At 67.4% G+C, this 52,046-nt stretch carries 64 protein-coding genes, 3 tRNA genes and 1 pseudogene (1 of these 68 cut by a window edge); 39 read left to right on the plus strand and 29 right to left on the minus strand.

Annotation, left to right across the window (positions count from 1 at the left end; translation table 11 throughout):
- Nucleotides 1-285 (plus strand): helix-turn-helix domain-containing protein (locus tag ABD231_RS01650; protein WP_344144381.1); only part of this gene is annotated, 285 nt, incomplete at its 5' end.
- A gap of 3 nt (nucleotides 286-288) precedes the next feature.
- Here ABD231_RS01650 and ABD231_RS01655 read toward each other — a convergent pair.
- Genes ABD231_RS01655 through ABD231_RS01665 form a run of 3 tightly spaced genes read right to left on the minus strand, consistent with a single transcriptional unit; the run spans nucleotide 289 to nucleotide 2,748 of the window.
- Entirely contained in the window at nucleotides 289-879 is a 591-nt protein-coding gene (locus ABD231_RS01655; RefSeq protein WP_344144383.1) for a TetR/AcrR family transcriptional regulator, read from the minus strand.
- Between the two features lie 19 nt (nucleotides 880-898).
- Complete coding sequence (locus tag ABD231_RS01660) at nucleotides 899-1,741, minus strand: alpha/beta fold hydrolase (protein WP_344144385.1); 843 nt, start codon at nucleotides 1,739-1,741, stop codon at nucleotides 899-901.
- Complete coding sequence (locus ABD231_RS01665) at nucleotides 1,738-2,748, minus strand: NADP-dependent oxidoreductase (protein WP_344144387.1); 1,011 nt, start codon at nucleotides 2,746-2,748, stop codon at nucleotides 1,738-1,740. Before ABD231_RS01665 ends, ABD231_RS01660 begins: the two co-directional genes overlap by 4 nt.
- Nucleotides 2,749-2,846: 98 nt before the next feature.
- Here ABD231_RS01665 and ABD231_RS01670 point away from each other — a divergent pair, with 98 nt between their 5' ends.
- Nucleotides 2,847-3,566: a hypothetical protein gene (locus ABD231_RS01670; protein ID WP_344144389.1), complete on the plus strand. Its 720-nt coding sequence runs from the start codon at nucleotides 2,847-2,849 to the stop codon at nucleotides 3,564-3,566.
- A gap of 108 nt (nucleotides 3,567-3,674) precedes the next feature.
- Here the strand turns inward: ABD231_RS01670 and ABD231_RS01675 are convergent, their stop codons facing one another.
- A complete protein-coding gene (locus ABD231_RS01675; RefSeq protein ID WP_344144391.1) occupies nucleotides 3,675-4,265 on the minus strand; it encodes a hypothetical protein in 591 nt (196 codons plus the stop codon).
- Nucleotides 4,266-4,304: 39 nt separating this feature from the next.
- Here ABD231_RS01675 and ABD231_RS01680 point away from each other — a divergent pair, with 39 nt between their 5' ends.
- Complete coding sequence (locus ABD231_RS01680; protein ID WP_344144393.1) at nucleotides 4,305-4,598, plus strand: hypothetical protein; 294 nt, start codon at nucleotides 4,305-4,307, stop codon at nucleotides 4,596-4,598.
- Here ABD231_RS01680 and ABD231_RS01685 read toward each other — a convergent pair.
- Nucleotides 4,589-5,584, minus strand: a complete 996-nt coding sequence (locus tag ABD231_RS01685; protein WP_344144395.1) for a phosphotransferase enzyme family protein — start codon at nucleotides 5,582-5,584, stop codon at nucleotides 4,589-4,591. The genes ABD231_RS01680 and ABD231_RS01685 overlap by 10 nt on opposite strands.
- A gap of 10 nt (nucleotides 5,585-5,594) precedes the next feature.
- Between ABD231_RS01685 and ABD231_RS01690 the strand changes: the two genes are divergently transcribed.
- A complete protein-coding gene (locus ABD231_RS01690; protein WP_344144397.1) occupies nucleotides 5,595-6,053 on the plus strand; it encodes a DUF6882 domain-containing protein in 459 nt (152 codons plus the stop codon).
- Here ABD231_RS01690 and ABD231_RS01695 read toward each other — a convergent pair.
- On the minus strand, nucleotides 6,040-6,531 hold the full coding sequence (locus tag ABD231_RS01695) for a YajQ family cyclic di-GMP-binding protein (protein WP_344144399.1): 492 nt from the start codon (nucleotides 6,529-6,531) through the stop codon (nucleotides 6,040-6,042). The two genes, ABD231_RS01690 and ABD231_RS01695, sit on opposite strands and share 14 nt — an antisense overlap.
- Before the next feature lie 82 nt (nucleotides 6,532-6,613).
- On the opposite strand from ABD231_RS01695, the gene ABD231_RS01700 reads away from it, so the two are divergent.
- Nucleotides 6,614-6,696: transfer RNA gene (locus ABD231_RS01700), tRNA-Tyr, on the plus strand.
- Between the two features lie 262 nt (nucleotides 6,697-6,958).
- Nucleotides 6,959-7,642: a hypothetical protein gene (locus tag ABD231_RS01705; RefSeq protein WP_344144401.1), complete on the plus strand. Its 684-nt coding sequence runs from the start codon at nucleotides 6,959-6,961 to the stop codon at nucleotides 7,640-7,642.
- A 3-nt stretch (nucleotides 7,643-7,645) separates the two neighbouring features.
- Here ABD231_RS01705 and ABD231_RS01710 read toward each other — a convergent pair whose 3' ends face one another.
- Nucleotides 7,646-8,530 carry a hypothetical protein gene (locus ABD231_RS01710; RefSeq protein WP_344144403.1) on the minus strand — a complete coding sequence of 295 codons (885 nt, stop codon included), beginning with the start codon at nucleotides 8,528-8,530 and terminating at the stop codon, nucleotides 7,646-7,648.
- A gap of 132 nt (nucleotides 8,531-8,662) precedes the next feature.
- On the opposite strand from ABD231_RS01710, the gene ABD231_RS01715 reads away from it, so the two are divergent.
- Complete coding sequence (locus ABD231_RS01715; protein ID WP_344144405.1) at nucleotides 8,663-9,400, plus strand: phytanoyl-CoA dioxygenase family protein; 738 nt, start codon at nucleotides 8,663-8,665, stop codon at nucleotides 9,398-9,400.
- Between the two features lie 3 nt (nucleotides 9,401-9,403).
- Here the strand turns inward: ABD231_RS01715 and ABD231_RS01720 are convergent, their stop codons facing one another.
- Entirely contained in the window at nucleotides 9,404-9,916 is a 513-nt protein-coding gene (locus ABD231_RS01720; RefSeq protein ID WP_344144407.1) for a DinB family protein, read from the minus strand.
- 72 nt (nucleotides 9,917-9,988) lie between these two features.
- Between ABD231_RS01720 and ABD231_RS01725 the strand changes: the two genes are divergently transcribed.
- Complete coding sequence (locus ABD231_RS01725) at nucleotides 9,989-10,783, plus strand: LLM class flavin-dependent oxidoreductase (RefSeq protein ID WP_344144409.1); 795 nt, start codon at nucleotides 9,989-9,991, stop codon at nucleotides 10,781-10,783.
- On the opposite strand, the gene ABD231_RS01730 is transcribed toward ABD231_RS01725, so the two are convergent.
- A complete protein-coding gene (locus tag ABD231_RS01730) occupies nucleotides 10,764-11,192 on the minus strand; it encodes a GNAT family N-acetyltransferase (protein ID WP_344144411.1) in 429 nt (142 codons plus the stop codon). The genes ABD231_RS01725 and ABD231_RS01730 overlap by 20 nt on opposite strands.
- 79 nt (nucleotides 11,193-11,271) lie before the next feature.
- On the opposite strand from ABD231_RS01730, the gene ABD231_RS01735 reads away from it, so the two are divergent.
- From ABD231_RS01735 to ABD231_RS01745, 3 genes are read left to right on the plus strand one after another with little or no spacing between them, the layout of a single operon-like run.
- On the plus strand, nucleotides 11,272-12,396 hold the full coding sequence (locus ABD231_RS01735; protein WP_344144413.1) for a hypothetical protein: 1,125 nt from the start codon (nucleotides 11,272-11,274) through the stop codon (nucleotides 12,394-12,396).
- Between the two features lie 22 nt (nucleotides 12,397-12,418).
- Nucleotides 12,419-12,940 (plus strand): YciI family protein, encoded by a 522-nt coding sequence (locus tag ABD231_RS01740; RefSeq protein ID WP_344144415.1) that lies wholly within the window; start codon nucleotides 12,419-12,421, stop codon nucleotides 12,938-12,940.
- Between the two features lie 53 nt (nucleotides 12,941-12,993).
- Nucleotides 12,994-13,299 (plus strand): putative quinol monooxygenase, encoded by a 306-nt coding sequence (locus tag ABD231_RS01745; protein ID WP_344144416.1) that lies wholly within the window; start codon nucleotides 12,994-12,996, stop codon nucleotides 13,297-13,299.
- Between the two features lie 120 nt (nucleotides 13,300-13,419).
- Here ABD231_RS01745 and ABD231_RS42120 read toward each other — a convergent pair.
- Nucleotides 13,420-13,740 (minus strand): annotated as a pseudogene (locus ABD231_RS42120) (alpha/beta fold hydrolase); the annotation flags it as partial.
- Nucleotides 13,741-13,743: 3 nt separating this feature from the next.
- The gene (locus ABD231_RS01750; RefSeq protein WP_344144418.1) at nucleotides 13,744-14,169 is read right to left on the minus strand and encodes a MarR family winged helix-turn-helix transcriptional regulator; all 426 of its coding nucleotides are present in this window, start codon (nucleotides 14,167-14,169) and stop codon (nucleotides 13,744-13,746) included.
- Nucleotides 14,170-14,246: 77 nt separating this feature from the next.
- Here ABD231_RS01750 and ABD231_RS01755 point away from each other — a divergent pair, with 77 nt between their 5' ends.
- The gene (locus ABD231_RS01755; protein WP_344144420.1) at nucleotides 14,247-15,128 is read left to right on the plus strand and encodes an LLM class flavin-dependent oxidoreductase; all 882 of its coding nucleotides are present in this window, start codon (nucleotides 14,247-14,249) and stop codon (nucleotides 15,126-15,128) included.
- On the opposite strand, the gene ABD231_RS01760 is transcribed toward ABD231_RS01755, so the two are convergent.
- Genes ABD231_RS01760 through ABD231_RS01770 form a run of 3 tightly spaced genes read right to left on the minus strand, consistent with a single transcriptional unit; the run spans nucleotide 15,129 to nucleotide 17,177 of the window.
- Nucleotides 15,129-15,905: an aldo/keto reductase gene (locus tag ABD231_RS01760; RefSeq protein ID WP_344144422.1), complete on the minus strand. Its 777-nt coding sequence runs from the start codon at nucleotides 15,903-15,905 to the stop codon at nucleotides 15,129-15,131.
- Entirely contained in the window at nucleotides 15,902-16,585 is a 684-nt protein-coding gene (locus ABD231_RS01765; RefSeq protein WP_344144424.1) for an RraA family protein, read from the minus strand. Before ABD231_RS01765 ends, ABD231_RS01760 begins: the two co-directional genes overlap by 4 nt.
- A gap of 46 nt (nucleotides 16,586-16,631) precedes the next feature.
- On the minus strand, nucleotides 16,632-17,177 hold the full coding sequence (locus tag ABD231_RS01770) for a P-loop nucleotide/nucleoside kinase family protein (RefSeq protein WP_344144426.1): 546 nt from the start codon (nucleotides 17,175-17,177) through the stop codon (nucleotides 16,632-16,634).
- 210 nt (nucleotides 17,178-17,387) lie between these two features.
- On the opposite strand from ABD231_RS01770, the gene ABD231_RS01775 reads away from it, so the two are divergent.
- Nucleotides 17,388-18,680, plus strand: coding sequence for an AlkA N-terminal domain-containing protein (locus ABD231_RS01775; protein ID WP_344144428.1), 1,293 nt, complete (start codon nucleotides 17,388-17,390; stop codon nucleotides 18,678-18,680).
- On the opposite strand, the gene ABD231_RS01780 is transcribed toward ABD231_RS01775, so the two are convergent.
- The 3 genes from ABD231_RS01780 to ABD231_RS01790 all read right to left on the minus strand — a co-directional run bounded on the left by ABD231_RS01780 (nucleotide 18,645) and on the right by ABD231_RS01790 (nucleotide 20,584).
- Entirely contained in the window at nucleotides 18,645-19,391 is a 747-nt protein-coding gene (locus ABD231_RS01780) for an isocitrate lyase/PEP mutase family protein (RefSeq protein ID WP_344144430.1), read from the minus strand. The two genes, ABD231_RS01775 and ABD231_RS01780, sit on opposite strands and share 36 nt — an antisense overlap.
- On the minus strand, nucleotides 19,388-19,684 hold the full coding sequence (locus tag ABD231_RS01785) for a putative quinol monooxygenase (protein WP_344144432.1): 297 nt from the start codon (nucleotides 19,682-19,684) through the stop codon (nucleotides 19,388-19,390). The genes ABD231_RS01780 and ABD231_RS01785 overlap by 4 nt, the downstream gene beginning before the upstream one ends.
- A gap of 78 nt (nucleotides 19,685-19,762) precedes the next feature.
- Complete coding sequence (locus ABD231_RS01790; RefSeq protein ID WP_344144434.1) at nucleotides 19,763-20,584, minus strand: alpha/beta hydrolase family protein; 822 nt, start codon at nucleotides 20,582-20,584, stop codon at nucleotides 19,763-19,765.
- A 124-nt stretch (nucleotides 20,585-20,708) separates the two neighbouring features.
- Here ABD231_RS01790 and ABD231_RS01795 point away from each other — a divergent pair, with 124 nt between their 5' ends.
- Nucleotides 20,709-21,503 (plus strand): class I SAM-dependent methyltransferase, encoded by a 795-nt coding sequence (locus ABD231_RS01795; protein ID WP_344144436.1) that lies wholly within the window; start codon nucleotides 20,709-20,711, stop codon nucleotides 21,501-21,503.
- 1 nt (nucleotide 21,504) lies between these two features.
- Here the strand turns inward: ABD231_RS01795 and ABD231_RS01800 are convergent, their stop codons facing one another.
- Together ABD231_RS01800 and ABD231_RS01805 are read right to left on the minus strand one after the other, a co-directional pair.
- Nucleotides 21,505-22,302, minus strand: coding sequence for a TrmH family RNA methyltransferase (locus ABD231_RS01800; protein ID WP_344144438.1), 798 nt, complete (start codon nucleotides 22,300-22,302; stop codon nucleotides 21,505-21,507).
- A gap of 121 nt (nucleotides 22,303-22,423) precedes the next feature.
- Nucleotides 22,424-23,626, minus strand: coding sequence for a TerC family protein (locus tag ABD231_RS01805; protein WP_344144440.1), 1,203 nt, complete (start codon nucleotides 23,624-23,626; stop codon nucleotides 22,424-22,426).
- Nucleotides 23,627-23,729: 103 nt separating this feature from the next.
- On the opposite strand from ABD231_RS01805, the gene ABD231_RS01810 reads away from it, so the two are divergent.
- Complete coding sequence (locus ABD231_RS01810) at nucleotides 23,730-24,338, plus strand: TetR/AcrR family transcriptional regulator (RefSeq protein ID WP_344144442.1); 609 nt, start codon at nucleotides 23,730-23,732, stop codon at nucleotides 24,336-24,338.
- 69 nt (nucleotides 24,339-24,407) lie between these two features.
- On the plus strand, nucleotides 24,408-25,907 hold the full coding sequence (locus ABD231_RS01815) for an FAD-dependent monooxygenase (RefSeq protein WP_344144444.1): 1,500 nt from the start codon (nucleotides 24,408-24,410) through the stop codon (nucleotides 25,905-25,907).
- Here the strand turns inward: ABD231_RS01815 and ABD231_RS01820 are convergent.
- Entirely contained in the window at nucleotides 25,874-26,431 is a 558-nt protein-coding gene (locus ABD231_RS01820; protein ID WP_344144446.1) for a helix-turn-helix domain-containing protein, read from the minus strand. The two genes, ABD231_RS01815 and ABD231_RS01820, sit on opposite strands and share 34 nt — an antisense overlap.
- Nucleotides 26,432-26,470: 39 nt before the next feature.
- On the opposite strand from ABD231_RS01820, the gene ABD231_RS01825 reads away from it, so the two are divergent.
- On the plus strand, nucleotides 26,471-26,986 hold the full coding sequence (locus ABD231_RS01825) for a GNAT family N-acetyltransferase (protein ID WP_344144448.1): 516 nt from the start codon (nucleotides 26,471-26,473) through the stop codon (nucleotides 26,984-26,986).
- On the opposite strand, the gene ABD231_RS01830 is transcribed toward ABD231_RS01825, so the two are convergent.
- Entirely contained in the window at nucleotides 26,983-27,585 is a 603-nt protein-coding gene (locus tag ABD231_RS01830) for a M15 family metallopeptidase (protein ID WP_344144450.1), read from the minus strand. The two genes, ABD231_RS01825 and ABD231_RS01830, sit on opposite strands and share 4 nt — an antisense overlap.
- Before the next feature lie 86 nt (nucleotides 27,586-27,671).
- On the opposite strand from ABD231_RS01830, the gene ABD231_RS01835 reads away from it, so the two are divergent.
- Nucleotides 27,672-28,331 carry a response regulator transcription factor gene (locus tag ABD231_RS01835; protein ID WP_344144452.1) on the plus strand — a complete coding sequence of 220 codons (660 nt, stop codon included), beginning with the start codon at nucleotides 27,672-27,674 and terminating at the stop codon, nucleotides 28,329-28,331.
- Nucleotides 28,328-29,419, plus strand: coding sequence for a sensor histidine kinase (locus ABD231_RS01840; protein WP_344144454.1), 1,092 nt, complete (start codon nucleotides 28,328-28,330; stop codon nucleotides 29,417-29,419). Before ABD231_RS01835 ends, ABD231_RS01840 begins: the two co-directional genes overlap by 4 nt.
- Here the strand turns inward: ABD231_RS01840 and ABD231_RS01845 are convergent.
- Entirely contained in the window at nucleotides 29,409-29,864 is a 456-nt protein-coding gene (locus tag ABD231_RS01845; protein ID WP_344144456.1) for a GNAT family N-acetyltransferase, read from the minus strand. The two genes, ABD231_RS01840 and ABD231_RS01845, sit on opposite strands and share 11 nt — an antisense overlap.
- 57 nt (nucleotides 29,865-29,921) lie before the next feature.
- On the opposite strand from ABD231_RS01845, the gene ABD231_RS01850 reads away from it, so the two are divergent.
- On the plus strand, nucleotides 29,922-30,407 hold the full coding sequence (locus ABD231_RS01850) for a GNAT family N-acetyltransferase (protein WP_344144458.1): 486 nt from the start codon (nucleotides 29,922-29,924) through the stop codon (nucleotides 30,405-30,407).
- A complete protein-coding gene (locus ABD231_RS01855) occupies nucleotides 30,407-31,198 on the plus strand; it encodes an alpha/beta fold hydrolase (RefSeq protein ID WP_344144460.1) in 792 nt (263 codons plus the stop codon). The genes ABD231_RS01850 and ABD231_RS01855 overlap by 1 nt, the downstream gene beginning before the upstream one ends.
- Here the strand turns inward: ABD231_RS01855 and ABD231_RS01860 are convergent.
- Nucleotides 31,188-32,015 (minus strand): M23 family metallopeptidase, encoded by an 828-nt coding sequence (locus tag ABD231_RS01860; protein ID WP_344144462.1) that lies wholly within the window; start codon nucleotides 32,013-32,015, stop codon nucleotides 31,188-31,190. The genes ABD231_RS01855 and ABD231_RS01860 overlap by 11 nt on opposite strands.
- Nucleotides 32,016-32,380: 365 nt before the next feature.
- Between ABD231_RS01860 and ABD231_RS42125 the strand changes: the two genes are divergently transcribed.
- The 12 genes from ABD231_RS42125 to ABD231_RS01915 all read left to right on the plus strand — a co-directional run bounded on the left by ABD231_RS42125 (nucleotide 32,381) and on the right by ABD231_RS01915 (nucleotide 44,654).
- Complete coding sequence (locus ABD231_RS42125) at nucleotides 32,381-32,455, plus strand: putative leader peptide (RefSeq protein ID WP_355460830.1); 75 nt, start codon at nucleotides 32,381-32,383, stop codon at nucleotides 32,453-32,455.
- 75 nt (nucleotides 32,456-32,530) lie between these two features.
- Nucleotides 32,531-33,493: an amino acid ABC transporter permease gene (locus tag ABD231_RS01865; protein WP_344144464.1), complete on the plus strand. Its 963-nt coding sequence runs from the start codon at nucleotides 32,531-32,533 to the stop codon at nucleotides 33,491-33,493.
- 5 nt (nucleotides 33,494-33,498) lie between these two features.
- Complete coding sequence (locus ABD231_RS01870; protein WP_425554148.1) at nucleotides 33,499-34,251, plus strand: amino acid ABC transporter ATP-binding protein; 753 nt, start codon at nucleotides 33,499-33,501, stop codon at nucleotides 34,249-34,251.
- Between the two features lie 10 nt (nucleotides 34,252-34,261).
- Complete coding sequence (locus ABD231_RS01875; RefSeq protein ID WP_344144467.1) at nucleotides 34,262-35,212, plus strand: ABC transporter substrate-binding protein; 951 nt, start codon at nucleotides 34,262-34,264, stop codon at nucleotides 35,210-35,212.
- A gap of 8 nt (nucleotides 35,213-35,220) precedes the next feature.
- The gene (locus ABD231_RS01880) at nucleotides 35,221-36,219 is read left to right on the plus strand and encodes an ABC transporter substrate-binding protein (protein ID WP_344144469.1); all 999 of its coding nucleotides are present in this window, start codon (nucleotides 35,221-35,223) and stop codon (nucleotides 36,217-36,219) included.
- An 18-nt stretch (nucleotides 36,220-36,237) separates the two neighbouring features.
- On the plus strand, nucleotides 36,238-37,293 hold the full coding sequence (ssuE, locus tag ABD231_RS01885; RefSeq protein WP_344144471.1) for an NADPH-dependent FMN reductase: 1,056 nt from the start codon (nucleotides 36,238-36,240) through the stop codon (nucleotides 37,291-37,293).
- On the plus strand, nucleotides 37,290-38,381 hold the full coding sequence (locus ABD231_RS01890) for an LLM class flavin-dependent oxidoreductase (protein ID WP_344144473.1): 1,092 nt from the start codon (nucleotides 37,290-37,292) through the stop codon (nucleotides 38,379-38,381). The genes ssuE and ABD231_RS01890 overlap by 4 nt, the downstream gene beginning before the upstream one ends.
- Nucleotides 38,378-39,694, plus strand: coding sequence for an NtaA/DmoA family FMN-dependent monooxygenase (locus tag ABD231_RS01895; RefSeq protein ID WP_344144475.1), 1,317 nt, complete (start codon nucleotides 38,378-38,380; stop codon nucleotides 39,692-39,694). Before ABD231_RS01890 ends, ABD231_RS01895 begins: the two co-directional genes overlap by 4 nt.
- Entirely contained in the window at nucleotides 39,691-41,676 is a 1,986-nt protein-coding gene (locus ABD231_RS01900) for an FAD/NAD(P)-binding protein (protein ID WP_344144477.1), read from the plus strand. Before ABD231_RS01895 ends, ABD231_RS01900 begins: the two co-directional genes overlap by 4 nt.
- 52 nt (nucleotides 41,677-41,728) lie before the next feature.
- A complete protein-coding gene (locus tag ABD231_RS01905; protein ID WP_344144479.1) occupies nucleotides 41,729-42,838 on the plus strand; it encodes an LLM class flavin-dependent oxidoreductase in 1,110 nt (369 codons plus the stop codon).
- On the plus strand, nucleotides 42,835-43,614 hold the full coding sequence (locus ABD231_RS01910) for a DUF1684 domain-containing protein (RefSeq protein WP_344144481.1): 780 nt from the start codon (nucleotides 42,835-42,837) through the stop codon (nucleotides 43,612-43,614). Before ABD231_RS01905 ends, ABD231_RS01910 begins: the two co-directional genes overlap by 4 nt.
- The gene (locus tag ABD231_RS01915) at nucleotides 43,611-44,654 is read left to right on the plus strand and encodes an LLM class flavin-dependent oxidoreductase (RefSeq protein WP_344144483.1); all 1,044 of its coding nucleotides are present in this window, start codon (nucleotides 43,611-43,613) and stop codon (nucleotides 44,652-44,654) included. The genes ABD231_RS01910 and ABD231_RS01915 overlap by 4 nt, the downstream gene beginning before the upstream one ends.
- Here the strand turns inward: ABD231_RS01915 and ABD231_RS01920 are convergent.
- Nucleotides 44,651-45,274 carry a DUF899 family protein gene (locus ABD231_RS01920; protein WP_344144485.1) on the minus strand — a complete coding sequence of 208 codons (624 nt, stop codon included), beginning with the start codon at nucleotides 45,272-45,274 and terminating at the stop codon, nucleotides 44,651-44,653. The two genes, ABD231_RS01915 and ABD231_RS01920, sit on opposite strands and share 4 nt — an antisense overlap.
- Nucleotides 45,275-45,467: 193 nt before the next feature.
- Here ABD231_RS01920 and ABD231_RS01925 point away from each other — a divergent pair.
- The 3 genes from ABD231_RS01925 to rpmG all read left to right on the plus strand — a co-directional run bounded on the left by ABD231_RS01925 (nucleotide 45,468) and on the right by rpmG (nucleotide 45,898).
- Nucleotides 45,468-45,540 (plus strand) — tRNA-Thr (locus tag ABD231_RS01925).
- A gap of 50 nt (nucleotides 45,541-45,590) precedes the next feature.
- Nucleotides 45,591-45,667 (plus strand) — tRNA-Met (locus tag ABD231_RS01930).
- Between the two features lie 63 nt (nucleotides 45,668-45,730).
- Entirely contained in the window at nucleotides 45,731-45,898 is a 168-nt protein-coding gene (gene rpmG, locus ABD231_RS01935) for a 50S ribosomal protein L33 (protein WP_012923742.1), read from the plus strand.
- A gap of 79 nt (nucleotides 45,899-45,977) precedes the next feature.
- On the opposite strand, the gene ABD231_RS01940 is transcribed toward rpmG, so the two are convergent.
- On the minus strand, nucleotides 45,978-46,724 hold the full coding sequence (locus ABD231_RS01940) for a (2Fe-2S)-binding protein (RefSeq protein ID WP_344144488.1): 747 nt from the start codon (nucleotides 46,722-46,724) through the stop codon (nucleotides 45,978-45,980).
- Between the two features lie 81 nt (nucleotides 46,725-46,805).
- Between ABD231_RS01940 and ABD231_RS01945 the strand changes: the two genes are divergently transcribed.
- The 3 genes from ABD231_RS01945 to ABD231_RS01955 are packed head-to-tail and all read left to right on the plus strand — an operon-like array spanning nucleotide 46,806 to nucleotide 48,654.
- A complete protein-coding gene (locus ABD231_RS01945; RefSeq protein WP_344144490.1) occupies nucleotides 46,806-47,228 on the plus strand; it encodes an FAS1-like dehydratase domain-containing protein in 423 nt (140 codons plus the stop codon).
- Nucleotides 47,225-47,632 (plus strand): MaoC/PaaZ C-terminal domain-containing protein, encoded by a 408-nt coding sequence (locus ABD231_RS01950; protein ID WP_344144492.1) that lies wholly within the window; start codon nucleotides 47,225-47,227, stop codon nucleotides 47,630-47,632. Before ABD231_RS01945 ends, ABD231_RS01950 begins: the two co-directional genes overlap by 4 nt.
- Nucleotides 47,629-48,654 carry a UDP-N-acetylmuramate dehydrogenase gene (locus ABD231_RS01955; RefSeq protein ID WP_344144494.1) on the plus strand — a complete coding sequence of 342 codons (1,026 nt, stop codon included), beginning with the start codon at nucleotides 47,629-47,631 and terminating at the stop codon, nucleotides 48,652-48,654. Before ABD231_RS01950 ends, ABD231_RS01955 begins: the two co-directional genes overlap by 4 nt.
- Nucleotides 48,655-48,792: 138 nt before the next feature.
- On the opposite strand, the gene ABD231_RS01960 is transcribed toward ABD231_RS01955, so the two are convergent.
- The 4 genes in view from ABD231_RS01960 to ABD231_RS01975 are tightly spaced (at most 28 nt apart) and all read right to left on the minus strand, a layout consistent with a single transcriptional unit that may run on beyond the window.
- Nucleotides 48,793-49,467 (minus strand): hypothetical protein, encoded by a 675-nt coding sequence (locus ABD231_RS01960; protein WP_344144496.1) that lies wholly within the window; start codon nucleotides 49,465-49,467, stop codon nucleotides 48,793-48,795.
- A 28-nt stretch (nucleotides 49,468-49,495) separates the two neighbouring features.
- Nucleotides 49,496-50,140: a type IV toxin-antitoxin system AbiEi family antitoxin gene (locus ABD231_RS01965; protein WP_344144498.1), complete on the minus strand. Its 645-nt coding sequence runs from the start codon at nucleotides 50,138-50,140 to the stop codon at nucleotides 49,496-49,498.
- Entirely contained in the window at nucleotides 50,133-50,759 is a 627-nt protein-coding gene (locus tag ABD231_RS01970; RefSeq protein WP_344144500.1) for a 2'-5' RNA ligase family protein, read from the minus strand. The genes ABD231_RS01965 and ABD231_RS01970 overlap by 8 nt, the downstream gene beginning before the upstream one ends.
- Before the next feature lie 2 nt (nucleotides 50,760-50,761).
- A protein-coding gene (locus tag ABD231_RS01975) for an NsdA family TPR-like regulatory protein (protein WP_344144502.1) crosses the window boundary here: on the minus strand, nucleotides 50,762-52,046 show its 3' portion. The gene runs 59 nt beyond the window's last position; 1,285 of the gene's 1,344 nt are visible here — the last part of the coding sequence; the start codon falls outside the window, past its right edge — the gene reads right to left on this strand; the stop codon is at nucleotides 50,762-50,764.

Genomic DNA, 52,046 nt, shown 5'->3' on the forward strand with positions numbered 1-52,046 from the left:
ATCGAAGCCAATCTCGCCCGCCCCGTCACAGTCGCCGCCGTAGCCCGCATCGCCGGCGTCTCCCACAACCACCTGACCCGCCTCTTCCAAGCCGAAACCGGCTCCACGGTCATCGGCTACCTTCGCCGCCGCCGCATGACCCGAGCCAGGCACCTGCTCGTCTCCTCCACCCTCTCCATCCCCGCCGTAGCAGCCTCCGTAGGCATCCCCGACCTCCAAGCCTTCAACAAGGCCTGCCACCGAGAACTCGGAGCGTCCCCGCGCTCCATCCGTACGACGGCCTAGCAGCTACCCGCGGAGCAGCGCACGGACCTGATCCCTGATCTCCTGGACGACGTCGTTGATCGGGTTGGTGCGGTTGATCGTCGCGGCCATGCTGAGGAACATGATCGCGGAGACGATGTGCGCGAGTGCCGCGGCATCGTCGGCGCTGAACCGCTCGTCCCGCCGCAGCACGTCGGCGATCGCTTCTTCGGTCTGCACGGTCAGGGCGAGCGCGTCGCGGTGGTGGGGTTCCGCAGGGTCGCCGAAGACGATCTCGCGCAGGTAGGTCCGTCCGTTGTCGACCTGCTTGCGGTTGCACTCCACGACCGGGCGGACGATCGCCAGCACCGCATCCAGTACGTCGGGGATGCGTTCGGCCGCCGACCTGCCTTCCACCAACGCTTCGGCGTACCCGGAGTTCTGGACGAGCAGCAGGAGTTCGCCCTTGGACTTGGCGTAGAGGAACAGCGTGCCCGCCCCGATGTCGGCCTTGTCGGCGATCTCCTGGGTGGTCACCTCGTCGACGCCGCGCTCGGCGAACAGCTCCTGGGCGGCGGCGGTGATGCGATCGAGCTTCTCCTGCTTGTTCCGCTCGCGCCGTCCGACCGGTGGCATGATTGCCGTCCTTCCGTGCTCACAGGCTGAGAAACTCCACGGCGACCGGGGCGAACTTGTCGTGGAACTGGAAGATGCCGCCGTGCCCGGAATCAGGGTAGATGACCAGCTGGGAGCCCTTGATCCGGCGGTGCAGATCCTCGGACAGTACCGAGGGCACCATCCGGTCGTTGTCGCCGTTCGCGATCAGGGTCGGCTGGGTGATCTTCGACAGGTCGGCCGGCGTCGAGCGCCCCCACTTCTTGATCGCCTTCAGCTGGGTCTGCATCGCCCGCAGCGAGGTGGGAGTGTCACGGTCCGCAGTGCGCTCCTCGAGCCGCTGCACGAACGCCCGGGCAGCCGGCTTGCCCGTCGCGTTGCGATTGAAGAACAGGAACTCCTTCGGATCCGAGCGGTTCAACGTTGCCCGCAGGATGTCGTAGTACGTCACGCCGGCGATCTTGTCCAGGTCCTTCCCGCCCGCGGGACCGGTGCCCGTGAGGACGAGTTTGCGGACGAGGTCCGGGTGCTTCGCGACGAGGGCCTGGGCGACCATGCCGCCGAGGGAGAACGAGAACACGTCGATCGTGTCGAAGCCGAGCGCCGTGACGAAGGCGTAGGCATCGTCGGCCATCGCCTCCACACTGTCCGGGGCCTTGCCGGTCGACGCCCCGACACCGCGCTGGTCGAAGGCGATCACGTGCCTGGTCTGCGCGATGGGGTCGACGATGCGCGGGTCCCAGTTGTCCAGGTTCGCGGCGAGATGAACGAAGAAGACGACAGGGATGCCGCCCTTCGGCCCCAGTTCGCGATAGGCGTAGGTGACGCCTTTGGCGTCGACTGTTTGGGTGGGCGCGTCCTTGTAGGCCGTGATGACGTTCATGCTGCTTCTCCGGTTTCTGTTGTTCTGGTGATGACGGTCTTGCCTTCCTTGCCCAGCGACTGCAGCGCCTCGACGGTCTGGTCGAAGCCGACGACTCGGCGGACGACCGGGCGCACCGCACCCTTGTCGACGAGTTTGGTGAGCTCGCGCAGCTGGTCGCCGCTGGCGCGCATGAAGAGGAATTCGTAGGTCACACCCCGGCGCCGCGCTTGGCGGCGAATGCTGCTGCTGAGGGCGGTCATCGCCAGCCGCAGCACGGGATTCGCGCCGAGTTCGCGACCGAACGCCGGGTCGGGCGGCCCGGCAATCCCGATCGCCTTGCCACCAGGACGCAGTACACGCAGGGACTTCTCGAGGTTCTCGCCACCGAGGCTGTCCAGTACGACGTCGTACCCGGTGAGGAGTTGTTCGAAGTCCTGGCTGCGGTAGTCGATGGTGTGGTCCGCGCCGAGCTCCCGGACGAAGTCGACGTCGTCTGCACCGACCGTCGTAGCCACCGTAGCGCCCAGATGCTTGGCGAGCTGGATCGCGATCGTCCCGACTCCGCCGGCGCCGGCGTGGATGAGAACCCGTTGCCCTGGTTGCAGATCGGCTCGCTCGACCAGTGCCTGCCAGGCGGTCAAACCGACCAGAGGCAGCGACGCCGCTTCCTCGAAACTGATCGAGGCCGGTTTGAGCGCGAGGTCCTCCTCGGCGATGGCAATGCGTTCGGCGAGCGTCCCGATCCGGTCCTTGCCGGGCCGCGCGTAAACCTCGTCGCCCGGCGCGAATGTTTGAACCTTCTTGCCGGTGCCGATCACCGTCCCGGCGACGTCGTTGCCGAGGATCAGCGGCAACTCGTACCGAAGGACCTGCCGGAACTCACCCGCCCGGATCTTCTCGTCCAGCGCGTTGAGCCCGGCCGCCCGCACCTCGACCAGGACGTCGCGCTCCCCGACGACAGGCTCCGGCACCTCCGCTTCCTGGATCGGCCCCTTGTACTTCTTGACCACGAACGCTCTCATCATGCCTTCTCTCTGAGTCTCCTCAATAATGAGTCTACTCAGAATTCTTGTCAAGAAAATGCGCTGGCCGCCGCTGAAGAGCGCCGGTTAGCGTGCGCGGTGTGTTGATCCCCGTCGCGGACGCTCCGCAGTACGAGTCAGAGGCCGCCGTACGATTCGCCGAGGGCTGGCCCGAATTCATCTTCCACGACGCTGCGTCGTCGCAATGGAACTCGCGTCGTACCGAGTACTTCCCCGACTGGGAGTTCTACTTCACCGCCGACGACCACCTGGCCGCCGGTTGCTGGGGCGTCCCGCTGGCCTGGGACGGAACGGTCGCCGACCTCCCCGGCGGCTACACGGACTCGCTCGCGCGGTCGGTGACGTCGTACGAAGCAGGCGTCGTACCGAACACCTTCGTCCTGATGGCCGCCGCCGTACTCCCCGAGTTCCGCGGCACCGCCGCCGCCCTCATCACCGCAGTCCGCGATCGAGCCGTTGCGGCAGGACTGGGGCAGGTCGTAGCTCCCCTACGCCCCACCTGGAAACCCCGCTACCCCCTGACCCCCATAGAGACCTACGCCACCTGGACCCGCCCCGACGGCCTCCCCCTGGACCCCTGGCTCCGCACCCACACCCGCCTAGGCGCCACCATCCTCACCCCTGCCCCCACCTCCCAGACCATCACCGGCTCGGTAGCCGACTGGGAAACCTGGACCAAGATGTCCTTCCCCACCACCGGCCCCTACGTAATCCCCGCCGGCCTCTCAGTCCTCCACATAGACCGCTCCACCAACACCGGCACCTACACCGAACCCAACATCTGGGTCCGCCACGCCTAACCCCGTCGCGAAGAACACGTAGTAGTACCGGATTCGCCCCCGCCAAGCTCGTTGGTGAGCGCAACAGACCGGCCATCAGCCGACTACTACGTGTCCTTGCCGACACCCTCAGCTGTCATCCTCCTCGGCCGGCCGCCGCCGAGTCCCCTCCGGCGTGAACCGCAGCGACTCGACGAACAGGCCACCGCACCGCCCCGCCAGCACCACCTCGTCGTCGCCGCAGTGGAACCACACGATCGGCTCACCCGGCCGGCCATACCCAAGCACGCCGTCGCCGCTGCTCGTGGTCCGCACCGAGGGTTCCCCGAACCGCTCGACCACGTCCCCCCGACTGCGATCAACCGCACACCACTGCGCGAACCGGTCCCGCACCACGCCGTACTCCTCGGCCGTCAGTGTCCGATCAAGTACGAGCCACCCATGCTCGTGCGCATAGTCGGCGTACACGGAGGCGGCCGCATTCTGCTCCGTTCCTGGCATCAACTGCCGCACCATGCCCGTAACCCCGATCGACGACCACGCGCCCCGGGCCTCCAACGCGTTGATCCAACCCCGCTCATCGCCGGTCTCCATGACGTATGTGACATTGCGCATCGCGTTGCCGAGCCCGTCCTCGTCCCGCCCGTACATCCCCGGCCGACGGATAGCGCCGTTCAACTGCTCGATGAAGTGCTGCTGAATCTGCTCAACGGTCAGCATGATGGGGGCCTCCGGTTCCGCAAGACTTTGGAGTAGGCGATGAAGTTAGGCGAAGTTGCCGCCCGCCTCGAGCAGTTCGACGAAGAGCTGACGATCTACGCCGCGAGGCCGTGGACGATCGACTCGGAGGCATCGCTCAAGGTGAACGAAGACCACACCACCCGGCCGGTGGACGGCCTGGACTACTTCCTCGAGGTGAACATAGCGGTGGAGGTAATCGAGACCTGGAGCGTGCATCGGCCGGGCGAGGTCCCGACCACCGCCGAACGCTGCGAGGCGATCGTGTTTTACGCGGACAACGACTGCTACCTGGTCCCGGGCGGCTACGGCTGAGCGGCCAGGCCCTTGGTGAGGATGCCTCGGGTGATGCGGAGGCAGTCTTCGCGGTCGGGGCCGGTGAGGGCCTGGTGCGACCACAGGACGACGTCCTCGCGCGCACGGACATGCCGGTAGTACTTCACCGCCTCGTCGTCGATCACGTGCGGTCCATAGCCCCTCAGGAACGCCTCGAGCTGCTCAGGTGAGGTGGGCCCGACATCGCCCATCCCGCCCAGCATGAACATCAGGTCCTGCTCACGCGGTGCCAGGATCACGTCGTCCCAGTCGATCAGGTGTACGCCGTCCTTCGCGACGAGCACGTTGCCGAGGTGCGGATCGCCATGGCAGACCACCCGCGGCCCTTCTGGCGCCGGCGGATCGCCGCCCAGCAGTACGCCGATCGTCGCCGCGTGCTCCTCCCATAGAGCGCCCAGCGCCGCCTCCACCTCGTCCTCCGGCGCCTGCGCGAGCCGCTCCCGCACTTCCGCGGCCGCCGCCGGGACCCGAGCATCGATGTGACTCCGCCTCGGCAACGCGTCCCGCAACCGCACCGGGGGCTCCGCGTCGTGCACCCGCCGCAGCAGAGCGCCGTACTCGGCCCACTCCGCACCCGTGAGCCCAACCTCAGCCGCCCGCGCCCCCTCGATCCACGGCGTCACCGTCAGCCGCTTCTTCTGCCCGTGGAAGGTCCACAACCCACCCTCCACCGTCCGCACGACCTCCGGTACGCCGGGCAGCCCGCAATCACCCAGGTACGCCGCCACCTGGTGGCCGGTGTTGGTCCCGGCCCCACTCCACTTCACGGCGTACGCATTGGTCGCCGTACTGACCCTCCAGACCTGCGCGGCCAGGTCCGCCCCGTAGCCGACGGGTGAGAGTTCCACCACATCCAGCCCGAAGTCGTCGTACAACCACCGCCGCAGCAACGTGTCACCCACGCCGCCCAGCATGCCCGCCGTACCGGCCCGCGGCGAGGTCTTTTCGGACCTGTCGGCTGGCATGATCCGGCGGATGGAACATGATCACCAGGAGTGGGACCGCATCGTGCAGGAGGCAACCACCCGGGCCGCGGCGCGACAGGAGCAGCTGGTCGAGCAGCTCGGTGACGACGTCCAGTACGACTGGGACCTGGAGCAGGCCACCATCACCTGGTCCCGCGCTGGCCAGGCGTTCCGCACCGCCCGGCTGACGCTGATCGGCACCGTCAGCCTGGCCGAGTCCACCTGGCTGTGGTCCTGGGCGAACGACTCACTCCCGCCGGCCTCGGTCGGAGACATGCCGAAGGTCCGCCAGTACGGCGAGGCGCACGGGTACCCCGTGCTCCCCTGGCCCTCGTTCAACAACCACCCGGGTCTGGTGAAGGAGGCCCGGGTGGTGTCTGCCGCCGTACTGGACGCCACCGCGCTCTGGACCGATCAGTCAGGCGACGTCGTCCTGCACTTCCTCCTGCACGACCTCACCGGTAGTTGACGAACTGCACCGCGAAGTCCAGGTCCTGCCCCTTGATCAGCGCCTGCACGGCCTGCAGATCGTCCCGGCTCTTGCTGGAGACCCGCAACTCCTCGCCCTGGATCTGCGCCTTCACACCCTTGGGCCCCTCGTCCCGAATCAGCTTCGACAGCTTCTTCGCGTTCTCCTGCGTGATCCCGGCGCTGATCGAGGCGTTGATCTTGTAGATCTTCCCGGACAGCTTGGGCTCGTCGGCCTCCAGCCCCTTCAGTGAGATCTGCCGCTTGACGAGCTTGTCCTTGAGGACGTCGAGAACGGCGTTGCAGCGCTCCTCGGTGTTCGCCTGCATGTCGATCGCCTCGCCGGACAGCTTGATGCCCGCATCCACGTTCTTGAAGTCGAACCGCTGGCTGATCTCCTTCGCCGCCTGGTTCACGGCGTTGTCCACCTCCTGCTGATCGACCTTGTTCACGATGTCGAAGGAGGACTCCGAAGCCATGGGCACTTCCTTTCCGATTTGCTGTGAGGGGCACCTACTGTTGTATCGTCTCCCACGCCGGTTCACGAACCGGCAGCACCCTGGCGGGTTGCCCGAGTGGCCAAAGGGAGCAGACTGTAAATCTGTCGGCTTATGCCTACGCAGGTTCGAACCCTGCACCCGCCACAGGCGCTAAAACAGCCCCTGACTTGCGAACCAGCAGGTCAGGGGCTGTCTTCTTGTGTCGACCGAGTCCGGCCACCTACGGTCGTCTGGCTCACAGGCGGGTCATGGAGTCCGCGCGGGCTGGAACGGAGATCCGTCGCGGCCACTTGCCGGTGGCTGGGGGCGGATGCATGCTCGGGCTAGGGGTTGCTTGGTGGCGCGGGCGGGCTTGGTGCGTGGAGCACTTTGGAGCTGCCCGTGCTCGTGGGGGGTGGGAGGCGGTATGGACGGGTCAGGGGCTCTTCGGCGTGCGGGATGGGCGGGCGCTGCTTCGGTTGTGTTGCTTGCTGGGGCGGTGGCGTTGTGCTCGCTGGTTGGGGTTGACGACGCGGGGATGTCGGATGCGGCCATTCTGGAGCGGCTTAACGATGGTGGGCGGCAGGCTGCTGCTGGTGTGGGGGTGCCGGTGCTTGCTGCGGGGGTTGGGCTGTTGTTGTGGTTTGCCAGTGGGCTGCGGCTGGTGCTGGATCGGTTGTCTGGTGGGGACCCGCTGGTGCATGTGGTGGTGCCGGCTGTGGCGATGTTTGGTGGGTTGATGATCACTGGGGTCTCGCTCGATGTGGGGAGTGCGTTTGCGGCGTGGTCGGACGAGTTCACCGCCGATGCGGACACCGTGCGGGCGGTTGGCATGGGAGGGCAGGTTCTGGCGCTCACTGGGCTGATCGGGTGCGGTGTGCTGGTGGCTGTGACCACCCGGATCGCGCGGCAGGCGGGTGTGTTGCCGACGTGGGCTGTGTGGGTGTCGTACGTCGTTGTCGCGTTGTGCCTGGCTGGGTTCTGGAGTGGGGGTATGGCGTCTGTGGCCTTCGGGTTGTGGCTCATCGGCGCCGTTGTCGGGGTGCTGCGCGCGGCACGGCCGGCACCGACCGTGCCGGCGCAGGGGTCACCGGCTCCTGAGGCGGCTTAAGGCTTAGGTGCCGCAGAGGATGGTGGCGTAGAGGGTTTGGAAGTCGGGCTCATCGTTGCGGAGGGTGGCGTACCAGCGGTTGCTGAGGACGTCGGCGTGGATGAGGGTGCCGATGGCGCCGCCGCTGAGGATGGTTTTGCCTTCCGGGCAGCCTGCGGAGATGTAGAGGCGACCGCCTGGGAAGACGGAGGTGGCGGGGGACCAGTCGTAGGTGAGGTAGCCGAGGCCGTCGGCGCAGATGGATTGGACGGTCAGGGTGCGGGCTACGGCGTCGTTGTTGCGGACCGACGCCCAGTAGCGGTTCTCGGCGACGATGGGCTGGAGGCGGACGAGGGTGGTGTTGTCGGTGTCGGCCCAGGCGCCGCCGCCGATGACCTGGCCGGACGTGCACTGGGCGCCCCCGGCCGCGATCGCGTTCGGGTGGGCCAGGATGGTCGCCGTACGGATGGTGTAGTTGTTCAGGCCGCTGTAGCAGATGACCTGCATCGTGACGGAGCGGACGGTGTTGGTGTAGTTGGCCACGGTGACTCGCCAGCCGGCGCCGGCGTCCAGGGCGCGGGTGGCTTTGAGCTCGGGGCCGCCGTCCCATTCGGCGTATGCGCCGCCGCCGGTCGCGACCATGCCGGCTGGGCAGTAGGCCCAGGCGTACCAGTAGCGATAGGGCTGTACGTCGAAGGTGAACTTGCGCACCTCTGTCCGGGCGAGGGCGCTGCGCGCGGCCGGGGTGTTCGGCCTGGGTGGCGGGGTGAACTCCTTGGGCGGGCCGCCGATCCGTCCGGCGTCGGTTGCGCCTCCGGTGGGTGGGGCGGCTGATGTCGGCAGCAGTGTGCCGCTGAAGAGGAGTAGTGCTGCTGCGAGCAGCAAGAAGACGCGACTGATCAATCTCAACACAGTGATCCCCCAGGTGTTTGAGCTGTGCTCAGACGCTAGGTGGCTGCTGTGTCACGGGTCTTTCACCCTGATCTCACCGACGGAGAAACTCGGTGGCGAGCCGGTACGGCGGGCGCTCAGCATGGGGAGATGGTGAGCGAAGACCAGTTGGAGGAGTTTGCGCGGGACGGGATATTGCAGCTACCGCAGGCCTTCGGGGCTGAGGATGCGGCTCGGGTGCGGGACGGCGTGTGGCGTGAGTTGGGTGCGCTGTACGGGATGCGGCCGGACGACCGCAGTACCTGGGAGCCGCACAGGCCCACCGGGCTGAAGGTCAGTCGGAAGGATCCGGCGGCCAACGCGATTCTCGGGCCGGTGCTGCGGGGCGTGCTGGATCAGTTGCTGGGGGAGTGGGTTGAGCCCACGCATCAGGGGCAGGTGTTGGTGACGATGCCTACCGGGGACGAGTGGGCAGTACCGCATCGGCAGTGGCACACAGATGTGGGGTACGACGATGTGCCGGCGGGACTGAAGGTTTGGGCGCTGCTAGGCGACATCGAGGCTGGCGGCGGTGGGACGCCGCAGGTTGTGGGGTCGCATCGGGTGATCGAGCGGTACTTGCAGGGGACCGACGAGCGGGACTTCACCACTGTGCGCGATGCGGTGCTGGGATCTCACGAGTGGTTTCGGCAGCTAACTCGTGCGGATCGCGACATCGACCCCACCAGGGAGGCGGAGGTGGACGGGATTCCGGTGCGCGTGGTTGAGCTGACCGGGAGCGCCGGGGATGTCTACATCACGCATCCGTGGGTGCTGCACTCGATTGCGCCGAATGCGCGGGAGACGCCGCGGATGATGCGAAGCCGGATGATGTGGCGGAAGGACTGAGCGCTACTCGCCTACGGAGCCGTCGATGGATTCGCGGAGGAAGTCGGCGTGGCCGTTGTGGCGGGCGTACTCCTCGATCATGTGCAGGACGATCCAGCGGACACTGGGCACCTCACCGCCGGGCAGGCTGCGGCGGGCGGGTTGGTCCAGACCGCCGTTCGTCAGGGTCTCGGTCAGCAACGTGCGGGATCGGGCGACTGCGGCCTCCCAGAGAGCGTGGAGGGCCTCGGGAGTCTCGTGGACGGTCCAGACCTCTTCGGGGTTGAGGCCGGCCCATTGCGGGTGGCGCTTGTTGCCTTGCATGCGCCGGGAGAACCAGTGGTCCTCGTAGTAGGCGAGGTGTTTGAGCAGACCGCCCAGGGTCATCGTCGAGGCGCCCACAGTCGCCTGTAGGCCGGCTGCGTCCAGGCCGGCGCACTTCCAGGCGAAGGTCGCGCGGTGGTACTCCAGGAAGCCGATGAGCGACTCGGTCTCGCCTGCTGCGAGCGGGGGTTCGGGGCGCTCGAAGGTGGTCATGACCGCGAGTTTAGGACGGCCGCCAGGAGGTCGCCGCAGGAAACTGTCGGTGGGCCAAGTTAAAACGGGTGGATGAGATACGGATTCATCTTGCCCGGTGGGACTGCTGGTGAGCAGTTGGAGCAGGCTGTGGCGGCTGAGCGGGCCGGGTGGGACGGCGTGTTTGTCTGGGAGGCGGCGTACGGCGTGGATCCGTGGGGGCTGCTGTGCGCGGTGGCGGCGCGGACGGAGCGGATCCGGTTGGGGACAATGCTGACGCCACTGCCTTGGCGGCGGCCGTGGAAGGTGGCCAGCCAGGTGGTGACGCTGGACCAGGTGTCCGGTGGGCGGGCGACGCTGGCTGTGGGTGTGGGGGCGATTGAGACGGATCTGCCGCGGACGGGTGAGGAGTTGGAGCTGCGGACACGCGCGGCGATGCTCGATGAGGGGATCGACCTGATCCGGGAGCTGTGGGCCGGCGGGATCAACTACCAGGGTCAGTACTACGAGTACAGCTGCGAGCGTGATGACCTGGCCCAGGTGGGGCGGCCGGTGCAGGAGCGGATTCCGATCTGGGTCGTCGGAGCGTGGCCGCGGCCGAAGTCGATGCGGCGGGTGCTGCGTTGTGACGGCGTACTGCCGCAGTTCGCGCCTGGGCAGGACACACCCGCGGAGCTGGCGCGGCTCAAGGCTTGGCTGGGCGAGCGCGAGATAGAGGTCATCGCCGAGGGCGAGTCGCAGGATGCGACCGCTGTGCAGCCCTGGGCCGAGGCAGGGGCGACCTGGTGGCTCGAGACGCGCTGGGAGATGCCGCATCACTCCGCCGAGCGGATGCAGCAGGTCCGCGAGCGCATCGCGGCCGGCGCGCCTAGACCTTCCGGGTCATGAAGACGTCGACCGGGTCCTCGGAGTCGACGATGAAGCCGTGGCGTTCGTAGAGGCGGCGAGCGGGGCTGCCTTGGAGGACGTTGAGGCGCACCAGACCGTCATGTGAGTCCAGGACGTGCTGCAGTACGGCGCTCCCCAGGCCGCGGCCCTGCATCGAGGGGTGCAGGTAGAAGTGCTCCAGCCACGGGCCGTCGTCGGCCGGGCGGAGGGCGATCGAGCCAGCGAACTCACCGTAGGACTCGATGATCCAGGTGTGGGAAGGATCGAAGCCGTCACGGAAGCGCTGACGGACGCGGCGCTCGTCGTACCGGCCGAGGCGCTCGAGATCTGCACGCAGTACGACGGCACGCAGCTCGGCGAGCGGTTCGACATCCGCCGGGGTGGCGGGGCGGAGGCGCCAAGGGATCATGGGACGAACTCTAGGGTTGGGAATACCGGCCGGGCGGGGCAGGGTTGGCGTTGGTGAGCACAAGTGTGAGAGGGATGGGATGAAGCCGACTGAGTTCGTGAAGGTGAACGCGCAGTTCTGGGGGGAGCACCTCCGGGAGATCAGCGGGCATCTGCCGGTGAGCCACCGGCGGGAGCTGGCCGGTCCGCTGCTGTATCCGCGGATGCTGGTCCTGACGGAGACGCCGGACTGGAACATCGTGGAGCTGGTCGGCATCAGCCGGGAGTACCGCAGTCTCGAGGTGCGGCGGCAGAAGGTCGCGAGCGTCGAGGAGTACTTCGGTGTCAGCGGCGAGGGCTCGGCCGTGGTGACGCTGCCGGGCGAGAACCTGTTCAAGGACGCGACCGTCGCGACGCACGACGGGCGGCGTGAGCTCGAGGCGCGGTTCCCGGGTGTGCGGGCGATGATCGGCCAGGAGTTCTCCGGGCCGGGTGAGGACCTGCTGAAGTTCGCGCCGGGCAACTACTCGACCTTCGACCGGACGCTGCTCGTGCACTCGGCCGGATCCGCGCTGCGGGCGCACTGGGTGTTCTTCGCGCTGGCGATCCACCGCTCGGAGCCCGCCGAGAAGTACCTCGATTTCCTGCGCAACTTCGCCGCCGCCGCGCCGCACACCGACCCGATCGGGACGCTCAGCGTGCCGCGGGCCGACGACGGCGCCGACCTGCAGGGCGCGGTCTTCGCGAGCACGTACCTCGCGCACGACGTACCGAAGTCGACGGTCGACCAGTTCCTGAGCGCCAACGAGGACTTCCTGCTGACGGCGTTCGACGCGACCAAACTGATCCGCCAGCCGCACCTGGAGTGGCAGAGCGGCGACGAGGCCGCCCTGACGCCCGACTTCATTCTGGAGCGGGCCGACGGGTCGCATGTCGTCGGTGACCTGCGGCTTCCGCTGGCCGATGGGGCCAAGAAGCACCGCCGTACGACGACGCTCGCGGCCGGCGTGGACCAACTCGCGCGCGTCACCGCGTACTTCGACGATGCGGACAACCGTGCGTTCGCGAACACGAAGTACGGCGTGGAGATCACGTCGCCGCGCAAGCTCGTGGTGATCGGCTCGCAGGACGTCGTCGACGCCGCGCAGCTGAAGGCGGCGGAGGGTGTCGAGGTGCTCGACTACGACACCATCCTGCGCCTGCATCTCGCCGCAACGACGGCCTGATCGGTTGCTAGGGTCCGATCCCGTGAAGTACTTCGTGTACGGACGGGATCGGGCCGGCGCCGGTGAGCTCAAAGAGCGGCTGACGCCGGAGCACTGGGCGTTCATGGATGGGTACGCCGACGAGCTGATCGCCCGCGGACCCACCCTCACGCCGGACGGCGAGGGCACCACCGGCAGCCTGCACATCATCGACCTGCCGACGTTCGAAGCGGTGAAGACCTTCGCGTACGACGAGCCCTACTACCGCGACGGCGTCTTCGAATCCGTCCTCATCACCCGCTTCGAGTCGCACACCAGCGGCACGATGTGGGACTTCGCGAACGCGGTCGACGGCTACCACCGCTACCTCGTCCACACCGACGACGCCCCGCGAGAGCTCACCTCGCCGCACATCATCATGTACGGCGACCTCCTGGCCCTCGACTCTGACGCGCACCTCGGCCGCGCCGTACTGCTCGAGGCCCCGGACGCCGAAGCAGCCGCCGCTCTCGCCCAAGCCGATCTCGCCCACGTCCACCCCTGGACTTTCGGCGGCCGCCGCTAGCTGTCTGTTTCGGCGTTCCCCGTCCGTCGGTGGGGTGACGGAAGGAGACAGCGATGACAGTCATCGTGGCCGGCAGCGTGTGGGTGGACCCGGCAGCAAGAGATCAGAACGTCGCCGCGCATCAAGTGATCGTCCGCGCGGCGCGTGCCTACCCGGGCTGCCTCGACTGCTCGATCTCACCCGACCCGATCGATCCGGGTCGCGTGAACATCTTCGAGTACTGGGACTCCGAGGAAACCCTCAACACCTGGCGAGCCATCGCCCCATCCCCCGACCCGACAACCGCCACAATCGAGTCCCAGAAGGTCTTCCTGCACGAAGTTTCCGCCTCCGGCCCACCCTTCAGAGCAACGAACTGACCGACTCGGTAGGCGCCAGAACTCGAGCGGCGGACGAGGCAACCGCGGTTCGCGCTCGAGGCGGCGCATCTCGCCGTCGGTTGGGAAACCGATCGGTGGTAGGCCGCCCATCACGAGTGCGTGGGCGCGGGAGGTGCTGCGCGCGACCATCGCGGCCATGGCTGCGGTCTGCGAAAAACCCCACACTGCAAAGCGATCCAGGCTCTCGTGGTCGAGGACGGTCAGCACCTGATCACCGATCGAGCCGAAGTCGTACGTCGTCGGTCGGTCGCTCGCGCCGAAACCGACGGGATGGATCTCGAGGATGCGGAATCGGTCAGCGAGCCAGTTCGCGGCGGGGAACTCACGCGGCCGGCGGTTGTTCTTGACCAGCACGAGCGTCGGTCCATCGCCGGTGACCTGGTACGCGACTCGGGCGCCTGCGTGCTCGACCGAGCGCATCGGCTAGGCGTTGGTGAGGAGGGATTTGAGCGTGGCGCAGAACTCTGCCCGGGTCGCCGCCGGGAGATGCGCGGTGCGCTCGGTGATGCGGGCGGTGATCGCCTCGTGGGCCTGGTGGGCCAGGGCTTCGCCGGCGTCGGTCAGGTGGATCTCGCAGGCCCGGCGGTCGGTGGGGTGGGCGGTGCGCGCGACGAGGGTACGGCGTTCCAGGCGGTCGACCATGTTGGTGAGGGTCGAGCGTTCGATGCTGAGGATGCGGCTGAGGTCGGTCATGCCTTGCGGACCCATCAGCAGGATGCAGAGCAGGTGCGCCTGCTGCGGGGTGAGACCGAGCGGGCGGCTGGTCTCGGCGTACAGGTCCTGGAGCAGGTGCATCATCTGGATGAGAGCACTGGTCAGCTCGGTGTCGCGCGCCGTCGTCGTCGCCATTGAACCAGTGTAGTCCGGACACCTGATACTTCGTAGGGCTACTATTTAGGCCTACGAACTAAATCAGGAGGCTCATCATGTGGTTCGGATATGGCTCACCGGCCGGGGTTCGCGACGTCAGCAGCGCGCTGCGACTGGCCGACCAAGCTGATCGGGACGGGCTCGATCACGTCAGCGTGTCGGATCACCCGTACGTCGCCGACCTGCTCGACGCATACGCGGCGATCGGCGTACTCCTCGGCCGTACGACGCGGCTGTCGGCGTTCGTCAATGTCACCAACCTGCCGTTGCGCCCGGCGCCGGTGCTGGCGCGGACGGCGACCTCGCTCGCGGCGTTGTCGGAGGGTCGATTCATCCTGGGGCTCGGGGCCGGCGGAGCGTGGAACGCGATCACCACGATGGCGGTGCCGGAGCTCCGCCCGGCGGCTGCGGTGCAGGCGTTCGAGGAGGCGATGCAGCTCGTCCGCGGCTTGTCCGACGGTGGGAATCCGCAGCCCACGAAGCACTACCCGATCGGCGATCTCCAGCCTGCCGCGGTCGCCGCGCCGCTGATCTGGACCGGTTCGAAGGGGCCGAGGTCGCTGGCCGCGACCGGCCGTCAGGCCGACGGCTGGATCCCGGGCCACGCGGCCGACTGGTTCAGCGAGGGGTATCGCTCGGCCCGCCCGATCATCGACGAGGCCGCGCTGGCGGTCGGCCGCAAGCCCGCCGACATCGCCACGATCTACAACTTCCCCGGCGAACTCACCAGCTCGCCAGTACGTCGTACTCGCGGCGAGGACGGTGTCTGGATCGGCGGTTCCAGCGACCAGTGGGTCGAGGAACTCACCGGTGCGATCCTCGAGCACGGCGCCGGCGGCTTCACGCTGTTCCCGCGCGGAGCCGAGCCGTTCGACGTCCAGCTCGCGCGCTGGAGCAACGAGGTCGCCCCAGCCGTCCGCGCCGCCGTCGGTTGCTGATCAGCCGAGTACGGCGAGCTCCTGTGCCGTCAGCTGGATGTCGCCGGCCGCGACGTTCTGCTCCAGGTGCGGGATCTTGCCGGTTCCCGGGATCGCGAGGATGTTTGGCGCGCGTTGCAGAGTCCAGGCGAGCCGGACCTGCTGCGGGCTGACCCCCTGGGCGTCGGCGACGGCCTGGACCGCGGCGGTCGGTGCCCCGACCATCGAGGAGAACGGCACATAGGCGATGCCTTCAGCGGCACACAGGTCGACGAGCGGGTCGTCGGTGCGGACGTCGACCGAGTAGCTGTTCTGCACGCAGACGACCGGCGCGATCGCGAGCGCCTCACGCAGGTGGTCGGCGCGCACATTGGAGATGCCGAGGTGCTGGATCAGGCCCTCGTCGCGCATCGCAGCCAGTACGGCGAAGCGGTCGGCGAGCGGACCGCTGTCGTCGGAGACGCGGAGGTTGACCAGGCCGAGCGAATCGACACCGAGAGCGCGCAGGTTGTCCTCGACCTGCGCGCGGAGCTCGGCGGCGGTGGTGGCCTGGTAGAAACCGCGGTCGGGGTCGTTCCCCGGGCCGACTTTCGTCGAAATCAACAGCTCCGGCGGGTACGGCGAAAGCGCCTCGCGGATCAGCTCATTCGCAGGCCCGTAGAACGCCGCGGTGTCGAAGTGGTCTACTCCGAGCTCGACGGCACGACGCAGTACGGCGACGCCGGAGACTGCATCGAGCCGCATTGCGCCGAACCCGATCCGCCGTACGGTGTAGTCACCGAGCTTCCAGGTGCTCACTCTTCGACCGCTCCCTTGACCGCACGCAGGTGCTGACGGAAGGTCAGCGACGGATCGGCCGCCCGGGCCGTCAGGTACTCCTTGAATCTGACCTGCTCGCGCAACGAACGGCCGGACCGGATCTCGGCGGCCTGTTTGCGCTCGGTGTCGCGGATGGACTCGGCCAGGTCGAACAGTTCGTCGATCCGGTCCGCCGGGACGAAGAGTACGCCGTCTTCGTCGCCGAGCACGAGATCGTCGCGGGTCACGGTCCACCCGCCGATAGTTGCCGCGAGCAACGCATCGGCCGGTAGTGGGTCGAGTCGAAGTGGACCGGTCGGCAATGCGCCGAGACTGAACACCGGTAGCCCGATCTCCTGTATATCAACGGTATCGCGGTGCAGACCCCAGATTACGATCCCACTCAGACAGGCGATCTGTGCCTCGCGGGCGACCATGTCACCGACACAGGCTTCGTCGCGGCGCCCGCTGTTGTCGACCACGAGCACGTCGCCTTCGGCAGCATCCTCGAACGCCTCCAGGAAGATGTCGACGCTGCCCACGTGCTGAGCCGGCAGCGCTCGCCCGGCAATGCGGCCGCCGACCACGGAGGTGAGTGACACCGTCCGAACCGGAACACCTGCGCGGAGACAGGCGTCTGCCACGTGTGCGGTGGTGAGTTCGTCGAACCGTTCCAGCATCCCCAGACCCCTCTTCAATCGCGTTACCGACGACAGTAATAGGTGCCTAGGACAGAAACTGCAGGATCTCGCGGAACGACGGCTTGTAGTCCTCGACCGACGTGTCGACGGTGAGGCACGGAACCGGCAGATCCACGGCCTGGAAGGCGTTGTGGGTCCGCAGTCGGGCATCCGCGGTGATCTGCGCGTCCTCGTGTGCGGCACGCCGCGGGTCGGTCGCGGTCCGCGCGGTGATGCGGTCGAGGGCGATCTCGGCGGGGACCGTGCACTGCAGAATGCGAAGGTCGGCTTGGCCGAGCAAAGGGCTCAGGCCGGGTGACCAGATGCGGTCCTGGAACGCGGCTTCGGCGACGATCGTCGTACCGCGGCCGACGAGCAGACCGATCACATCGAAGAACGTCGACAGTGTCCGCATCGTGAGCGGATCACCCGGTCCGGCGACGAATCCCGGGGTGGCGTGGGCCATCCCCTCCTTGATCTCGTCCCGGCAGATCGCCGGGCATCCGATCGCACCCGCCACCCGGTGCGCCAACGTCGTCTTGCCGGTCCCCGGTGGACCACTTACGACGACGACCAGCGGCTTCGAGTCCACCGCCGAACCCTAGCCATCTCGGCCGCGACCCGCCAACCGAAATCCGCGCAACGACAGGACGTATACGCCGATTTGATGGTCCGGGCTGGGGCGCTGAGCGGGGCGGTAGGTCTATACGTCCTGTCGGTCGGGTGATGGGACGGAAAGTGTCGGTGGGGGTGGTTAGCGTTTGGGGCATGACGGGGAGGGCTTGGGATTGGGGGTGACGGCGTGACCACGTATTCGGCGGTTCGGACTACGGGGATCTATTGCCGGCCGGGGTGTGGGGCGAAGCCGCTGGCGGAGAACGTGCAGACGTTCGAGCTGGCGGCTGCGGCGGAGGCTGCTGGGTTCCGGGCGTGTTTACGGTGCCGGCCGTATCGGGTGGCGGGCACGGTCGCGGACGAGGCGCCGGAGCTGGTCTGCCGGGCGGTGCAGCTGATCATCGCGGGAGTGCTCGATGCCGCGGGGGAGGCGGCGCTGGCGGCGCGGATCGGGGTGTCGGCGCGGCATCTGCGACGGATGTTCCATGAGCATCTGGGGGTGACGCCCGATCAGTTCGCGCGGTCGCGGCGGGCGCATTTCGCGCGGCGGTTGCTGGATGATAGTGATCTGGGGATCGCGGAGGTGGCGTTCGCATCCGGGTTCGGGAGTCTGCGGCAGTTCAACCGGGCGATGCGGGAGATCTTCCGGGCCGCACCGAAGGAACTGCGGGATCGCCGGCGGAAGGCGGATCGGTTGACGGCGGACGGCGGGCTGGTACTGCGGTTGCCGTTCACCCCGCCGTACGACTGGGAGGCGATGAGCGCGTTCCTCAAGGCCAACGCGATCCCGGGGGTGGAGTCGGTCGAGGACGGGATCTATCGGCGCACCATCACGCTGGACGGCGAACCGGGCCTGCTGGAGATCGGGCCGGGCGGGCCGGATCACCTCCTGCTGCAGGCCCATCTGCCGTTCTGGGAGGGCGTCATCCACGTGGTCGACCGCGCCGCGCGCCTGGTCGGTCTCGAGACGGACACAAGCACAGCCCGGCAGTTCCTCAGCACCGACCCCGAGATCGGTCCCCGCCTCATAGAACGACCAGGCCTGCGGGTGCCTGGAGCGTGGGGCCCGTTCGAAGTGGCGGTCCAGGCGGTGGTCCGCGATCAACTGCCAGCTGACGAAGCGGACGACGTACTGCGGAAGATTGTGGAGGTGTACGGGGTTGCGGTGCCGGGGTTGGGGTTTGGGTTGACGCATTTGTTTCCGGGGGCGGAGGCGTTGCGTGGGGTGGAGCCGGTGGCTGAGTTGGCGCGGGAGGTTGCTGAGGGCAACCTTGAGTTGGAGTGTGGAAGTCCGGAGGAGTTGGGGCGGCGGTTGGAGCAGGTGGCTGGGGTGAGCCGGCGGGCGGCGCAGTTGGTGGTGATGCGCCTTGGCGGGCGAGATGCCTGGCCGCTTGAGGGCGATGCCGGACATCTCAGCCCGTGGAGGTCCCTGGCTGCTTTCCATCTAGGCCAAGGTGTCGTAGGTGCCGGTCTTCAGTAGCTCGGTTGCGGCGGCGGTTGCCAACGCGTAGGCGCGAGCTGTGATGGCTGGGCCGACGCTGATGCGCGTGACGCCGAGTTCGACGAGCTCGGGGACTGATGGTGCGCCGGGGCCGGCCATCACATTGAGCGGTAGCGGGGAGTCGGCGGCGAGTGTGCGGATGGTCGGTGCGTCGACGACGGCCGGTACGAAGAGCACGTCGGCACCGGCTTCGGCGTACAAACCAGCACGGTCCATCGTGCCGGCGCCGTCGCCGAACATGTAGGTGTCGGTGCGCGCGTTGATCACGAGGTCGATGCCGAAGGCAACGGCAGCCGCGCGGGCCGCGCGAATGCGAGAAGCGTAGACGGATGGTTCGTCGAGGACACCGCCGGTGCTGTCTTCGAGGTTGACACCGACAGCGCCAGCCTCCAGTACGGCGGTCACAGCCGCCGACACGTCGCCGTACCCGGCCTCGATGTCGACCGTGACCGGCACCGAGACCGCAGCGACGATCGCACGGATCGCACCGACTGCGGCGGCCATCGACAGCCCACCACCGTCGGACACCCCGAGCGACCAGGCGACCCCGGCGCTCGTGGTCGCGATCGCTAAAGCCCCGGCCGCCTCGATCGCACGAGCCGAACCGGCGTCCCACGCGTTCGGCAGGACGAGCGGCGGCTGCGCGTGGAGCGCCCGCAGCCGCCGGGCCTGCTCAGCCTGCGTGGTCACAGGCTCACCAGCAGTTCGTGGTCGTGCTCGACGAACTCGACGATCAGATCCGCGAACCGGCCCGCGATCAGATCCTTGTACGCCGCCGATCCGGTGTGCGCGTCGTACGCCGCCTGGTTCGCGAAGTGTTCGACGAACAGCAGGTAGTCCGGGTTCGCCGGGTGCCGGTAGACGCGGAACGACAGCGTGCCCTCCTCAACCCCCGGGCCGAGCGGCGCGAACGAACGCACGATCTCCTCGGCGAAGGCCTGGTTACCGGGCTTGAGCTGGATGGGAAACACCTTGGCCAACATGAAAGTTCCTCCTGAAGGGTCTGTTCGAAGCCCTTCAAGATTCGCCCGCCACCCACCTCAGAGTCTGGCCATATTCGGTCAAGTACGTGAGCGCAGCCGATCCGGCAGCCCCGGCAGGTCCAGCCACTGGGCGAGGAACCGGGCCCGGTCGCTGTACGCCGCCACCTCGTTGATCACATGCCCGGTGTCGTACCACCGGAATTCCTTCGGCTCACTCCCCGCCGCGAAGAACGCCTCGCAATGCGCCCGGCTCACGTTCGGATCAAACCAGGCCGACTGGAACAGCAGAGCCGCCGGTGCCGCGTCGCCGACGAAGTTCCCGCAGTCGTACGGTTCTATCAACGCCAGCAGCGGTTCGTATTCCTCCGGCGTCATCGACTCCCGCACCCGCTTGGTCTCCGGGTGCGCGGTGTCGCGGTAGAAGATGCTCATCCCGGACAGCCCCGAGTCGAACACGAAGCACCGGAACCGCCGGTCGATCCCGCTCACCGTGCCGGCCATCATCGCGCCCATCGAGTGCCCGACACAGCCCAACCGATCGACGCCGTACGACGTGAGCAGGTCGGCGCCGCGCCGGATTGCGAGGATCGATTCGCGCAGGTTGCGGACCGAGTCGCCGGTGTCCGCGATCGCCAGTGACAGCGCGATCCCGCCGGCCTCGGCGACCTGGATCGCCTCCGGCAGGAACCCCTCCTTGCCGCCGGTGGAGTGCTGGTAGATCACTCCGGCCACCTCGTCGCCGGCCAGCAGTGCGCCGGACGGAAAGGCCAGAAAGCCCTCGACCGGTGAGCCCTCGGCGTTGTCGTAACGGCATCGGGCCACGACCACGCCGTCGCGCTCACCCAGGACCTCGACGTCCGCGTGCAGCGGCAGCGCGTCGTCGTACGAGAGATCAACCATGGCATCAGGGATAGAAGCATTTGCTCCAGGCAACTAGTAGGTATCGCTATGCGAGACGATATGTCTCATGAAGCAAGATCTTGGGCTACCGTGAGGCGTGTCGCCGAGGGCAAAGGAGCCTGGGATGAATAACGTGTACACGCACGGCCACCACGAGTCCGTACTGCGTTCGCACAGCTGGCGGACCGCGGAGAACTCGGCCGGCTACCTCCTCCCGCATCTGCGCCCTGGCATGTCGCTGCTCGACATCGGCGCCGGTCCCGGCACCATCACCGCCGACCTCGCCCGACTGGTCGAGCCCGGCCGGACGACCGCGCTCGAGGCGACCTCCAAAGCCTTGGACATCACCCGCGAGACCTTCGCCGAGCTGGACCTCGAGATCGAGTTCGTCGTCGGCGATGTCCACAAGCTTGATATCCCCGATGACACGTACGACGTCGTCCACGCGCACCAGGTGTTGCAGCACGTCGCGGATCCGGTCCAGGCGCTCCGCGAGATGCGGCGAGTCTGCAAACCAGGTGGGATCGTCGCTGCCCGCGACTCGGATTACCGCGCGTTCGCTTGGTACCCGACGCTCCCCGAGCTCGACGAGTGGATGGCGCTCTACCAGCGGATGGCCCGCGCCAACGGTGGTGAGCCGGACGCGGGTCGGCAGCTGCTGTCGTGGGCGCTCGAGGCCGGGTTCGAGAAGGTCGATTCCTCGGCGAGCAACTGGACCTTCGCCGATTCCGATGGTCGCGCGTTCTGGGGCGGGATGTGGGCCGACCGCATCCTGCAGTCGGCGATGGCCGATCAGGCCCGACTGGCCGGCGTACCGGAGGCCACGCTCGAAGGGATCTCGGCCGCGTGGCGAACGTGGGCGACCAGGCCCGACGGCTGGATCTCCATCCTGCACGGAGAGATCCTCTGCACCGCCTGACTCACAACGAGCGCTGGCGGGAAACCTCATACAGTACGGCGGTCGCCGCGTTGGCCGCGTTGAGCGAACTGGCTGCGCCGGTGATCGGGATCCGGACCAACACGTCAGCCGCTTCCTTCCACGCGGAGCTCAACCCGTTGGTTTCGTTGCCGATCAGCACCAACGCGGGCTGCGTGAAATCGAAGTTGAAGACATCGACGGTGCCCGACTCGTCGGTCCCCGCGATCACGATCGGGACGTCAGTACGTCGTACCCAGTCGATCACCTCGCGGTGCGATGGGACTCGGACCGCCGGTACGGCGAACAACGAGCCCGTGGTCGCGCGGACCGCCTTCGGGTCGTAGATGTCGGCCGCGTGGCCGGTGACGATCACGCCGGACGCGCCGAAGGCATCGGCGGACCGGATGATCGAGCCGATGTTGCCGGGGCCGGTGGGACGATCGAAGACGACCCCGAGGAAGTGGGGGCCGACCGGAATCCGATCGAGGTCGTCAGCCGGCATCTCCACGACCGCGATGAGCTCAGGTTCGTCCTTCTCCGCAAGCTCAGCCAGCAGCGCAGGCTCCATCGCAATGCGCTCCACACCCGGCAGTCGTCCCAGCAGCTCGCGGGCCCAGGTCGACAGCGGCCGCGCGGCATCGTGGATCACCGCCCGAATCGGCCACCCGTGATCCACCGCGAGCGAGATCGGCCGCACCCCATGGACGAGGAACTCCCCGGCCCGCTGCCGCTTGTTCCGATTCCCCAAGTACGACTGCCACACCTGGAACCGGGCGTTCCGCGTCGAGATCCGCTGCATCCGCCTACCCTAGGCGCGCACGTTGTCGGTAAGGACACGTGGTAGTCGCCGAATCGGTCCCCGGCCCGCAAAGCCCAGGCGTGCAGCTGGCTATACGTAGGTCCCTACTACGTGTCCTTCGCTACGGCTGGATGTAGCCCTTGGTGTGGCCGGCGTGGAGGGTGGCGTGGGTTTCGGAGACCTGATGGCAGAGGGCCAATAGCTCCGGCTCGTTCTTTACTTGCTGGCGGGCTTTGGGGCCTAGGGCGACGATGTGGTCGCGAGCGCGGAGGAGGCGGAGGAAGATGCGTTCGCGCTCGCCCGGGTCGTCGGTGTACTCCTCATCCAGGTACGCCGTTGCGTCGCGACGGATGTGGGCCATCGCCGTCTGGGTCCGGCCGCGCGTGCTGAGCAGCGACGCGAGGATGGTGAGCACGAGCACGACCAGGATCACCACGAGCGACAGGCCGGTGCTGATCTCGCCGACCTCGATGTGTTCGCCGTCGTTGATGAACGGCAGGTTGTTCTCGTGCAGGGCGTGCAGGATCAGCTTGGCGCCGATGAAGGCGAGGATGACCGCGAGCCCGAACGACAGGTAGATCAGCCGGTCCAGCAGACCGTCCAGCAGGAAGTAGAGCTGCCGCAGGCCGAGCAGACTGAAGGCAGTCGCGGTGAAGACGACGAAGACGTTCTGGGTGAGACCGAAGATCGCCGGGATCGAGTCCAGCGCGAACATCAGGTCGGTACCGCCGATGGCCACCATCACCAGCACCATCGGAGTCATCAGCCGTTTGCCGTCGACCACCGTGAACAGCTTGTCGCCGTCGAAGTCGGGGCTGGTCCGGAACATCCGGCGAGCCAGCCGGACGACCAGGTTCTGCGCCGAGTGCGACTCCTCGGTCTCCGGTTTGAGCATGCTGCCTGCGGTCAGCAGCAGCGCGATCCCGAACAGGTAGAACACCCAGGAGAACGTGTTCAGCAGCGCCGAGCCGAGGAAGATGAAGCCGGCCCGGGCGATCAGCGAGACCACGATGCCGACCAGCAGCACCTTCTGCTGGTTCTCCCGGGGCACCCGGAAGCTGGTCATGATGATCAGGAAGACGAACAGGTTGTCGACCGACAGCGCCTTCTCGGTGATGTAACCGGCGAAGTACTCCGAGCCCATCGCCGAGCCGCCGAAGATGAAGGTGCCGAGCCCGAACAGCACCGCGATCCCGACGTACAGACCGGACCAGATCGCGGCCTCGCGCACGGTCGGGACGTGCGCGGATCGGACGTGGAAGAAGTAGTCGAACAGCAGCAGCCCGATGATCCCGAGCAAGGTCAGTACCCAGACCAGCGTCATGGGCCCCAGCCAATCACGGCGGCAGCGCCGCAGAAGCCAAGTGTTAGAAATTTGCCGAAAAGGCATCTTTGCCTAAAGGGCAAGTTTGTGTAGAGTCGATGCCATGACCGAGGGACTGCGGGAGCGGAAGAAGCGCGAGACCCGGATCGCACTGAGTTGGGCGGCGGTCCGGCTGGTCGTCGAGCGCGGCTACGCCAATGTCCGGATCGAGGACATCGCCGCCGAGGCCGGGGTCTCGCTGCGGACCTTCCGCAACTACTTCACCAGCAAGGCCGAGGCGATCGCGGCCCGTCAGGTCGACCGGGGCCACGCGGTCAACGCTGCGCTCCGGGAGCGCCCCGCAGACGAGCCGTTGTGGGAGGCGATTCGCGCCGCGGTCGCCGCCGGCTTCACGCTCGGGGAAGAGGGGCATGGCGGTCTGCAACTGCCGGACGAGTCCTGGCTGGCCGGCGTTCGGTTGATGGTCGCCGAGCCTGCGCTCCAAGGCGCGATGGCAGGTGCGCAAGCCGCCGTCACCGAAGAGCTGATCGTGATCGTGTCCGAGCGGACCGGAGCGACCGGCGTCTATCCACGGCTGGTTGCCGAGGTCGTCGGCGCCGCCCAACTGACCGCGACGCACGAGTGGCTGCGCGCCGATCCGCCGCGGTCGATGTTCGAGCTGTTCAACGAGGTCCTGGACCGGATCACCGCCGGTCTGCCCGAACCCTCCTAAATCTCCAACCACCAAGACCCTGGCCAGCAGCCGGGGTGCTGAGTCCTGCCTTCGCAAAGGAGAACCGCCATGGATGTCGATGTCGTCATCGCCGGAGCCGGACCGAACGGCCTGCTCCTCGCCGCCGAGCTGAGGCTCGCCGGAGTCCGCCCGATCGTGCTCGAACGCCTCGCCGAACGCAGCAACGAACAGCGCGCCAATGGCCTGGTCGGCCAGGTCGCCCGCGCCCTCGACCGCCGCGGTCTCGCCGAACCTCTCGGCGCCGAACCAGGCGGTCCGACCCCGCGTCCGGAGTACATCTTCGCCGCGATGCGCCTGCCCCTGCAGCTGATCGAGGACAACCCGATCTACATCCTGCCGTCGCCGCAGCCGAAGATCGAAGCGGTCCTCGAGGAGCGCGCGCTGGAGCTCGGCGCCGAGCTGCGCCGCGGCCACGAGCTGGCCGACTTCACCCAGGACGCCGATGGCGTCACCGTCGAGGTCACCGGTCCGGACGGCCCGTACACGCTGCGCGCCAAGTTCCTCGTCGGCGCCGACGGCGGTCGCAGCCGCACCCGCAAACTCGCCGGGATCGATTTCGTCGGCGTGACCAACGACGCCATGGTCTCCCGGACCGGCCACGCCTCCGTTCCCTCCGAGTACTTCGATGAGCAGGCCGGCGTACTGCGGATTCCCGGGTACGGCGACGTGCCGCCGTACATGCATCATCGCTCGGACCACGGCCTGTTCGTCTACGCGCCGTTCCCGGGTCGCCCCGCGCTGGTGAGCACCGGCGAGTGGGATGACGCCGGGGAAGCGGAGATGACGTTCGAGGAACTCCAGGCGAGCGTCGATCGCGTTCTCGGCGTCCATCTTCCGCTGACGCAGGAGACTCCGTTTGTACGGCGAACTGTCGGCGGCAACACGCGAATCGCCGACCGGTTCCGGGCCGGCCGAGTGATCCTGGTCGGCGACGCGGCCCACGTGCATTCGGCGATGGGCGGTCCGGGACTGAATCTCGGACTGCAGGATGTCCTCAACCTGGGTTGGAAGTTGGCCGCCGAGGTCCAAGGCCGAGCGCCGGAAGGCCTGCTCGACACCTACGAATCCGAACGCCGGCCGGCCGGTGAACGAGTCGTCATGCAGACTCAGGCGCAGTCCGCATTGATTGCCCCCGGCCCCGATGTCACCGCACTTCGGCAGGTGTTCGCCGAGCTGCTCACTGAGCCCGCGGTCGTCCAGCATGTCGCGGATCTGATCTCCGGCGCGGACATCCGGTACTTCGATGGTCCGCATCCGCTGATCGGTCGGTCGGTCCCTGACCTGACCGTCGACGGTGTTCGTCTGGCCGAGATCCTGCGCTCGGGTCGACCGGTACTGCTTGATCTGCTCGAAGGTTCGCCGTACAAGTTGCAGGCGACTGACGAGGTCGACGTGGTAACCGGTAGTGGTGAGCGGCAGATCGCGATGCTGATCAGGCCGGACGGGTATGTCGCGTGGGCCGCGGATAACGGCACTGAGACCGCAGGTCTGCAAACCGCGCTGAGTAAGTGGTTTCAGGTGCGCGACTTGACCAGCGCAACGACGTAACGACAGGAGGTGTCGTTCGGATTGTGGAATGTGGTGGGCGACGGTGCGCCTAGCTGGAGGCAATCGCCGGCGTTCAGCTCATATACGTCCTGTCCTTCGTGGAACTCCAACCGGCCCTCGAGGATCCACAGCTGCTGGCTCTTGAAGATGTACGCGTCGGCCGGATAGGAAACCGAGGCTCCGGGTGGCAGCTCGACCTCGACCAGCTCCAGTGGTCCTTCGGTCACCGGTGACAGGGCCCGGCGGCGGTAGCCGGTGACCGGGTCGGTCCACACCGGCTGGTCCTCCGCGCGACGGAGGAGGTCGCCGGTGTGTTCGGCTCGGGCGACCAGCTCGGACAGGGTCATCCCGAGGGCGCCCGAGAGCCGGCCGAGCAGAACCGCGGTCGGCTGGGCCTCGCCGCGCTCGATCTTGCCGATCATGGCGCGGGAGACGCCGGAGCGCTCGGCGAGCGCGTTCACGGAGAGATCCTGGGCGATCCGGGCGGCGTGCACGGTCGCGGCGAGCGAGTCGGAGAGATTCACAGTTGCCACTATAGCGACAGTTATGGCTACTATCGTTACATGATCAGAGATGCCGGCCCGGAGGACGCCGCAGCCTGTGCGGCGATCTACGCGCCTTATGTCACCGACACCGCGATCACGTTCGAGACCGAGCCGCCGACGCCGGAGGAGATGGGCGCGCGGATCAAGCAGGCGCTCGAGACGCACGCCTGGGTGGTCTTCGAGGACGCCGGGCAGGTGACCGGCTACGCGTATGCCGGTCCGATGAAGCCACGAGCGGCGTACCGGTGGTCTTGTGAGGTCAGCGTCTATCTGGAGCTCGGGCGGCGTCGGACCGGGGCCGGGCGAGCGCTCTACGAGGCGCTGTTCGAGCGGCTGATCGCCCGCGGGTACCGGACCGCGATCGCCGGGATGACGCTGCCGAACGATGCCAGTGTCGGGTTGCACAAGGCGCTCGGGTTCGAACCGATCGGGACCTACCGCAACATCGGCTGGAAACTCGGCGGCTGGCATGACGTGGCCTGGGGACAACGGCCACTCGCCGTACTGCCGGACCCGCCGGAGGAACCGAGCTAGGACGGTGTGGTCATCGGCGGGCAGTCGCCGCCGGGCGTGGTGACCAGCTCGAAGTGCCAGATCTCGTTGGAGTAGGTCTGGCAGAGGCCATACCGGTTGCCCTTGCGGATCAGCCAGTCGTCGGCGTCGGTCGGACCGATGTCGACCGCGTGACCGGTGACGTGATGCGACTCGTCCGGATCGGCGACGTACTTTCGGGCCTTCTCGCGGCTGCCGTACTGCTTGATCGCCTTGTCCATCAGCTCGATCTGATACTTCTTGCTCCGCCAGCCGGTGGTGACCTGCATCGGTACGCCGTCCGCCTTCATCGCAAGCTCGGCCTTCTGGACGGCCGTTCGCAGCTTGGGATCGAGGTTGGCGATCCCGGGCAGGTCGGTGTCGAAGGCGCTGGTCCCAGACGGCAACTTGCCGTCCGCGGCGCCCGGGAGCTTGCTGCCGCCGCCCGACTTGCCGCGCGGAGTGCCGGACGGGGTCGAGGAGTCGGACTGATCCGAGGCGGCGGAGACCGCGGAGCAGGCGGTCAGACCAAAACTGGTGACCGCGGCAACGATCACCAGCCCGGTCAGGGCGGTGGAGCGACGAGGTGTGGTTTCGATCATGCCGACAGTTCATCTGAGCCGATGTTGCCGGAGCGTCAACGTTTCGGCATACGTTTTCGATATCCCCGGCCTGCTTCAATATCGGTATGCGGGTGCTGGTCGTGGAGGACGAGGTCTATCTCGCCGAGGCGATCCGGGCCGGCCTGCGGCTGGAGGCGATCGCGGCCGACCTGGCCTTCGACGGGGACGCGGCGCTGGAGGCGGTCGCGGTGAACGACTACGACGTCGTCGTGCTGGACCGCGACATCCCCGGCCCGAACGGCGACGAGGTCTGCCGGCAGATCGTTGCGCAGGGCATCGGATGTCGCGTGCTGATGCTGACCGCGGCCGGTGATCTGGACGACAAGGTGACCGGGTTCGAGCTCGGCGCGGATGACTACCTGACCAAACCGTTCGAGCTGCGCGAGCTGATCGTCCGGCTCCGCGCGCTGCTGCGCCGCCCGGCCGCGGCCACCCCGACAGTGATCGAGTACGCCGGAGTGCGGCTCGACCCGTATCGTCGCGAGGTCTACCGGGACGGCCATTTCGTGAAACTGACCCGCAAACAGTTTGCCGTCCTGGAGGTGTTGATGACCGCACGCGGTGGGGTGATCAGCGCGGAAACCCTGCTGGAGAAGGCCTGGGACGAGAACGCGGACCCGTTCAGCAACGCGGTCCGGATCACCATCTCCGCCGTACGGAAGCGGCTCGGTGACCCGTGGGTGATCCACACCGTGCCTGGTGTCGGTTATCGGATGGGCGCATGAGTTCGCCGTTGATCACGTGGCGGCCGCGGCTGACCGTCCGGTTGCGACTGACTCTGAGCTACGCCGGACTGCTGGTCGTCGCGGGTGGTGTGATGGCGTGCATCCTGTGGTTGGTGTTCCGGATCGTGCCGAACTATCCGTTCATCGCCGCCAATCCGCGCGACGAGCGGCCGGCCCCGACCCGGGGCGAAATCCTCGATCTGACGGTGAAACTGTCGGCGTACGCGATCGGTTTCCTGGCGATTGTTGGCCTGGTCGGTGGGTGGTTCCTGGCCGGGCGGATGCTCAAGCCGTTGCAGGAGATCACCGCGGCCGCTCAGCGGGCGTCCACCGGTGCGCTTGATCACCGGATCGGGCTGACCGGGATCCGGGACGAGTTCACGGACCTGTCCGACACGTTCGACGCGATGCTGGATCGGTTGCAGGCGTCGTTCGACCAGTACCGGCGGTTCGCGGCCAATGCATCCCACGAACTACGCACTCCACATGCCGTGATGAAGACAATGCTCGACGTCGCGCAGGCCGATCCCGAGCATCAGGACGTGCCTGAGCTGGTCAAACGCCTGGCCGAGACGAACCAGCGCGGGATCGACATCGTCGAGGCGTTGCTCAGTCTCGCCGCGCTCAACAATCGCGAGGTCGAGCTCGACCCGGTCGATCTGTCCGCCATCGTCCGTACGGCGCTCCCGGTGCTGACGTCGGAGGCTCGCGCGGCCGCGATCACGGTGGAGACCGCGCTCGCGGAATCGGTTGTCGAGGGCAATGAAATCCTGCTGCACCAGTTGGTCACCAACCTGGTTCAGAACGCGATCCGGCACAACGTCGGCCCTGGCGGCTCAGTCACCCTGGCGCTATCACCGGGTCGCCTGATCGTGCGCAACACCGGCCCGGTCCTCGACCCCGCCCAGGTCCACACCTTCGTCGAGCCTTTCGCCAAGGACCGGTACGGCGCCGGCCACGGGCTAGGCCTGGCCCTCGTCGCCCGCATCGTCGAAACCCACCACGGCACCCTCGACCTCACCGCCAACCCCAACGGCGGCCTCACCGTCACAGTCACTCTTCCCAGTGCTGAACTAGTCAGCGACTGAGTGGGCGGGACCAGGCTACTTCGCGGTGGAGTTGGCCGGTTTGGGTGAAGAGGCGGACCTGGTGGGTGTGGGGGAGGGCGGCGGCCAGGGCATCGCGATCGGCTGGGTGGAAGCCGAGGCGCTGCCAGAACGGGCCGGAGCGGCGGCTGAAGAGCCAGGCTGAGTGGGCGCCCTGGCGAGCTGCTTCGTCCAAGGCGAACTGGGCCAGGACGGTGCCGTAGCCGCCGCGGCGGGCGTCGGGGTGTACGGCAACGCTGCGGATCAGCGCGTGGTCGCGGTCGGTGCTGAGCTCGAACCCGGTACTGCCGATCACCGCGCCGGACTCGTCACGGTCGATCCAGACCAGTACGCCGGGATCGTCGAGACCGCTCAGCGTCAGGTCGGCTTCCTGCAGGAACTGCGTCAGCGCTGCTCGATCCTCCGCGGTCACCACCTGGGTCCTCACAGCCTCCAGTCTTTCACCGGCGGGGGAGTGACCTCCCGGCTGGGGGACGATGGTGAGATGAGTGAGGCGAAGATTCGCTGGGCAGAGGCAACCGACGACGCGGCGCTGCTGGAGATCGAGCTGACGTCATGGGACGGGTTGTCGGGCTTCCCGTCGTACCTGGAGAAGATGGGTGACACCTTCTTCGGGCGAAGTGGGCCGGAGGCTCACCTGGTCGCGGAGGACGACGGCGTCGTCGTGGGATACCTGCGGCTCGAGGACAAGTACCCGTTCCCCGAAGGTGCCGGCGTACTGGCGATCAACGGACTCGCGGTCGCCCCGGCGGCTCGGGGCCGCGGGGTTGCGGGGGCGCTGCTGACCGCCGCCAGCGAAGAAGCGCGCAGCCGCGGCGCTCGCAAACTCAGCCTGCACGTGTTCGGATCGAACACCGCAGCCCGTCGGCTCTACGAACGCCATGGCTATGTCGTGGAGGCCACGCACACCGATGAGTTCGTCGTCGAGGGCAAGCCCGTCGACGACCTCGTCCTGGCGAGGATCCTCTGATGCTGACCTATCGGGTCGAGGGCGACGGTACGCCGGTGGTGTGCATCCCGGGCGGGATGTTGCCGGCCGCCTATCTGGGTGATCTCGGTGGCTTGTCCGGTCGGCTGATCCTGGTCGACCCGCGCGGATCGGACGGGCAGGGGGATCCGGCGAGCTGGCGGTGTGACCGGCAGGTCGCGGAGTTGGAAGCCGTCCGCGACCACCTCGGGCTGGAGCGGATGACACTGCTGGCGCACTCGGCCGGCGCGAGTTTGGTGACGCAGTACGTCGTCCAGCATCCGGGGCGGATCGCCAAGCTCGTGCTGGTCACACCGAGCCCGTCCTCGGTCGGCATCCAGTTGACCGCCGAACGTCGCCGCCGGGTGCTCGAACTACGGAAGGACGAGCCCTGGTACGGCGAGGTCGCGGCGGCGTTCGAGGCGCTGCAGACGGGCGGTGACGTGGAGCGGTCCGCGCTCAACCCGATCGGATATGCCCGCTGGGACGGGGAAGCGCAGGCCCAGCAGGCGTTCGAGGACGAACTGTCGGTCCCGGGTGCGCTAGGCGCGTACTACGCCGACGGGGCGTTCGACCCGGCCGAGACCAGGGTTGCGCTGGGACAACTCGACGTACCGGTGCTTGTCATCTCCGGGGCGCTTGACCTTGCGCTGGATACAGCCGCTGGTGCGGAGTTCGCCGGGTTGTTCCCGCAGGGCGAGGCGGTCGTGCTCGAAGGCGCCGCGCATCATCCTTGGCTGGACGAGCGCGACGCCTTCGTGGGGACCGTCGAGAGGTTCCTGACTACGGGGTGACGCCGTGCTTGCGGAGCCACGGGTCGGGGTTGACCGGGTTCTCGCCGTCGGGCAGGACCTCGAAGTGCACGTGCGGGCCCGTGGTGTTACCGGTCATGCCGATCGCGCCGACCTGCGTACCTGCGGTGACGCTGTCGCCGACGGAGACGTCGAACTCGGACATGTGGCTGTACGACGTCACGGTGCCGTCGGCGTGGCGAACCTTCACCTGGCGGCCATAGGCGCCTTCGAAGGCGGCCTGGATGACCTCGCCGGCCATCACCGCACGAACGGGAGTCCCGTACGCCGCAGCGAAGTCGAGACCGGTGTGGTTGTGGGCCCACCGGCCGCCGGCCTGGTTGAAGCGGGCGGTCAGGTGGTAGCCGGTGGTCGGGAGGACGACCTTCGGGGCGGCGGCCCGTGCCTTGGCGAGGGCGGCTTCCTTGGCGATCGCGGCTGCCTTCGCTGCGGCCACTGCCTTGGCCTTCGCGGCGGCGAGCTGGGCGGCCTTCGCCTTGGCAGCGGACAGGGCCACTGCGCGGCGCTTGGTCAGCGCTCCGTTCGCGGCACGCTTCTGGTACGCCTTCATCTGCTCGAGCGAGAGGTCGATCCGGTTCGCGTCCCGGGAGCCGAGGTCACGACGCTCGACACGGGCTGCGGTGAGAGCGTCGGCCTGTGAGGGGCTCAGTCCGGTGCTCGCGGTGGAGGCCTCGCCCATGGAGGCGGTGAAGCCGATGGTGCCCGCGGTCGCGGCGAGGGCGGCGGTGAGACCGACCAGCTGCGTCCGGCGGCTGGTACTTCGTTGCTTGTTACGGGCCTTCGAACGGTGCTTGGCCACAGGGTGAGAGGACACGATGGCCTTCCAGGTGGGGGTAGCCACCGGGCGGGGTCCTCGGCAGCTCATCGACCATAACGAGCAGATCACGACGGCCTCAAATGCGGATTGCAACCGGATCACGGAATTCGGTGACACTGAGCGACTGCCGTCCTTCGCCTTGTGCGCGCTCAGGCGTGGCGGCAGGTGCTTGAAACGGCGATCACCGCGTGACCGGGATCACCCGTGAAGTTGGCGTACCACGGCCCCGGGGCCCGATATAAGCCGTCCATATAATGAGAGGTTTGTCCACTAACTTACTGATCTTTCAAGTTCGTCCCATACTGGGTGAAGTCCGCAGATTTCAGTGGCAAACGAAGGAGACGGAGATGACGCGCGCACTGCCGTACTACCGCCTCCACATCGACCTGCTGCGGGTCTCCAGCGCACTCTGTCGGCGCTGACAGCTCTCTAGTACTGCCCTTTCGACGTCCGGGTCCGGACGTCCGCGTCAGCCTGCCCACCGCCAGGGAGAACACGTGTCGACCACCTCACTCACGTCCGCACCGGACACCGCCGATCCACCGGCAAACGGCGTACCGGCCGATGCCGATCTGCCTGTCATCGCTCGCCGTCACCCGTGGCGCTGGGTCGGTGTCGTCGTCGTTCTGACCTTGCTCGCGATGTTCGTCCACGGGCTGGTCACCAACCCTGGCTGGGATTGGCCGACGTTCTTCCAGTTCTTCACCACCCGGACGATCTTCTCCGCGCTCTGGGTGACCATCCAGCTGACCGTCTACGGAACCGTGCTCGGCTTCGCGCTCGGTGCCGTGGTGGCGACGATGCGCCTGTCCAGCAGTCCGTTTCTCCAGGTCGTTGCCTGGGGCTACATCTGGGCATTCCGCTCGATCCCGTTGATCGTGCAGCTTCTGTTCTGGTTCAACATCGCTTACCTGTATCAGGAACTGAGCCTGGGCATCCCGTTCGGACCGGAGTTCGTGCACTTCAGTACGAACAACCTGTTCGGTCCGCTGGGTGCCGCCGTACTGGGGCTGGCGTTGCACCAGGCGGCGTACGCGGCGGAGATCATTCGTGGCGGGATCATCTCGGTCGATGCCGGTCAGGTGGAGGCCGCTGCGGCGCTGGGGATCCCGAAGCTGCGGCAGTTCTTCCGGATCGTGCTTCCGCAGGCGATGCGGTCGATCCTGCCGAACGGCGCCAACGAGGTGATCAGCCTGTTCAAGGGAACGTCGATCGTCTCGGTGATGGCGATCCCCGAACTCTTCTACCAGGTGCAGGTGATCTACGGCCGGAACAGCCGGGTCGTCCCGCTGCTGATGGTGGCAACAGTTTGGTACATCGTCCTGACCACGCTGCTGTCGATCGCCCAGTTCTACGTCGAGCGGCACTTCGCCCGCGGTACGGCGAGATCGTTGCCGCCGACACCTATCCAGCGAGTACGGCGGACTTGGGGCGACCTGAAGGCGAGGGCGTCCCGATGAGCGCGATGGTGGATATCAAGGGCGTGCACAAGAGTTTCGGGGAACTCGAGGTTCTCAAGGGTGTGGATCTCGAGGTTCGCGCAGGCACTGTCACGGTGATCCTGGGACCGTCCGGTTCGGGGAAGTCGACGCTGCTGCGGTCGATCAACCATCTGGAGAAGGTTGATCGCGGGTTGATCCGGATCGACGGCCAGCTGATGGGCTACAAGCGCCGCGGCGACAAGCTGTACGAACTGCGTGAGCGCGAGATCCTGCACCAGCGTTCGCAGGTGGGGTTCGTGTTCCAGAACTTCAATCTGTTCGGTCACCTGACCGCGTTGCAGAACGTCGTCGAGGCGCCGGTCTCATCCCAGCGCCGCAAGCGCAGTGAGGTCGAACCGTTCGCCCGCGAACTGCTGGAGCGGGTCGGCGTTGGCGACAAGGCCGATGTGTATCCGCGGCAGCTGTCCGGTGGTCAGCAGCAGCGGGTCGCGATCGCCCGGGCCCTTGCGCTGCGACCGAAGGTGCTGCTGTTCGACGAACCGACGTCGGCGCTCGATCCCGAGTTGGTCGGTGAGGTCCTCGATGTGATCAAGGAGCTCGCCCGCGACGGTTCCACGATGGTCGTCGTCACCCACGAGATCGGCTTCGCCCGGGAGATCGCCGACACGGTGGTCTTCATCGACGGCGGCGTGATCGTCGAGTCGGGACCGCCGCACCAGGTGCTCGACAACCCCGTCCACGAGCGCACTCGCGCCTTCATCTCCAAAGTCCTCTGAGGAAGCTGAAATGAAACGTCCCCTGTACTTCGCCGTTGCAGCCACCGTGTTGCTGGCAGCAACTGCTTGCACCGCCGACCCGACGACCCAGGTCGCGGCCGACACCGGTGGGGTCAACACCTCGGCGGATCAGAAGCGGGTCGAGGTGAAGAAGAACGACGCGGCGGCCGCGTTGCTGCCGGCGAAGATCCGGGAGCGCGGCACCCTGATCGTCGGTGGCGGTTACGGCAGCGGCAGTGTGCCGCTCGGCTTCTACGCCGACGACAACAAGACCCCGATCGGTCTCGAGGTCGACATCGCGTATCTGGTCGCCGGTGAGCTCGGACTCAAGCCGGAGATCGAGGTGACGAGCTGGGAGAACCTGTTCGTCGGACTCGACTCGGCCAAGTATGACGTCGGGTTCAGCAACATCACGGTCACCGAGAAACGCAAGCAGAAGTACGACTTCGCGACGTACCGCAAGGACGACATCGCGTTCGAGGCGAAGAAGGGTGGGACCTGGAAGGTCACGTCCGGTAAGGACATCGCCGGTAAGACGATCGCGGTCGGGTCCGGGACGAACCAGGAGAAGATCCTGGTCGACTGGAACGAGGAGAACATCAAGGGCGGGTTGCCGGCCGCCACGATCAAGTACTTCCAGAAGAACACCGACACCTACCTGGCGCTGAGCTCCGGGCGGATCGACGGCTACTTCGGACCGAACCCGTCGATCGCGTACCACATCGCGACCTCCGGGGAGACGGAGTCGATCGGCAAGTTCTCCGGTGCGGGACCGACGCTGCAGGGGCTGATCGCGGCGACGACGAAGAAGGACAGCGGACTCGTCGAGGCCTACCAGGCGGCGCTGAACGCGGCCATCGCCGACGGCAGCTACGCAAAGGTGCTGGCGCGCTGGAACGTCGCGTCGGAAGCGGTCGAGAAGTCCGAGATCAACCCACCCGGCCTACCGATCACGAACTGAGGACGACCATGCGATCAACACAAGAAGCGCGCCGGGGAGCCCGCGGTGCGGGGTGGAGGTCGGCGGCGCTCGGTGGGGTGCTGCTTCTGGCGGCGGCCGCATGCGCCGATCCGCCTACCGCGGCGCCGCAGGGTGATGCGTCGGCGGTTTCGTTCGACACGTCGGCGAAGCAGGTGCACATCACGACGGCGAAGGTCGACTCGATCGCCGCCGAACTGCCGGAGGCCGTCCGAACCAGCGGGAAGCTTGTGGTGGGCAACGGTTCGGCGGGTGGTGGTCAGCCGCCGCTCGGGTTCACGGCCGACGACAACAAGACACCGATCGGTGTCGAGATCGACATCGCGCATCTCGTCGCCAGTGTTCTCGGGCTGCAGGCCGAGGTGCAGACGACCAGCTGGGAGAACCTGTTCCTCGGACTGGACTCCGGCAAGTACCAGGTCGGCATCTCCAACATCGGCGTTTCCGAGCTGCGCAAGGAGAAGTACGACTTCGCGACGTACCGGCTCGGTTTGCATGCGTTCGAGGCGAAGAAGGGTTCCGGCCTGAAGATCGCCGGCCCGGCCGACATCAGCGGCAAGAACGTCGCGGTCAGCTCCGGCACCTTGCAGGAGGCGATCCTGCTCGAGTGGAACAAGCAGAACACCGCCGCGGGCCGGCCGGCCGCGAACCTCAAGTACTACCAGCAGTCCGCTGACACCTTCCTGGCCCTGCAGTCCGGCCGGATCGACCTGTACCTGGGGCCGAACCCGAACGCGACCTATCACGTCGCCACCCAGCACCAGACCGAGATCGTCGGCACGGTGTCGTCCGGCTACCCGATCCAGGGGCTGGTCGGAGTCACCACCAAGAAGGACAACGGCCTGGTCAAGCCCTTGGCCGACGCCCTGAACGCGGCGATCGCCGACGGCAGTTACGCCAAGGTGCTGGCCAAGTGGAGGCTCAACGACGAGGCCGTCCCGAAGTCGTTGGTCAACCCGCCCGGCCTTCCCAAGCCTCCAGCCAAGTAGTGCACGAGTAGGAGAAACATGGCGACCATCGCAACGATCTCCAGCAGCCCGTCGGTACCGTCCCGGACCGACGCCGTCCTCGACTACGTCACCAAGCGTCTGATCAGTCACGGCCACGAGGTCACCCCCATCGTGCTCCGCGACCTCCCGGCCGAGCCGTTGCTGCACGGCGACGCCGACGACCCCGGTATCGCGGCCGCGGTCAAGACCCTCGAGTCGGCCGACGCCGTCGTCGTCACGACTCCGGTGTACAAGGCGGCGTACGCCGGTCTGCTCAAGGTGTTCCTCGACCTGCTGCCGCAGTACGCGCTGAAGGGCAAGACCGTGTTGCCGTTGGCAACGGGTGGGACGCCGGCGCACGTGCTGGTGATCGACTACGCGTTGCGGCCGGTGCTCTCCAGTCTCGGTCCGGGCGCGATCACGCAGGGCTGGTTCGTCCTCTCGTCACACATCAACCTGTACGACGGGGGCGGCGTACTGCTCGATCAGGCCGCGTCGGTGCCGCTCTACCAGGTTGTCGAGGGCTTCCTGACGGCCGTCGAAGGTGGAGAGGTGATCGACAGTCCACCGGTGCAGGCCGCGGCGATCGAGGTGCTCCGGGCTCGCCCCGAGGACCCCGAGGCCGCGCCGCTGCTCGCGGACCTGGTCGTCGAGTACAGCACCCGCTACGGCCGCACGAACGAGAACACCCAGCTCACCGAGGTCCCACCGACCGACTTCCACGCGGACAGCGGCGGCGCGTTCGTCCTGCTCCGGTACGGCGGTCAGACCGTGGCCGGCGGTGCCATTCGCCGGTACGACGACCAGACCGCCGAGGTGAAGCGGATGTGGACCTCACACCTGCATCGTCGCCAAGGGCTCGGTCGCCGGGTACTCGCGGAACTGGAGCAGGCCGCCGCCGATCTCGGCTACCGCAAGCTCTATCTCACCACCGGCCCTCGCCAACCCGAGGCCGCCGCGCTCTACCGAGCCGTCGGCTTCGAACCGCAGTTCGATGTCGACGCCGACCCCGAGTCGATCGGCCCACTGCCGTTCACGAAGGACCTCACCCTCGCTTTCAAGGTGGCCTCATGAGTCGTCGACTGATCACCGCCCTCGAGATCGACGGCGCCGGCGGACACCCAGGTGCGTGGCGCGGAGCGGACGTAGACCCGGGGGCGATCCTCACCGGTTCGCTAGCTCTGCGCGCCGTCCAACGTGCCGAGGCCGCCGGCATCGACATCGCCACCTTCGCCGACACCCTGGAGGCGCCGGCTGACTCAGCCGGCGCGGTGAGTGTGCGACTGGACGCCCTCGGCCTCGCGGCCCGGATCGCCCCCGCCACCTCACGCATCGGCCTGCTGCCGACCATCACAGTCACCCACACCGAGCCCTTCCACGTGCAGGCCTCGGTTGCCACCCTCGACTACGTCTCCTCCGGCCGCGGTGGCTGGGTGGCCGACGTCTCTACCTCCGCCGAAGCAGCCGCAGTCATCGGCCGCCGCGAACCCGCCCCGGCCGCCGACCTCTGGCGCGAAGCCCGGTACGTCGTCGATGTCAGCCGCCGCCTCTGGGACTCCTGGGACGACGACGCCATCATCCGCGACGCCCCCACCGGCCGCTTCGTAGACCGAGACCGCCTCCACTACGTCGACTACCAAAGCCCGAACTTCAACATCAAAGGCCCCTCGATCGTCCCAAGACCCCCACAGGGCCACCCGCTAACAGCAGTCCGAGTGAACACACCCGAAGCACTGGAAGCCGCAGCCGACGCCGAGTTGGTCCTGCTGCCCGGGGCCGACAACCTCGCGGCGCGGGTGGAAGCGATCCGAGGCGACGGGGTGGAGCCGGCGGTGGGGAGTGGGGGGCCTCGGGTGCTGGTGTCGGTCGGCGTACTGCTGGATGACGACTCTGCTGCGGCTGAGCGGCGGGCGGAAGGTGGTTCCTTCGACTACGTCGGTGGGGTTGAGGGGCTGGCCGAGCTGGTGAGGGAGTGGCAGGTGGCTGGGGTGGATGGGGTGCATTTCAGGCCGGCCTCGTTGGAGCTCGACGTACCGGTGATTGCGGAGAAGTTGTTGCCGTTGCTGGGGGTGACGGCTGCTGACCGGCCTGGGACGACGTTGCGGAACAGGTTGGGGCTTGCGCGGCCGGTCAATCGGTATGCGAACGGGGTGGCCCGATGACGAAGCAGATTCATCTGGCGGCGCACTTCCCGGGCGTGAACAACACCACGGTGTGGGCCGACCCGGAGTCCCGTTCGCAGATCGACTTCGCGTCGTTCAAACACCTTGCGGCGACAGCAGAGCGCGGTACGTTCGACTTCTTCTTCCTGGCCGAGGGATTGCGGCTGCGCGAAGTGAAGGGCCGCATCCACGACCTCGATGTCGTCGGGCGACCGGAGTCGCTGACCGTGCTCAGCGCGCTGGCTGCGGTCACCACACACCTCGGCCTGGCAGCGACCGTCAACTCGACGTTCAACGAACCGTACGAACTCGCCAAGCGGATCGCGACCCTCGACCACCTGTCCGGCGGTCGCGCGGCGTGGAACGTCGTCACCTCCTGGGATGCGTTCACCGGCGAGAACTTCCGCCGCGGCGGCTACCTCGACAAGGCCGACCGCTACGTCCGGGCGCAGGAGTCACTCCGGATCGTCCGGAAGCTGTGGGACTCCTGGGCCGACGACGACCTCGTACTGGATCAAGAGGCGGGTGTGTTCGCCCGTGAAGGCACTGGGGCCTTTGCGGACGAGGGCGCGCACTTCGGGATCCGCGGCCGGTTCGGGTTGCCGCCGTCGCCGCAAGGGCGGCCGGTGGTGATCCAGGCCGGTGACAGCGATCAGGGGCGCGATTTCGCGGCCTCCGGCGCGGACGTGATCTTCAGCCGGCACGGTTCGTTCGCGGCCGGGCAGACCTTCTACAAAGACGTGAAGGACCGCCTGGCCAAGCACGGCCGCACCGAGGAGTCGCTGAAGATCATGCCCGCGGTGACGGTCGTCGTCGCCGACACCGACGCCGAAGCGGTCGAGAAGGCGCGACACATCCGCGAGCAGCAGGTGTCCGGGCCGACCGCGATCGTGCTGGCCGAGCTCATCTGGGGACGCGACCTCTCGGCGTACGACCCGGACGGTCCACTGCCTGCTGAAGGTCCTGTCATCGGCTCGACCGTCACCCAGGGCCGCGCCGGCTTCAACGATCCGGCGTCGATCATCAAGGAATGGCGCGAGGCCGCCGACGCGAACGGCTGGTCCCTGCGGCAGACCGTGATCAACCAGCAGAACCGTCAGACCTTCATCGGTTCGCCGGAAACCGTCGCCACCGAGATGAACCGCCACGTCCAGGAGAACGCAGCCGACGGCTTCGTCCTGGTCCCGCACCTGACCCCCGGCGGCCTCGACGACTTCGTCGACCGCGTCGTCCCCCTGCTGCGCGAACGCGGCGTCTTCCGCTCCGAATACACCGGTACGACGCTCCGCTCGCATCTCGGGCTCACCCAATGAGTGTCAGCACGATTCACCGCCGCCCGACCGTGGTCTTCGTCGGCGGTGGACCACGCACGGTCGGCCTGCTCGAGCGGTTCGCCGCCAACGCGGGTGAGCTACTCGACGACGGACCGGTCGAGATCCATGTCGTCGACCCGTTCCCCGCGGGTGGCGGCCGGATCTGGCGGCGGGAGCAGTCCCGCCTGCTCTGGATGAACTCGATGACCTCGGACGTCACGATCTTCACCGACGAGTCGGTCGAATGCGAAGGTCCGATCCGCCCAGGTCCCGACCTCGCGACCTGGGTCGCTGGTGCAGGCGCAACCATCCTGGAACGGGCCGGGATCGAGCAGCCCGGTCCGATGGACTTTCCGCCGCGACTGGTCCAGGCGGAGTACCTGTCCTGGGTCTGGGAACGCGTCGTCGGCGACCTACCGGCCACGGTGACCACCCATCTCGAGCGGGCGGTCGAGCTGACACCCGACCAGCGCGTGATCCTCGCGTCGGGACACGAGATCCAGGCAGACCTCGTCGTACTGGCTCTCGGGTATCTCGATCGGTTGCCGACGGCATCAGAAATCGCCTGGGCCAACAAGGCCGCGGCGGCTGGTCTCACTTACATCCCACCCGGCTACACGGCCGACGTCGACCTGGGCGGCCTGCAACCCGGTGAACGCGTCATCGTCCGCGGCTTCGGTCAGGCCTTCATCGACCTGATGGTCCTGCTCACTGAGGCCCGCGGCGGCTGGTACGACGAACATGACGGCCTACTCACGTATCACCCGTCCGGCGCCGAGCCGATCCTGTACGTCGGCTCCCGGCGCGGCGTGCCGTATCACGCGAAACTCGGCTACACCGTCGCCGGAACCAAGCCCGTTCCGACGCGCTACCTGACCAAGGCCGCACTCGACGCTCTTGGCGATGGCGTGCTCGACTTCGACAGTCAGCTGCAGCCGCTGATCGACAAGGAACTGGCCTTCGCGCACTACCAGCAGCTGTTCAGTGCGCACCCCGAACGCACTCGCTGGGAATGGACTCTCTTCCGGGATGTCCTGGACCGATCGTTGCCCGATGCACCGGATTTTGTCGCGGCCGTGGAGACCGCCGTACCGGATCCGTTGGATCGATTCGTGCGGTCGGACGTGGATCGGCCGTTGCACGGACGGTTCTTCGATGACTGGTACACGTTCGAACAGTTCCTGACCGAGCTGATCGAGAATGACCTGCTTCGCCGCGCCAACCCGGAGTACTCGGCCGATCTCGCGGTCTTCAACGCGTTGCTGAGCATCTACAGCGTGTTGTCGGTCGCGATCACCGAGGGCCGGTTGTCCGACGAGGATCGAGTACGACGGGTCGAGACCGAGTGGCACGGGTTCTTCTCGTTCGTGGCCAGCGGTCCGCCGCCGCGCCGGCTCGAGGAGCTGCTCGCCTTGCATCGCGCCGGAATCGTCCGGTTCGCCGGGCCCGACCTGGAAGTTGCCATCGACAACGATCACTTCGTCGCGCGGTCTCCGGCAGTGGCCGGCACGGTCCAGGCCCGTGCTTTCGTCGAGGCACGGTTGCCGCGGCCCGACGTACTGGCTGCCACGGATCCCTTGCTGCGTGGACTTCTGGCGGACGGGACGTTGGCGGCTGACGAGTTGTTCGCCACTGACGGGACGAGCCTCGGCGGCGGTCAGCTCAAGGCCGACGCGCAGAGCCGGGCGATCCGCGCTGACGGTTCTGTGCATCCGGGGCTGTTCCTGCTCGGGCCGTCGGTTTCTGGTTCGGCCGGCTCGTCCGGTTTCTCCCGCCCGCACTTCAACGGTCCCGGCTTCCGGCAGAACGACGCCGTCGCCCGGAATCTGCTCACTTTGCTAGTGCCCCGCGTCGGAGATTCCGTTGCGCTACCGGCGCCCAGGCACGCACCTCACGGCACCAGAGGAACAGCCACGATGGAAAAGCATCGAGGCCGCTCCTCCGGCACCGCGATGCACGCACCTGAACACCGCTATCGCTAACGCAACCTCCAACGCGGGGCACTTGCACCCGCCGTACGGAAGGAAGAACGTCATGCCAGTTGAGTTCCTGGGGATCGCCGGGACCAACCCGGCCAGTGAGGTCGAGCCGCGCACCGGTGGTGCCCTCGATCTGGAGTACACCGCGAAACTGGCGCGCGCCCACGAGGACAACGGCTGGGACCGGGTCCTGTTCGCGTACCACTCCGGTTCTCCCGATCCGGCACAGGTCGCGGCGTACGTCGCCGGTCGCACCGAGCGGATCAACCTCGTCGTCGCACACCGGCCGAACGTCGCCTACCCGACGCTGACCGCCAAGACCTTCGCCACGCTGGACCACATCAGCGGCGGTCGGTTCGAGGTGCATGTCATCACCGGCGGGTCGACCGCGGACCAGGCCGCCGAGGGCGACTTCCTGAGCAAGGACGACCGGTACGGGCGGACGCAGGAGTTCATCCAGATCCTCAAGCAGGCCTGGACCTCCGACGAGCGGTTCGACTTCGCGGGGAAGCACTACCAGTTCGAGCAGTTCGTCGCGGACATCAAGCCGCTGCAGCAGCCGCGGCCGCGGATCTCCTTCGGTGGCTCGTCCGCCGCCGCGTACGCCGTCGGTGCGGCCGAGGCGGACATCTTCGCGCTCTGGGGTGAGCCGCTGGCCGGGACACGCGAGCAGCTGGCCACGATCGACGCTGAGGCTGCGCGAGCCGGGCGGGCGGACCGGCCGACGATCCAGATCGCCTTCCGGCCGATCATCGGCGCGACCGAGGAGCTCGCGTGGGAGAAGGCCGAGCGCATCCTCGGCCGGATCAAGGACGTCCAGGCCGGTACGCCGTCTCCCAAGGCGCGGCTGCGCTCGCGGACCAACCCGGAGAACGCCGGTTCGCAGCGGCTGCTCAAGGCAGTGTCTGAAGGGGATCGGCACGACCGCGCTCTCTGGACCGCACCGACCGGTCTGACCGGAGGCGGTGGCAACTCGACCGCACTGGTCGGTACGCCGGACACCATCGCCGCAGCGCTCCTGGACTACTACGACCTGGGCATCCGGATCTTTTCGGCGCGTGGTTACGACATCTACGACGACGCGGTCGACTTCGGCCGTTACGTCATCCCGCTGGTCCGCTCCGAAATCGCCCACCGTGAATCCCGGAAGGACCTGGCCTCATGACAGTTGTCTCGGACCTGGAGCAGGACTGGCACACGTGGCATGCGGCGCGTGAGCAGGACCTGAACACGGACTACGGCTGGCTGACGATCGTCGGGTTCGACTGGCTTCCTACTGAGCCCGCTGCGCTGGCTGGACTGCCAGGAGAGTGGTGGGCTGCTGACGGGCGGGCGCATGTCACGGCTGAAGGCTCGTTGACGCTGAACGGCTCACCTGTGGACGGGACAGTGTCGGCGTCGGTCGCTGAGGCTGGTTCGCTCAGCTGGCTGCTGTTCGGCGACCGCTTGATCGAGCTGGTGCTGCGAGGCGGTCGGTACGCCGTCCGGCAGCGGGACCCCGGTGCCGCGACTCGACAGGGGTTCACCGGCGTACCGACGTACCCGCTGGATCCGGAATGGGCGGTGCGCGGCTGGTACACGCCGTACGGTGCTCCCGAGCGGGTCGAGGTGTCCACTGCGCGCGATGACTTGCGTCAGCACGTCACTGCGGTCGGTACGGTCCACCTCGCGCTGGGGGAGTCGGCGTACGAGCTGGTGGCGACGGCTGCATCGGACGGTCGGCTCTCGCTGTCGTTCCACGACGACACCAACGGCTCTGAGACTGCGCCTTGGCGCACTGTGACCACTGGAGTCGTGGAACGCGACGGGTCGGTGCTGATCGACTTCAACCGCGCAATCAACCTGCCGTTCGCGTTCACTGCCTTCGGGACCTGCCCGGCGCCGGTGACAGGCAACCGGCTCGGACTGCCGGTGGCGGCCGGCGAGAAGAAGGTCCGGTGAAGTTCTGTACCTACACCCTGATCGACAACTCCCCGGACCCGATCAGTGGTGCGCAGCTGACGACGTACGAGCGTTTTCAGCACGTGGTCCGGCAGGCGCAGTGGGCCGAGGAGCTCGGGTTCGACGGGTACGGCGTGGGGGAGCGGCACGCACAGCGGTTCATCTCGTCGTCCCCGCCGGTGGTGCTGTCCTACCTCGCCGCATCGACTTCGCGGATCCGGTTGCTGACCACTGTGACCGTGCTGTCGTTGCTGGACCCGGTGCGGGTGGCTGAGGACTACGCGACGCTGGACCAGCTGTCTGGTGGGCGCCTGGACATCATCATCGGGAAGGGGAACGACCCGGACCAGAACGCACTGTTCGGGTACGACCTGGACGGGCAGTGGGACCGGAACCGGGAGAAGTACGAACTGCTCCGGCGGCTGCTGCGGGAGACTGGGGTGAGCTGGTCTGGTCAGTACCGGCCTGATCTGGTCGATGCCACCACGCAGCCCCGGCCCTTCCGTCCTGATGGCATCCCGCTCTGGCATGGGTCTGCGTCTTCTGAGGAGTCCACCGAGCTGGCCGCTCGTTTTGGCGACCCGCTGTTCTCGGCGAACGGATTCCACCCGCTGGCGAAGTACGCCGGTCTGATCCGGCACTACCGGGAGCGCTGGGAGGCGTACGGGCGCGACCCGGCCGATGCGGTGGTCGGGGCCGGATTCAACGGGCTCTACGTGCGCAAGAGCTCACAGGACGCGCTGGACGGCTACCGGCCGATCTTCGACGCGTTCATGGACTCACCGGGTGCTCGTCATAACCAGCTCCCGTTCAAGACGCTGGAGGAGTTCCTCGAGCAGGGGTCGGTGCTGGTGGGGTCGCCGGAACAGGTGATCGACAAGTTCGGCCGCTACCAGGAGGCGTTCGGCCACGAGCTGTCCGGCGTCTCGCTGGAGGTGGCGGGCCTCCCCGAGGCCGAGAACCGCGCCTCGGTGGAGACCTTCGTCACAGACGTGCTTCCGGTACTGCGTTCGTCGTACCCCTCACGCGTCTGGAACTAGCCGTACGTCGGGTGCTGTGGCCAGCCGGCGGGGGAGTCCTCCCACTCCTCCTGCCGGCCGTACGGCGCCAGGTCGAGGACGCTGTTCTCGAACAGCAGCCGGTCCACTCCGCGCGAGTAGGTGGAGTAGGTCCGGTAGACGGCGTCGCCGTCACGGAGGAAGACGCTGAGCAGGAAGCCGCCCCCGGCGCCGGAGTCGGCGGAGAACGTCGTACCGGCCGAGGAGGCGTACGGGACCTGCCAGCCCATCTGCTCCCAGTAGCCGGTCATCTGGGCCAGTGGCATGTCCGAGACGGTCGCCCAGGCCACCCCGCGCTTGGCCAGACCGCTCAGGTCAGGCACGTTCCTGGTGAAGGCTGTGCAGCCCGGGCAGAAGTGGTCCGGGCCGTTGTTCATGAACTGGTAGAGCGCGAGCTGCTGGTGCTCGCCGAACAGCTCCAGCAGCGTCACCGGACCGGTCGGGGACTGGAACGTGTAGTCGCCGAACTGGACCATCGGCAGCCGCCTTCGCTGCGCCGCCAGCTGGTCCTGGACCCGGGTCGCCGCCTTCTCGGCGGTGAGCAACTCGGCCCGGGCCTTCTCCCACTCCTCGGCGGAGACCACTGGGGGTAGCGCGCTCATCTGATCGTCCTCTCGTCGCTGGGTGCCTATATACCTAAGACGAAGCCGGGTCACCGATCTCGACATCGGGGGATGGTCAAAAGCACTACTCGGGACCCGGTATGATTTCCGAGTCGGACAGAGGGGGGCACACAGTGCGCCTGGCTCGATTTCACATCGAGGCGGCAGACCGTGTAATCTCTCTCCTCGGCCCGCCCCTTTAGCTCAGTCGGCAGAGCGTCTCCATGGTAAGGAGAAGGTCTACGGTTCGATTCCGTAAAGGGGCTCTGAGATCGACAGGTCATCCGGTGCGCCGGGTGACCTGAAGAACTCTCCCGGCGGGGTAGCTCAGGTGGTTAGAGCACACGGCTCATAATCGTGGTGTCGCGGGTTCGACTCCCGCCCCCGCTACCACGCAACGCAGTATTCGAGAGTGCGATCACCCAAGTTGCGCACTCATGAGGTAAAGAGGCAGCAGTGGCCAAGTCGACCGACATCCGCCCGAAGATCACGCTGGCGTGCACGGTTTGCAAGGAGCGGAACTACATCACCAAGAAGAACCGGCGCAACGACCCGGATCGCCTGGAGATGAAGAAGTACTGCGCGCGTTGCAACGACCACACGGACCACCGCGAGACCCGCTGACCTCAGCAGTCTTTCGCGAGGGCCGCTCCGGTACGCCGGGGCGGCCCTTTGCTTTGTATCCAGCACTGCGTTGTGCCGTTTAGACGGTCACGATCGGGCGGCCGGCCTCGTACGCCGCCAGTCGCTCATCGCGCGGTGTCAGGCAGCAGGAGCCGCAGAGCGCCCCATCGCCGGACTCGCTCGTGTAGTAGAGACAGCAGGTCTTCCGCAGGTAGACCAGCTTCCCGCCGGCCAGCTCCACGTCGCCCAGCTTGTTCAGCCCGGCCGGAGCCTTCGCCGCGAACGTCTGCCAGCGCTCCAGCAGGAACCCGGGGTCGAGTGACTCTTCCTCGCGGGTGGCCGCGCAGAACGCCATAGCGCAGCCCGCTGCCACTCCACCGTGCACCTGGCGCAGACCGGCCCTGGTCCGCCGGTGCAGCTCCTCCGACAGCGGGAGCAGGTGCTGACGCAGCACGACGTCGTACAGGGTCTCCAGACCGCCTGGGAGGTAGTCGGCGGACCCGATGGCGACTGCGGCCAGCCCGTGGCCGTCGTGTGGTCTTACCCACAGGTTCTGCGGCCGGATGTCCAGCACGTGCCCTTCGAGCGCCCACAGCAGCAGTGCGGCCGCCGGAGCGCGGCCCGCGTAGAAGGACATCAGGCTCAGCGCGTTCGCATGCGCCGAGACGTGCCCGCTCGCGTCGTTGTCCCGCTTGAGCAGCTCGGTCAGCTCCGGACCGTCCGGCTCCAGAATGTGGCTCACCCGCAGCCACTCCGGGCCACTCGGCGTACCGATCTCCAGCTTGTAGCGAGGCGCGTACCTGGCCAGCGCCGTTACTGCCGTCACGTTCAACCTTCCCCAGTCGGGTCTCACGGTTTGCTGGGTGGCGGCTTCCCGGGGGTCAGTCTGCCAGTAGGCTCTGGCGCTATGACGATCGACGCCACGATGGTCGGCCGGAGCTATGCGGCCGCCGAGAGCTACCAGGTCGGCCGGGAGAAGATCCGGGAGTTCGCCGCCGCGATCGGCGACGACAACCCGGCGTACACCGGTGACGACGCGGTGGCACCGCCGACGTTCGCGTTCATGCTCGGCAGCCGGGCGCTGGAGCAGCTGCTGAACGACCAGGAGCTCGGGCTGCGGCTCGACCGGATCGTGCACGGCGCGCAGAAGTTCAGCTACACCCGCCCGATCAAGGCCGGTGACGACATCGCGGCGACCGCGACCATCACCACCGTCCGCAAGGCCGGTGACGTCGAGGTGATCATGTACGAAACCGCCCTCACCACGGTCGACGGCGAGCCGATCGCCACCTCGACCTCCACGATCTCGCACAACCGGGCGGACTCATGAAGACCATCGCTGCCGGTGACGTCCTCCCTGAGCTGACCGTGACGTTCCGCCGCGAGGACCTGGTCCGGTACGCCGGCGCCAGCGGCGACTTCAACCCGATCCACTGGAGCGACCGGATGGCGGCCGCCCTCGGTCTGCCCGGCGTGATCGCGCACGGCATGCTCACGATGGCCTCCGCGGTCCGCGTCGTCACCGACTGGCTCGACGACCCCGCCGACCTGGTCGAGTACGGCGTACGGTTCACCAAGCCCGTCGTCGTACCGGATGACGCCGACGGCGCCGAGGTGACGTTCTCCGCCAAGGCCGACAAGGTCGCCGACGGACTCGCCGAGTTCGACATCACCGCGATCTTCGGCGGCGAGAAGGTCCTCGGCCGGTCCCGGGCGGTCGTGCGCGTCTCGTGAGAACCCAGGTACCCCTGGCCGGCTTCACCACCCTGCGGATCGGCGGGCCGGCCGACAAACTCGTCGAGGTGACCACCGAGGACGAGTTGATCACCGCCGTCCGCGACGCCGACGCGGCCGCCGAACCCGTCCTGCTGCTCTCCGGCGGCAGCAACGTCGTGATCGGCGACGACGGCTTCCGCGGCACGGTGATCAAGATCGCCACCAAGGGCATCAAGGTCGACGCCGACGCCTGCTCCGGCGCGATGATCCACATCCAGGCCGGCGAGGACTGGGACGCCGTCGTCCAGCGTGCGATCGCCGAACAGTGGAGCGGCCTCGAGTCGATGTCCGGCATCCCCGGCCTGACCGGCTCCACCCCCGTCCAGAACGTCGGCGCCTACGGCCACGAGGTCGCCGAAACCATCGCCTCGGTCCGCGTCTGGGACCGCGCCGAATCCCGCATCCGCACGATCTTCGCCGCCGACTGCGGTTTCGAGTACCGGTCGTCGATGTTCAAGTCCGCGCCCGAGCGCTTCGTCGTACTGGAGGTCGCCTTCCAGCTGAAGCTCGGCAACCTCTCTGCCCCCATCGGCTACGCCGAACTGGCCCGCGTCCTGGACGTCGAACCCGACGCCCGCGCCCCCATGACCGACGTCCGCGAAGCCGTCCTGGCCCTCCGCCGCAGCAAAGGCATGGTCCTGGACCCCACCGACCACGACACCTGGAGCGCGGGCTCCTTCTTCACCAACCCCCTCCTGGCGACCCCCGCCGAGGTCCCCGCCGGTGCCCCCCAATGGCCCCAGCCCGACGGCCGCACCAAAACCAGCGCCGCCTGGCTGATCGAACACGCCGGCATCCCCAAGGGCTTCACCCTCGGCGCCGCCGCCGTCTCCACCAAACACACCCTCGCCCTCACCAACCGAGGCACCGCCACCGCCAAGGACCTCCTCTCCCTGGCCACCCACGTCCGCTCCCAAGTCCACCAAGCCTTCGCCATCACCCTCGTCAACGAACCAGTCCTGGTGAACTGCACCCTCTGAGCCGCCCGAGTCGGTCACTGACAGCAAGCGGCCAACCGGGTACACTCATATGCAGCAAAGGCTTCGGCTTCTGACCCTTCGGGTTAGTGAGCCAGGTTGGCCCTCGGTGTAGCTACGGCAGCCGGGGGTTTGCTGTTTCTAGGGGAGCCTCATGACGTGTGCGAGGTCCTCGATCACCGCGAACAGGTCGCCGCGCGCGCCGACCTTCTTCTGGCGGTAGGCGCTGCACGCAAGATCAGGCAACCACAGCAGGTGCTCCGAACCGGGCGAGACCGATACCAGTGCCATCGATTGAGCGATCGCCCCAGATACGATCAGGTCCGCTCTGATGGCTCGGTCGTAGTTGTTGATGCGAGCGATGCGATGTTCTTCGATGACCGCGAGCTCCACCGGTGGGTGAGTTCCGTGCTCTGCCGTGTGTAGTGCGGTCAGGAGCCGTCCCAGGACGGCCCCGCGAGCACGTGTCCCGTCCTTGTCGTCATCGTCGTCGACCGAAACCTTGTCGACGATCAAGCACGTCTCATCTGGAACCCGGAGGGTCTCCAGCAGGGTTCGGACGTGTGTCCGACCGTCTGTGGAGCGCAGTTCGTTGGTGGTGTGCCACCAGCCCGTGGGGACGAGGTCGTCGAGTTCGTTGCGCAGGGCATCACGATCGGGCTCGAGCACGACGACGGCTGCCATGACGTAGAAGCGCGACCTGCCGTCCTTTTCGACATGGTAGGTCTCATCGAGGTAAGCGATCGGGCCGGTGCCGATCTGCTCGTAGTGTCCTTTCAGGACACCGCGCTGCCCCGGCCCGGCCGGCGGCGTCATCGGCGCGCCGGGCCGGGCGGGGTGGGGGTCAGTAGCGCCATTCGAAGAGGTGGGCGTGCATCCAGTTGGTGAGGTTGGTGGAGACGGGGGTGGGCCTGCCGTTGGACGTGCTGAGGAGGTCGGCCAGGACTTGGGCCGGGGCTGCTAGGCGGAGGCCGGTCGGGGTGCTGCGGCGGCGGAGGTAGACGACGTCCAGTGGGGGTTCGGCGAGGACTATGTCGCCCCTGGGGGCTGGGGTGAGGCGCCAGGCGGTGGCGGCGGATTGGGCGTCTGGGGTGTAGATGAGGGCGTTGTTCGCGGTGGGGGTTGCGGTCCAGAAGGCGGCTGCGTGTTCGCTGGTGAGGGCGTATTTGAGGGGACTGGTGGCGAGGCGGTCGAAGAGGTCCTTGGGGGCCTTCCAGCGGGAGAGTTGGCTGGTTGTTAGTACGGGGGAGTTGGCGGCCCAGCGGCTGAGTAAGAGAGACCAGTCGGGTACGGCGATGATGCCGCCGCGTCGGCGCTCGATTAGCGACTCTGCCTGCAGGTCGTCGATGATGCGGCGTACGTCGACACTCGGGGCCTGGCTGAGCTCGACGAGGTCGTGGGTGGTCCAGATGGACCGATAGTCCAGGAGCGCGCGGATCACGCGGGCTGAGCTCTCCTCGGCTGACATCTCCGGGAGGGGGTCAGTCATGGGGGCGGCCGAGGGTGATGGTGACGTACGGCGTCCACTGGTAGCAGAGGTGGTCGCGGTTCAAGTCGATCAAGCTGACCTCGTTGATGTAGAGCTGGGTGGACTTGTCGCCGAACTCCGTGAGGCGTTTGCGGAGTGGTTCTGCCGGGGCCGACTGGTTCCAGTAGCCCAGCGAGATGTGCGGGTCGAGGTCGGGGTTGGCGGGGAGTGAGTCCTCGCCCCAGATCTCGTGGATCGCATCGCGGAGCGTGACTCGGAGCCGACGGAGTTCGTTGGCGGGGCGGACCGGTAGTTGCAGGCTTTCGACGTCGACGACTGCTGGGCCGACGGTCACGCTGAACGGAGCGAACGACTCGAGCCGGCGGCGCGTCGCGTCGACGATCGGGCTCAAGTCGTCGGAGCTGAGCTTGTCGGCGTAACCGACGCCCTGCAGGGTGAGGTGCAGCCATTGGCGGGGGACGGGCGTCAGTTCGGGCAGCGAGGACAGCAGTGGGTCGTAGCTGCTGCGCAGTGCCGCGAGTGCGGACGCGTAGCGGAGGGTGATGTGCCAGGTGTAGAAGGATCGTCCTTGCCGCCAACCCGGACGCCAGTACCAGTGATCGCGGACGTCGTCGATCATGGCTAGGACTCCTTTGCGGTGAGAGAGGGCGGTCGGTACGCCGGTCGCCGGCCAGGGAGGTCGGGGCGATAGATGAAGTCCCGGATGCGCTCGCGGAGTTGTCGCGCTCTCGCAACGCGGGTGTACGGCGCGGTCAGGGCGGCGACCTCGCCCATCCGGTGGACCAACGGCCGGACGCGATATTCCAGGGCAGTGTCGAAGACCGGCTCGACAGCGGCGATGGCGCCGTCGAGCTCCCCGAGAGTCAGATGAGCGATGCCCTGCTGGAGTCTGACCATTCGCTCGGAGCCTGGGTTGCGCAGGCTGTGCGGTCTGGATTCGAAGCCGGCCACCGAACGGTCGGCATGGACGAGCGTTTCGTGAGCATCTCCGAGCGCCAGTTGAGCGTGGGCCCAAAGGCCCTCGGCGCGTTCCGAGGTGCAGAGCAACGGTCCGCCGAGCTCAGGAATGGACGGCATGCTCGGAACTTCCTGGGCGGCGGCCAGTGCGTCACGGGCCTCGCTGATCCGGCCGGATCGCGCGAGGTCGACCGCCAGGGCACTGGACAAGAACAGTCGGGACGTTCCCGCGGCGTACCGCAGGCCGTCCTCGGCGTGGTCGGCGGCTCGGTCGAACTCGTCCTGCCAGAGTGCCGCCGTGTGCTGGGTCGCGCGGATCCAGCCGCGGAGCTCGTTGTGGTCCGCCGCTTCGGCGCAGGCCCAGGCCGTCCGGGCGTGGCTCTCGGCCACTTCGGGGCGGCCGAGATCGACGGACATCCAGGCCAGCAGGGTGATCGCCCAGCCCGCGGCGGCGTAGAGGTCGCGGGACTGTTTCGGCGACTGGCGGCCGGCGAGCAGGACGAAGGCCCGGTCGCGGACCGCCCGGCTGCGTTCGAACAGGGGTTTCGTGGGGGTGTGCAGGTAGAGCTGGGAGATGCGCTCGATGTCGGCGTGGAGCTGCTCGACCGTGAGCTCGCCGACGTTCGACTCCTCGGCGAAGGTGAGGAGCGCGATCGACTCGTCACCGGCACGCCCGACCTCCTCGTCGAGCCCGAGTGTCGACGGTGGCTCGAGCTCCAGTTCGGTCGGGGGTGTGCCGGGCGGCGGCATGAAACCGAGCTCGTTGTCGGAGGCAACGTTCAGGATGTAGCGCAGGCCGGATCGGTAGGCGGCGCCGGGCCAGCGGACCGCGCCCCGCTCCATCTTCGCGATGTAGTGGCCGTCGAGTTCGTAGCGGACCTCGGTCGTGTCCCAGAGCCACGCACAGACGGCGTCCGCGAGCTCGACGCGGGACATGCGTTCGCCGGGT

Source organism: Kribbella yunnanensis, assembly GCF_039529655.1.
Lineage (GTDB): Bacteria > Actinomycetota > Actinomycetes > Propionibacteriales > Kribbellaceae > Kribbella > Kribbella yunnanensis.

What these genes read in the sequence shown, in the direction of transcription:
- ABD231_RS01655 (WP_344144383.1), bottom strand. Translation starts at nt 879, where the DNA reads ATGCCACCGGTCGGACGGCGCGAGCGGAACAAGCAGGAGAAGCTCGAT.
- ABD231_RS01660 (WP_344144385.1), bottom strand. Translation starts at nt 1,741, where the DNA reads ATGAACGTCATCACGGCCTACAAGGACGCGCCCACCCAAACAGTCGAC.
- ABD231_RS01665 (WP_344144387.1), bottom strand. Translation starts at nt 2,748, where the DNA reads ATGATGAGAGCGTTCGTGGTCAAGAAGTACAAGGGGCCGATCCAGGAA.
- ABD231_RS01675 (WP_344144391.1), bottom strand. Translation starts at nt 4,265, where the DNA reads ATGCTGACCGTTGAGCAGATTCAGCAGCACTTCATCGAGCAGTTGAAC.
- ABD231_RS01680 (WP_344144393.1), top strand. Translation starts at nt 4,305, where the DNA reads ATGAAGTTAGGCGAAGTTGCCGCCCGCCTCGAGCAGTTCGACGAAGAG.
- ABD231_RS01685 (WP_344144395.1), bottom strand. Translation starts at nt 5,584, where the DNA reads ATGCCAGCCGACAGGTCCGAAAAGACCTCGCCGCGGGCCGGTACGGCG.
- ABD231_RS01690 (WP_344144397.1), top strand. Translation starts at nt 5,595, where the DNA reads ATGGAACATGATCACCAGGAGTGGGACCGCATCGTGCAGGAGGCAACC.
- ABD231_RS01695 (WP_344144399.1), bottom strand. Translation starts at nt 6,531, where the DNA reads ATGGCTTCGGAGTCCTCCTTCGACATCGTGAACAAGGTCGATCAGCAG.
- ABD231_RS01705 (WP_344144401.1), top strand. Translation starts at nt 6,959, where the DNA reads ATGGACGGGTCAGGGGCTCTTCGGCGTGCGGGATGGGCGGGCGCTGCT.
- ABD231_RS01715 (WP_344144405.1), top strand. Translation starts at nt 8,663, where the DNA reads ATGGTGAGCGAAGACCAGTTGGAGGAGTTTGCGCGGGACGGGATATTG.
- ABD231_RS01720 (WP_344144407.1), bottom strand. Translation starts at nt 9,916, where the DNA reads ATGACCACCTTCGAGCGCCCCGAACCCCCGCTCGCAGCAGGCGAGACC.
- ABD231_RS01725 (WP_344144409.1), top strand. Translation starts at nt 9,989, where the DNA reads ATGAGATACGGATTCATCTTGCCCGGTGGGACTGCTGGTGAGCAGTTG.
- ABD231_RS01730 (WP_344144411.1), bottom strand. Translation starts at nt 11,192, where the DNA reads ATGATCCCTTGGCGCCTCCGCCCCGCCACCCCGGCGGATGTCGAACCG.
- ABD231_RS01735 (WP_344144413.1), top strand. Translation starts at nt 11,272, where the DNA reads ATGAAGCCGACTGAGTTCGTGAAGGTGAACGCGCAGTTCTGGGGGGAG.
- ABD231_RS01745 (WP_344144416.1), top strand. Translation starts at nt 12,994, where the DNA reads ATGACAGTCATCGTGGCCGGCAGCGTGTGGGTGGACCCGGCAGCAAGA.
- ABD231_RS01750 (WP_344144418.1), bottom strand. Translation starts at nt 14,169, where the DNA reads ATGGCGACGACGACGGCGCGCGACACCGAGCTGACCAGTGCTCTCATC.
- ABD231_RS01755 (WP_344144420.1), top strand. Translation starts at nt 14,247, where the DNA reads ATGTGGTTCGGATATGGCTCACCGGCCGGGGTTCGCGACGTCAGCAGC.
- ABD231_RS01765 (WP_344144424.1), bottom strand. Translation starts at nt 16,585, where the DNA reads ATGCTGGAACGGTTCGACGAACTCACCACCGCACACGTGGCAGACGCC.
- ABD231_RS01785 (WP_344144432.1), bottom strand. Translation starts at nt 19,684, where the DNA reads ATGTTGGCCAAGGTGTTTCCCATCCAGCTCAAGCCCGGTAACCAGGCC.
- ABD231_RS01790 (WP_344144434.1), bottom strand. Translation starts at nt 20,584, where the DNA reads ATGGTTGATCTCTCGTACGACGACGCGCTGCCGCTGCACGCGGACGTC.
- ABD231_RS01795 (WP_344144436.1), top strand. Translation starts at nt 20,709, where the DNA reads ATGAATAACGTGTACACGCACGGCCACCACGAGTCCGTACTGCGTTCG.
- ABD231_RS01800 (WP_344144438.1), bottom strand. Translation starts at nt 22,302, where the DNA reads ATGCAGCGGATCTCGACGCGGAACGCCCGGTTCCAGGTGTGGCAGTCG.
- ABD231_RS01805 (WP_344144440.1), bottom strand. Translation starts at nt 23,626, where the DNA reads ATGACGCTGGTCTGGGTACTGACCTTGCTCGGGATCATCGGGCTGCTG.
- ABD231_RS01810 (WP_344144442.1), top strand. Translation starts at nt 23,730, where the DNA reads ATGACCGAGGGACTGCGGGAGCGGAAGAAGCGCGAGACCCGGATCGCA.
- ABD231_RS01815 (WP_344144444.1), top strand. Translation starts at nt 24,408, where the DNA reads ATGGATGTCGATGTCGTCATCGCCGGAGCCGGACCGAACGGCCTGCTC.
- ABD231_RS01825 (WP_344144448.1), top strand. Translation starts at nt 26,471, where the DNA reads ATGATCAGAGATGCCGGCCCGGAGGACGCCGCAGCCTGTGCGGCGATC.
- ABD231_RS01830 (WP_344144450.1), bottom strand. Translation starts at nt 27,585, where the DNA reads ATGATCGAAACCACACCTCGTCGCTCCACCGCCCTGACCGGGCTGGTG.
- ABD231_RS01835 (WP_344144452.1), top strand. Translation starts at nt 27,672, where the DNA reads ATGCGGGTGCTGGTCGTGGAGGACGAGGTCTATCTCGCCGAGGCGATC.
- ABD231_RS01840 (WP_344144454.1), top strand. Translation starts at nt 28,328, where the DNA reads ATGAGTTCGCCGTTGATCACGTGGCGGCCGCGGCTGACCGTCCGGTTG.
- ABD231_RS01850 (WP_344144458.1), top strand. Translation starts at nt 29,922, where the DNA reads ATGAGTGAGGCGAAGATTCGCTGGGCAGAGGCAACCGACGACGCGGCG.
- ABD231_RS01855 (WP_344144460.1), top strand. Translation starts at nt 30,407, where the DNA reads ATGCTGACCTATCGGGTCGAGGGCGACGGTACGCCGGTGGTGTGCATC.
- ABD231_RS01870 (WP_425554148.1), top strand. Translation starts at nt 33,499, where the DNA reads ATGGTGGATATCAAGGGCGTGCACAAGAGTTTCGGGGAACTCGAGGTT.
- ABD231_RS01875 (WP_344144467.1), top strand. Translation starts at nt 34,262, where the DNA reads ATGAAACGTCCCCTGTACTTCGCCGTTGCAGCCACCGTGTTGCTGGCA.
- ABD231_RS01880 (WP_344144469.1), top strand. Translation starts at nt 35,221, where the DNA reads ATGCGATCAACACAAGAAGCGCGCCGGGGAGCCCGCGGTGCGGGGTGG.
- ssuE (WP_344144471.1), top strand. Translation starts at nt 36,238, where the DNA reads ATGGCGACCATCGCAACGATCTCCAGCAGCCCGTCGGTACCGTCCCGG.
- ABD231_RS01890 (WP_344144473.1), top strand. Translation starts at nt 37,290, where the DNA reads ATGAGTCGTCGACTGATCACCGCCCTCGAGATCGACGGCGCCGGCGGA.
- ABD231_RS01895 (WP_344144475.1), top strand. Translation starts at nt 38,378, where the DNA reads ATGACGAAGCAGATTCATCTGGCGGCGCACTTCCCGGGCGTGAACAAC.
- ABD231_RS01900 (WP_344144477.1), top strand. Translation starts at nt 39,691, where the DNA reads ATGAGTGTCAGCACGATTCACCGCCGCCCGACCGTGGTCTTCGTCGGC.
- ABD231_RS01905 (WP_344144479.1), top strand. Translation starts at nt 41,729, where the DNA reads ATGCCAGTTGAGTTCCTGGGGATCGCCGGGACCAACCCGGCCAGTGAG.
- ABD231_RS01910 (WP_344144481.1), top strand. Translation starts at nt 42,835, where the DNA reads ATGACAGTTGTCTCGGACCTGGAGCAGGACTGGCACACGTGGCATGCG.
- ABD231_RS01920 (WP_344144485.1), bottom strand. Translation starts at nt 45,274, where the DNA reads ATGAGCGCGCTACCCCCAGTGGTCTCCGCCGAGGAGTGGGAGAAGGCC.
- ABD231_RS01945 (WP_344144490.1), top strand. Translation starts at nt 46,806, where the DNA reads ATGACGATCGACGCCACGATGGTCGGCCGGAGCTATGCGGCCGCCGAG.
- ABD231_RS01950 (WP_344144492.1), top strand. Translation starts at nt 47,225, where the DNA reads ATGAAGACCATCGCTGCCGGTGACGTCCTCCCTGAGCTGACCGTGACG.
- ABD231_RS01960 (WP_344144496.1), bottom strand. Translation starts at nt 49,467, where the DNA reads ATGACGCCGCCGGCCGGGCCGGGGCAGCGCGGTGTCCTGAAAGGACAC.
- ABD231_RS01965 (WP_344144498.1), bottom strand. Translation starts at nt 50,140, where the DNA reads ATGACTGACCCCCTCCCGGAGATGTCAGCCGAGGAGAGCTCAGCCCGC.
- ABD231_RS01970 (WP_344144500.1), bottom strand. Translation starts at nt 50,759, where the DNA reads ATGATCGACGACGTCCGCGATCACTGGTACTGGCGTCCGGGTTGGCGG.